Source organism: Haloarchaeobius litoreus (genome assembly GCF_024495425.1).
GTDB lineage: Archaea > Halobacteriota > Halobacteria > Halobacteriales > Natrialbaceae > Haloarchaeobius > Haloarchaeobius litoreus.
The window spans coordinates 495,799-551,125 of sequence record NZ_JANHJR010000002.1; the positions used below are offsets into that span (position 1 = coordinate 495,799).

Annotated in this window: 53 protein-coding genes; 25 read left to right on the forward strand and 28 right to left on the reverse strand. The window is 69.8% G+C overall.

The window, feature by feature from the left end; translation table 11 throughout:
* Window positions 1–57: 57 nt before the first annotated feature.
* Together NOW55_RS09280 and NOW55_RS09285 are read right to left on the reverse strand one after the other, a co-directional pair.
* Window positions 58–771 carry a TIGR00266 family protein gene (locus NOW55_RS09280; protein ID WP_256399817.1) on the reverse strand — a complete coding sequence of 238 codons (714 nt, stop codon included), beginning with the start codon at window positions 769–771 and terminating at the stop codon, window positions 58–60.
* A 105-nt stretch (window positions 772–876) separates the two neighbouring features.
* Complete coding sequence (locus NOW55_RS09285) at window positions 877–2,076, reverse strand: CaiB/BaiF CoA transferase family protein (protein ID WP_256399818.1); 1,200 nt, start codon at window positions 2,074–2,076, stop codon at window positions 877–879.
* 446 nt (window positions 2,077–2,522) lie between these two features.
* On the opposite strand from NOW55_RS09285, the gene NOW55_RS09290 reads away from it, so the two are divergent.
* Window positions 2,523–3,113: an NUDIX domain-containing protein gene (locus NOW55_RS09290; protein WP_256399819.1), complete on the forward strand. Its 591-nt coding sequence runs from the start codon at window positions 2,523–2,525 to the stop codon at window positions 3,111–3,113.
* An 11-nt stretch (window positions 3,114–3,124) separates the two neighbouring features.
* Here NOW55_RS09290 and NOW55_RS09295 read toward each other — a convergent pair whose 3' ends face one another.
* From NOW55_RS09295 to NOW55_RS09305, 3 genes are all read right to left on the reverse strand, one after another.
* Window positions 3,125–4,351 carry a molybdopterin molybdotransferase MoeA gene (locus tag NOW55_RS09295; protein WP_256399820.1) on the reverse strand — a complete coding sequence of 409 codons (1,227 nt, stop codon included), beginning with the start codon at window positions 4,349–4,351 and terminating at the stop codon, window positions 3,125–3,127.
* Window positions 4,352–4,409: 58 nt separating this feature from the next.
* Entirely contained in the window at window positions 4,410–4,829 is a 420-nt protein-coding gene (locus tag NOW55_RS09300; RefSeq protein ID WP_256399821.1) for a hypothetical protein, read from the reverse strand.
* Window positions 4,830–4,933: 104 nt separating this feature from the next.
* Complete coding sequence (locus NOW55_RS09305) at window positions 4,934–6,550, reverse strand: uracil-xanthine permease family protein (protein ID WP_256399822.1); 1,617 nt, start codon at window positions 6,548–6,550, stop codon at window positions 4,934–4,936.
* 282 nt (window positions 6,551–6,832) lie between these two features.
* On the opposite strand from NOW55_RS09305, the gene NOW55_RS09310 reads away from it, so the two are divergent.
* The 3 genes from NOW55_RS09310 (at window position 6,833) to NOW55_RS09320 (ending at window position 9,719) form a co-directional block, all read left to right on the forward strand.
* Window positions 6,833–8,755 carry a CocE/NonD family hydrolase gene (locus NOW55_RS09310; RefSeq protein ID WP_256399823.1) on the forward strand — a complete coding sequence of 641 codons (1,923 nt, stop codon included), beginning with the start codon at window positions 6,833–6,835 and terminating at the stop codon, window positions 8,753–8,755.
* Between the two features lie 92 nt (window positions 8,756–8,847).
* Window positions 8,848–9,135 carry a DUF211 domain-containing protein gene (locus NOW55_RS09315; RefSeq protein ID WP_256399824.1) on the forward strand — a complete coding sequence of 96 codons (288 nt, stop codon included), beginning with the start codon at window positions 8,848–8,850 and terminating at the stop codon, window positions 9,133–9,135.
* Window positions 9,136–9,137: 2 nt separating this feature from the next.
* Window positions 9,138–9,719, forward strand: coding sequence for a VIT1/CCC1 transporter family protein (locus NOW55_RS09320; protein ID WP_256399825.1), 582 nt, complete (start codon window positions 9,138–9,140; stop codon window positions 9,717–9,719).
* On the opposite strand, the gene NOW55_RS09325 is transcribed toward NOW55_RS09320, so the two are convergent.
* The 5 genes from NOW55_RS09325 to NOW55_RS09345 all read right to left on the reverse strand — a co-directional run bounded on the left by NOW55_RS09325 (window position 9,697) and on the right by NOW55_RS09345 (window position 16,104).
* Entirely contained in the window at window positions 9,697–12,393 is a 2,697-nt protein-coding gene (locus NOW55_RS09325) for a cation-translocating P-type ATPase (protein WP_256399826.1), read from the reverse strand. The two genes, NOW55_RS09320 and NOW55_RS09325, sit on opposite strands and share 23 nt — an antisense overlap.
* A 74-nt stretch (window positions 12,394–12,467) precedes the next feature.
* Window positions 12,468–13,670, reverse strand: coding sequence for an MFS transporter (locus tag NOW55_RS09330; RefSeq protein ID WP_256399827.1), 1,203 nt, complete (start codon window positions 13,668–13,670; stop codon window positions 12,468–12,470).
* 74 nt (window positions 13,671–13,744) lie between these two features.
* Window positions 13,745–14,239, reverse strand: coding sequence for a metallophosphoesterase family protein (locus NOW55_RS09335; protein ID WP_256399828.1), 495 nt, complete (start codon window positions 14,237–14,239; stop codon window positions 13,745–13,747).
* Between the two features lie 50 nt (window positions 14,240–14,289).
* A complete protein-coding gene (locus NOW55_RS09340) occupies window positions 14,290–15,333 on the reverse strand; it encodes an alcohol dehydrogenase catalytic domain-containing protein (protein WP_256399829.1) in 1,044 nt (347 codons plus the stop codon).
* 6 nt (window positions 15,334–15,339) lie between these two features.
* On the reverse strand, window positions 15,340–16,104 hold the full coding sequence (locus NOW55_RS09345; RefSeq protein WP_256399830.1) for a cyclase family protein: 765 nt from the start codon (window positions 16,102–16,104) through the stop codon (window positions 15,340–15,342).
* A 154-nt stretch (window positions 16,105–16,258) separates the two neighbouring features.
* Here NOW55_RS09345 and NOW55_RS09350 point away from each other — a divergent pair, with 154 nt between their 5' ends.
* The 4 genes from NOW55_RS09350 (at window position 16,259) to NOW55_RS09365 (ending at window position 19,184) form a co-directional block, all read left to right on the forward strand.
* Entirely contained in the window at window positions 16,259–17,164 is a 906-nt protein-coding gene (locus NOW55_RS09350; RefSeq protein ID WP_256399831.1) for an FAD binding domain-containing protein, read from the forward strand.
* Window positions 17,161–17,676 (forward strand): SRPBCC family protein, encoded by a 516-nt coding sequence (locus NOW55_RS09355; RefSeq protein WP_256399832.1) that lies wholly within the window; start codon window positions 17,161–17,163, stop codon window positions 17,674–17,676. Before NOW55_RS09350 ends, NOW55_RS09355 begins: the two co-directional genes overlap by 4 nt.
* 65 nt (window positions 17,677–17,741) lie before the next feature.
* The gene (locus NOW55_RS09360; protein ID WP_256399833.1) at window positions 17,742–18,389 is read left to right on the forward strand and encodes a helix-turn-helix domain-containing protein; all 648 of its coding nucleotides are present in this window, start codon (window positions 17,742–17,744) and stop codon (window positions 18,387–18,389) included.
* A gap of 54 nt (window positions 18,390–18,443) precedes the next feature.
* On the forward strand, window positions 18,444–19,184 hold the full coding sequence (locus NOW55_RS09365) for a class I SAM-dependent methyltransferase (RefSeq protein ID WP_256399834.1): 741 nt from the start codon (window positions 18,444–18,446) through the stop codon (window positions 19,182–19,184).
* A 1-nt stretch (window position 19,185) separates the two neighbouring features.
* Here NOW55_RS09365 and NOW55_RS09370 read toward each other — a convergent pair whose 3' ends face one another.
* Window positions 19,186–19,362, reverse strand: coding sequence for a hypothetical protein (locus NOW55_RS09370; protein ID WP_256399835.1), 177 nt, complete (start codon window positions 19,360–19,362; stop codon window positions 19,186–19,188).
* 138 nt (window positions 19,363–19,500) lie between these two features.
* On the reverse strand, window positions 19,501–19,869 hold the full coding sequence (locus tag NOW55_RS09375) for a hypothetical protein (protein WP_256399836.1): 369 nt from the start codon (window positions 19,867–19,869) through the stop codon (window positions 19,501–19,503).
* Window positions 19,870–20,004: 135 nt separating this feature from the next.
* Between NOW55_RS09375 and NOW55_RS09380 the strand changes: the two genes are divergently transcribed.
* Entirely contained in the window at window positions 20,005–21,357 is a 1,353-nt protein-coding gene (locus NOW55_RS09380; RefSeq protein WP_256399837.1) for an FAD-dependent oxidoreductase, read from the forward strand.
* A 26-nt stretch (window positions 21,358–21,383) separates the two neighbouring features.
* On the opposite strand, the gene NOW55_RS09385 is transcribed toward NOW55_RS09380, so the two are convergent.
* Complete coding sequence (locus NOW55_RS09385) at window positions 21,384–23,834, reverse strand: xanthine dehydrogenase family protein molybdopterin-binding subunit (protein ID WP_256399838.1); 2,451 nt, start codon at window positions 23,832–23,834, stop codon at window positions 21,384–21,386.
* Window positions 23,835–24,386, reverse strand: a complete 552-nt coding sequence (locus tag NOW55_RS09390) for a (2Fe-2S)-binding protein (RefSeq protein WP_256399839.1) — start codon at window positions 24,384–24,386, stop codon at window positions 23,835–23,837.
* Between the two features lie 277 nt (window positions 24,387–24,663).
* Here NOW55_RS09390 and NOW55_RS09395 point away from each other — a divergent pair, with 277 nt between their 5' ends.
* On the forward strand, window positions 24,664–26,088 hold the full coding sequence (locus tag NOW55_RS09395) for a dihydroorotase (RefSeq protein ID WP_256399840.1): 1,425 nt from the start codon (window positions 24,664–24,666) through the stop codon (window positions 26,086–26,088).
* 9 nt (window positions 26,089–26,097) lie between these two features.
* The gene (locus tag NOW55_RS09400) at window positions 26,098–26,712 is read left to right on the forward strand and encodes a nucleotidyltransferase family protein (RefSeq protein WP_256399841.1); all 615 of its coding nucleotides are present in this window, start codon (window positions 26,098–26,100) and stop codon (window positions 26,710–26,712) included.
* A gap of 9 nt (window positions 26,713–26,721) precedes the next feature.
* Here the strand turns inward: NOW55_RS09400 and NOW55_RS09405 are convergent, their stop codons facing one another.
* The gene (locus NOW55_RS09405) at window positions 26,722–27,723 is read right to left on the reverse strand and encodes an alcohol dehydrogenase catalytic domain-containing protein (RefSeq protein ID WP_256400402.1); all 1,002 of its coding nucleotides are present in this window, start codon (window positions 27,721–27,723) and stop codon (window positions 26,722–26,724) included.
* Window positions 27,724–27,831: 108 nt separating this feature from the next.
* A complete protein-coding gene (locus NOW55_RS09410) occupies window positions 27,832–28,977 on the reverse strand; it encodes an XdhC family protein (RefSeq protein WP_256399842.1) in 1,146 nt (381 codons plus the stop codon).
* A gap of 106 nt (window positions 28,978–29,083) precedes the next feature.
* Between NOW55_RS09410 and NOW55_RS09415 the strand changes: the two genes are divergently transcribed.
* Window positions 29,084–29,626 (forward strand): DUF7097 family protein, encoded by a 543-nt coding sequence (locus NOW55_RS09415; RefSeq protein WP_256399843.1) that lies wholly within the window; start codon window positions 29,084–29,086, stop codon window positions 29,624–29,626.
* Window position 29,627: 1 nt separating this feature from the next.
* Window positions 29,628–30,842, forward strand: coding sequence for a glycosyltransferase family 87 protein (locus NOW55_RS09420; RefSeq protein ID WP_256399844.1), 1,215 nt, complete (start codon window positions 29,628–29,630; stop codon window positions 30,840–30,842).
* A 49-nt stretch (window positions 30,843–30,891) separates the two neighbouring features.
* Here the strand turns inward: NOW55_RS09420 and NOW55_RS09425 are convergent, their stop codons facing one another.
* Both NOW55_RS09425 and NOW55_RS09430 read right to left on the reverse strand, forming a co-directional pair.
* Complete coding sequence (locus tag NOW55_RS09425; protein ID WP_256399845.1) at window positions 30,892–31,137, reverse strand: UPF0058 family protein; 246 nt, start codon at window positions 31,135–31,137, stop codon at window positions 30,892–30,894.
* 94 nt (window positions 31,138–31,231) lie between these two features.
* Window positions 31,232–31,426, reverse strand: a complete 195-nt coding sequence (locus NOW55_RS09430) for a DUF5800 family protein (RefSeq protein ID WP_256399846.1) — start codon at window positions 31,424–31,426, stop codon at window positions 31,232–31,234.
* A 103-nt stretch (window positions 31,427–31,529) separates the two neighbouring features.
* Here NOW55_RS09430 and NOW55_RS09435 point away from each other — a divergent pair, with 103 nt between their 5' ends.
* Window positions 31,530–32,384: a polymer-forming cytoskeletal protein gene (locus NOW55_RS09435; protein WP_368407747.1), complete on the forward strand. Its 855-nt coding sequence runs from the start codon at window positions 31,530–31,532 to the stop codon at window positions 32,382–32,384.
* 54 nt (window positions 32,385–32,438) lie between these two features.
* On the opposite strand, the gene NOW55_RS09440 is transcribed toward NOW55_RS09435, so the two are convergent.
* The gene (locus NOW55_RS09440) at window positions 32,439–32,969 is read right to left on the reverse strand and encodes a hypothetical protein (protein WP_256399848.1); all 531 of its coding nucleotides are present in this window, start codon (window positions 32,967–32,969) and stop codon (window positions 32,439–32,441) included.
* A 166-nt stretch (window positions 32,970–33,135) separates the two neighbouring features.
* Here NOW55_RS09440 and NOW55_RS09445 point away from each other — a divergent pair, with 166 nt between their 5' ends.
* The 3 genes from NOW55_RS09445 to NOW55_RS09455 all read left to right on the forward strand — a co-directional run bounded on the left by NOW55_RS09445 (window position 33,136) and on the right by NOW55_RS09455 (window position 35,830).
* Complete coding sequence (locus NOW55_RS09445; RefSeq protein WP_256399849.1) at window positions 33,136–34,317, forward strand: redox-regulated ATPase YchF; 1,182 nt, start codon at window positions 33,136–33,138, stop codon at window positions 34,315–34,317.
* A 426-nt stretch (window positions 34,318–34,743) separates the two neighbouring features.
* Window positions 34,744–35,127 carry a hypothetical protein gene (locus tag NOW55_RS09450; RefSeq protein ID WP_256399850.1) on the forward strand — a complete coding sequence of 128 codons (384 nt, stop codon included), beginning with the start codon at window positions 34,744–34,746 and terminating at the stop codon, window positions 35,125–35,127.
* Between the two features lie 40 nt (window positions 35,128–35,167).
* Window positions 35,168–35,830: a DUF7978 family protein gene (locus NOW55_RS09455; RefSeq protein WP_256399851.1), complete on the forward strand. Its 663-nt coding sequence runs from the start codon at window positions 35,168–35,170 to the stop codon at window positions 35,828–35,830.
* Window positions 35,831–35,876: 46 nt separating this feature from the next.
* Here NOW55_RS09455 and NOW55_RS09460 read toward each other — a convergent pair whose 3' ends face one another.
* The 5 genes from NOW55_RS09460 to NOW55_RS09480 all read right to left on the reverse strand — a co-directional run bounded on the left by NOW55_RS09460 (window position 35,877) and on the right by NOW55_RS09480 (window position 41,338).
* Entirely contained in the window at window positions 35,877–36,728 is an 852-nt protein-coding gene (locus tag NOW55_RS09460; protein WP_256399852.1) for a UbiA family prenyltransferase, read from the reverse strand.
* Between the two features lie 147 nt (window positions 36,729–36,875).
* Window positions 36,876–37,298, reverse strand: coding sequence for a hypothetical protein (locus NOW55_RS09465; RefSeq protein ID WP_256399853.1), 423 nt, complete (start codon window positions 37,296–37,298; stop codon window positions 36,876–36,878).
* Window positions 37,299–37,585: 287 nt separating this feature from the next.
* Window positions 37,586–39,286 carry a bacterio-opsin activator domain-containing protein gene (locus tag NOW55_RS09470; protein WP_256399854.1) on the reverse strand — a complete coding sequence of 567 codons (1,701 nt, stop codon included), beginning with the start codon at window positions 39,284–39,286 and terminating at the stop codon, window positions 37,586–37,588.
* A gap of 108 nt (window positions 39,287–39,394) precedes the next feature.
* On the reverse strand, window positions 39,395–40,516 hold the full coding sequence (locus tag NOW55_RS09475) for a pyridoxal phosphate-dependent aminotransferase (RefSeq protein WP_256399855.1): 1,122 nt from the start codon (window positions 40,514–40,516) through the stop codon (window positions 39,395–39,397).
* 84 nt (window positions 40,517–40,600) lie between these two features.
* Window positions 40,601–41,338, reverse strand: coding sequence for a proteasome assembly chaperone family protein (locus NOW55_RS09480; protein WP_256399856.1), 738 nt, complete (start codon window positions 41,336–41,338; stop codon window positions 40,601–40,603).
* Between the two features lie 94 nt (window positions 41,339–41,432).
* Here NOW55_RS09480 and NOW55_RS09485 point away from each other — a divergent pair, with 94 nt between their 5' ends.
* Window positions 41,433–42,359, forward strand: a complete 927-nt coding sequence (locus NOW55_RS09485) for an RsmB/NOP family class I SAM-dependent RNA methyltransferase (RefSeq protein ID WP_256399857.1) — start codon at window positions 41,433–41,435, stop codon at window positions 42,357–42,359.
* Entirely contained in the window at window positions 42,356–42,859 is a 504-nt protein-coding gene (locus NOW55_RS09490; protein WP_256399858.1) for a DUF7122 family protein, read from the forward strand. Before NOW55_RS09485 ends, NOW55_RS09490 begins: the two co-directional genes overlap by 4 nt.
* Window positions 42,860–43,035: 176 nt before the next feature.
* On the opposite strand, the gene NOW55_RS09495 is transcribed toward NOW55_RS09490, so the two are convergent.
* On the reverse strand, window positions 43,036–44,559 hold the full coding sequence (locus NOW55_RS09495) for a DUF790 family protein (RefSeq protein WP_256399859.1): 1,524 nt from the start codon (window positions 44,557–44,559) through the stop codon (window positions 43,036–43,038).
* A gap of 89 nt (window positions 44,560–44,648) precedes the next feature.
* Between NOW55_RS09495 and NOW55_RS09500 the strand changes: the two genes are divergently transcribed.
* Entirely contained in the window at window positions 44,649–45,119 is a 471-nt protein-coding gene (locus tag NOW55_RS09500; protein WP_256399860.1) for a hypothetical protein, read from the forward strand.
* Here NOW55_RS09500 and NOW55_RS09505 read toward each other — a convergent pair.
* Window positions 45,070–46,434: a DEAD/DEAH box helicase gene (locus NOW55_RS09505; protein ID WP_256399861.1), complete on the reverse strand. Its 1,365-nt coding sequence runs from the start codon at window positions 46,432–46,434 to the stop codon at window positions 45,070–45,072. The two genes, NOW55_RS09500 and NOW55_RS09505, sit on opposite strands and share 50 nt — an antisense overlap.
* A 123-nt stretch (window positions 46,435–46,557) precedes the next feature.
* On the opposite strand from NOW55_RS09505, the gene NOW55_RS20765 reads away from it, so the two are divergent.
* From NOW55_RS20765 to NOW55_RS09530, 5 genes are all read left to right on the forward strand, one after another.
* The gene (locus tag NOW55_RS20765; protein ID WP_368407748.1) at window positions 46,558–47,589 is read left to right on the forward strand and encodes a nucleotide exchange factor GrpE; all 1,032 of its coding nucleotides are present in this window, start codon (window positions 46,558–46,560) and stop codon (window positions 47,587–47,589) included.
* 149 nt (window positions 47,590–47,738) lie between these two features.
* The gene (gene dnaK, locus NOW55_RS09515; protein ID WP_256399862.1) at window positions 47,739–49,631 is read left to right on the forward strand and encodes a molecular chaperone DnaK; all 1,893 of its coding nucleotides are present in this window, start codon (window positions 47,739–47,741) and stop codon (window positions 49,629–49,631) included.
* Between the two features lie 102 nt (window positions 49,632–49,733).
* Window positions 49,734–50,909, forward strand: a complete 1,176-nt coding sequence (dnaJ, locus tag NOW55_RS09520; RefSeq protein ID WP_256399863.1) for a molecular chaperone DnaJ — start codon at window positions 49,734–49,736, stop codon at window positions 50,907–50,909.
* A 191-nt stretch (window positions 50,910–51,100) separates the two neighbouring features.
* Window positions 51,101–51,811 carry an acyl-CoA synthetase family protein gene (locus NOW55_RS09525; protein ID WP_256399864.1) on the forward strand — a complete coding sequence of 237 codons (711 nt, stop codon included), beginning with the start codon at window positions 51,101–51,103 and terminating at the stop codon, window positions 51,809–51,811.
* A 56-nt stretch (window positions 51,812–51,867) separates the two neighbouring features.
* A complete protein-coding gene (locus tag NOW55_RS09530; RefSeq protein WP_256399865.1) occupies window positions 51,868–52,308 on the forward strand; it encodes a GerW family sporulation protein in 441 nt (146 codons plus the stop codon).
* 3 nt (window positions 52,309–52,311) lie between these two features.
* Here NOW55_RS09530 and NOW55_RS09535 read toward each other — a convergent pair whose 3' ends face one another.
* Together NOW55_RS09535 and NOW55_RS09540 are read right to left on the reverse strand one after the other, a co-directional pair.
* A complete protein-coding gene (locus NOW55_RS09535) occupies window positions 52,312–53,025 on the reverse strand; it encodes a CPBP family intramembrane glutamic endopeptidase (protein WP_256399866.1) in 714 nt (237 codons plus the stop codon).
* 58 nt (window positions 53,026–53,083) lie between these two features.
* Window positions 53,084–55,087 (reverse strand): AMP-binding protein, encoded by a 2,004-nt coding sequence (locus tag NOW55_RS09540; RefSeq protein WP_256399867.1) that lies wholly within the window; start codon window positions 55,085–55,087, stop codon window positions 53,084–53,086.
* Between the last annotated feature and the right edge of the window lie 240 nt (window positions 55,088–55,327).

The following is a 55,327-nucleotide window of genomic DNA, read 5'->3' on the forward strand; positions in this document are numbered from 1 at the left end:
GTGGCGTGTGAAAGGACGCGGTCGGTCGTGGCTCGGTCGTCGGTGGCGGCGGTGACCTCAGATGAAGTCGGAGACGCTCGGGCCGCCGTCGTCGCCGCCCTCCTCGCCGCCGCCGCCCATGCTCTGGAAGACGATGGGGTCGCGCGTCTGGAGCCAGACGCGGCCGTCGCCGGAGAACTTCGATACGTAGCCCTCGCCGCCGAGCATCGTGGACTTGATGCCGCCGTCCTTCTGGCGGTCGAGGTTCAGGCCGTCGGTCCAGGCGACGAGGTGGTCCTCGTCGACGATGGCCGGGTCGCCCGGCGAGACGTCGACCTCGTACACCGAGCCGTACGCCGAGAGGAACGCCATGCCGGTGCCGTCGAGCGCGAGCACCTTCAGCTGGCCCGAGGAGAACAGGTTCCCCGCCTCGTTCATCGCCGAGGACTTGTTCACGTTCGGCCCCCAGGCGAGCGTGGAGCCGGACTGGGACTTGATACGCCCGGTCTCGCCGAGGTCGAACGCGACGATGTCCCCCGGGTGGTCGGGCGCGAGCACGACGTTCGCGCCGGACTCGCGGGCCGTGAACTCGTTCGTGACGAGGTCCTTGCTGCTGCTGACGGCGCTCTTGACCATGCCGCCGAGGCCGCCGTCGCCGCCGACGTTGGCCTCGGTGTCCATCGTGTCGCTCCGGCTGACCATCGCGCCGGTCTTCGCCCTGATCGACTCCCCCCGCTCCATCGTGACCTGCAGGATCGCGTTGCTGGGTCGCTTCCGGATGTCGAACTCCATACAACCGTCGTCTGGTTGCATCCGCCTAATATGTTTTCATACCAATCATAATGGCCGTTGTTTTTACTCTCTGGGACGGAACTGTGGCCGCGACGTGTCCTACTCTCAGTCGCCGAACGCGCCCGAAGCGGCGAGCTCGTCCAGTCGGTCGTCGTCGTAGCCGACCTCCCGGAGCACCTCGCGGGTGTGCTCGCCGAGTCTCGGCGGGAGGTGGTCGAAGCCGCTCTCCGCGTGGCCGTAGTTCAGGGGGTGTTCGATGACCGGCACGGTCCGCTCGCCGTCCGAGAGCTCGGTCATCACGCCCCGGGCTTCGGTCTGCTCGTTGTAGAGCGCGTCCTCCGGTTCGTTCACCGGCCCGGCGGGGATGCCGGCGTCCTCGACCAGCAGGTCCATCCACTCGTCGGTGGTCCGCTCGGCGAACGAGGGGGCGAGCTCGACCTCCAGCTCGTCCATGTGCTCGACGCGGTCGGCGTTCGTCTCGAACCGCTCGTCCTCGGCGAGTTCGGGTCGACCGATGGCGTCACAGAGCCCGCGCCAGAGCTTCTGGTTCAGGCAGGCGACGTTGAGGTGACCGTCGGCCGTCTCGAACGTCTGGTACGGCGCGAGCACCGGGTCCTTGGTGCCCATGCGCTTCGGCTGCTCGCCCGCGAACACCTTCCCCGCCTGCTTCGTCAGCCAGGGCAGCGTCGCGTCGAGCATCGCGAGGTCGATGTACTCCCCTTCACCGGTCACCTCGCGCCGGTACAGCGCGGTCACGATGCCGAACGCGGCCCACATCGCGGTGATGAGGTCGGTCTGTGGCAGCCCCACCTTCACGGGTCGGCCGTCGGCCTCGCCGGTGACGCTCATGATGCCGCTCATCCCCTGCACGAGCAGGTCGTAGCCCGGCCGCTGGCTCCACGGCCCGGTCTGGCCGAACGCCGAGATGGCGCAGTACACCACGTCGTCGTTCACCTCGCGGATGGACTCCTCGTCGACGTGCAGCTTCGCCGCCGTCCCAGGCCGGTAGTTCTGGACGAACACGTCCGCCTCGGCGACGATGTCGTACAGCGCGGCGAGCCCCTCCTCGCGCTTGAGGTTCAGTTCGACGCTGCGCTTGTCGTAGTTGATGGTCCAGAAGTACGGCGACTCGCCGTCGATGAACGGTGGCCCAGAGTGGCGGTTGTCGTCGCCGACGCCGGGCCGTTCGACCTTGATGACCTCCGCGCCCTGGTTGGCGAGCATCAGCGACGCGAACCCGCCCGTGACGAACGTCGTGAGGTCGACCACGGTGATGCCGTCGAGTATCTGACCGTCGGGATTCATGCTACCAATGCGCGAGGGGAACGCGCAAAAAGCTTCGTACACAGGAGGTCGGCATCGGGTGACGACCCCGCCCGACCAGCGAGGTGGCGCTACGACGGACATGGACCGGGCTGCGGGGTCGTCACCGCCGGAAGTTTACAGATATCGTAAACTCTCGGCCGGCGATGGCGTCCGACCAGCCGGCTGGCGCGCGGCTGGCGGGACGACGCAAGGACCGCAGGGACGAGGACCGCAGCGAGTTCTCTGCGAGCGTGCGAGCGGCGGGCAGCGAGACGACGAAGGCGTCTCGCCAGTCGCAGCCGACGAGCACGTCGGGGCTTTCTGGCTGTCGTCTGTCCCCGTGTTTCAGCCGAATTTCGACGCGCCACGACCCGATAACGGCCGAATCCCTCACGAACGATTCGACGGTGGAACTACATATCCGCCACGCCTGTCCCATGCTAGCGATGAACCAGCCACCCGAGCACTGTCCCTACTGCGGAGCCCCCGTCGACCCCGTCGACTCGCCGATGGTGAGCGACGCTGCGGACACACCGATGATCTACCGCTGCGAGTCGTGCGACGACTACGTGTTCTACAACCCGACGCCGGGTGGGAGCGTGGCGGTCATCGACGGCGACAGCGTCCTGCTGGTCGAGGACTTCCGGTCGCCCGGCGAGTGGAAGCTCCCCTCCGGCCGCATCGAGCTCGGGGAGACGCCGCGGGAGGGCGTCGCCCGGGAACTCGAAGAGGAGACGGGCCTCGCGGTCGACCCGGCGGAGCTCGTCTACTTCTTCGACGAGGCGGGCGAGCCCGCCGACGAGCAGTACATGGTCGGCATCGACTACGCCGTCCACCGGTCAGACACGACCGGCACCGTCCAGGCGGCCTCCGACGCGACCGATGCCCGTTTCTTCACGCCCGACGAGCTGGCGGCCTCGGCGCACGAGCTGAAGTTCACCCACGTCCAGCGCTTCGGCGAGAGTCTGGAGTGGCTGGTCGCGGAGGCGACGGACGCACTCGAAGCGTGTAGACCGCCGTCGTCGCCGCCGCGGTAGCACCGCTCGCGTCAGGCCTCCAGCGCCTCGTACGGCACCACGGCGACCGTCTCGTCCACCGCGAAGCCCTCCCGCGTGAGCACGAGCCCGTCGGCGCGGGTCGCCCGCGTGGACGACGCCAGCACGCTCGGGTCGAACGTCCGGTCGTAGATGGCGAGCCCGGAGTCCGGGTGCCCCAGCGGCGTCGCACGGCCGGCGTCGAGCCTGACCGGGACGGCGTACTCGACCCCCTCGCCGCCGATGGCGTCCGTCTCGGGCACGTCGAGGGCGACCGTCGCCGTCGCCGCGAGCGTTGGGAGCGACGCCGAGCCGGTGAACAGCGGCCGCGCGACGAGACAGGCGGTGGTGTGGGCGGCGACCGGCTTGCCGGGCAGTGCGACCGCGACGGCGTCCTGTTCGGGGAGGCGGGCGACGGTCACGGGCTTGCCGGGCCGCAGGGCGACGCCGTGGACGACGAGTTCGCCGAGGTCGGCGAGGGTCTCGACGACGTGGTCGCCGTGGCCGACGCTCGTCCCGCCCGTCGAGACGACGACGTCGTGGGTCTCGGCCGCGTCAGTCAGGAGCGTCCGCACCGCGTCGGGTTCGTCGGGGGCGGTTCCGGCGTGTGTCGCGTCATGGCCCCACGACCGGGCGAGGGCGAGGAGCATGTTCGAGTCGCGGTCGGGCTGGCTCCCCTCGTGGATCTCCGTGCCGGTCGCGACGACGCCGACGCTCGCGCGTTCCCGGACCACGACCGTCTCGACACCGAGGTCGTCCAGCAGCACGGCGTCCTTCGGCGAGAGGCGCTCGCCGGCGGCGAACACTTGCTCGCCGGCCCGGACGGTGCTCCCGCGCTCGTAGACGTGTGTGCCCGGCGGGAGGTCGGGACCGTGGAGTTCTCCATCGGTGTCGGTCGTGTCCTCGCGCTTGACGACGACGGTCGCACCCTCGGGCAGCGGCGCGCCCGTGGCGATTCGGACCGCTTCGCCCGACCCGAGTTCGGGCGGCTCGTCGTCCGGGGTCACCCGCTCCCCGACGACGGTGAGCGGGTAGTCGTCGGCCGCGTCGAAGGCGAAGCCGTCCATCGTCGCGTAGTCGTGTGGCGGCACGTCGGCGGGTGCGTCGACGGTCTCGGCGAGGGTCCTGCCGGCGACGGCGTCGGGCGTGACGGAGTCGGTCGCACGGTCTTGGAGGGAGTCGGCCCGCAGCGACAGCACGTGCTCCACGGCCCGGTCGCGCGAGAGGAGGTCGTCGGTCATGTCGGCGGGTTCGCCCCCGTTCGTGTTAACGGTTGGCACGACGGGCGCGACGGTCCGGTCAGGTGCGGTTCCAGCCCGCCGAGCCCTCGACGTAGGGATCGAGCGCATCCTTCAGCGCCTCCACGTCCTCGGGGTAGATGGTGAGGTCGTCCGCTTTCCCTTCGGCCGTGATGCGGACCCGGTCGCGACGGCCGTAGGTGAAGTAGAGGCTGATACCGCCGGCGACGCAGAAGCCGACCCCGGCGAGCAGGTTCCGCGGGATGGAGAAGAGGCCGAAGCCGACGAGCGCGAGGCTCATGATGACGAGGAACCAGTCGAGCGGCTCGACCCGGATGGTCGCAATCTGGTCGAACTCGACGTACACCGGGTCCTCGTTCCGGTGGACGACGGCGAGCCTGTCCGGCGTGACGCCGACCCAGCCGCCGTCGCGTAGCTGTCCCCTGTATTCGAGGTTCGCCTCTAACTCCGACGCTTGCACGTTCCCCTCTCGTGACCCCCAGCCCCCTGACTGTTGCGGTGGGGCGGGCTGTCGCTGGCGGGACGATGTCGAAAGAAGGGGTGTGGCTGTGCGAACGGTCGCGGTCAGTCGCCGCCGGGTGCGGGGCGCTCGTCGTCGCCGTCGCCCATGCGCTCCCAGAACGGTTTGAAGTCGTCCGCGTCTTCGGTGATGTCCTCCCAGGTCGTCAGCCCGCGCTCCTCGCGGGTGCCGGGGATGGTGTTGTCGAGGACGAACGCGACGATGCCCCCGACGGCCATGCCGGTGCTGCCGATGACGAACGTCGTCGTCGCGATGATGCCCAGCGGCGAGACGCCAGCCACCTCGACGCCTTCGAGCAGGGTGAACGGGAACTCGCCCGCCAGCCCGGTCTGGAACGCACTGGCACCACCGACGTTGCCCATGTACGCCGGGATGGCGAGCCCGGCGAACAGCGCGATGCCGATGATGAACACGTTCCGGTTCTTGTCGAGGTCGACGAACTTCAGCTGCGAGAGGCCGACCGCCGCGATCTGCCCGAACATCGCCAGGAACAGCCCCCCGACGATGGGGTTCGGGATGGTCGCGACCAGCTGGCCGAAGTAGCCGACGAAGCCGACGAAGAGCATCACGATGGCACCGATCTGGACGACGTACCGGGAGGCGACGCCGGTGATACCGATTGCACCGACGTTCTCCGTGTACGAGGTCGAGCCGTTGCCGGTCCCCATAAGGCCGGCGAACGTGTTGCCGATGCCCTCCATGCCGATGCCGTGGTTGACGCGCTGGGCGTTGGGTGCACCCTTGCCGGCCATGCGGGCGACGGAGTGGTAGTCACCGAAGCTCTCGATGACCGACGCGAGCATCCCGGCGAACATGCCGATGATGAACGAGCCGGTGAACTGCGGCATCCCCCACTGCAGCGGGTAGATGGCGAGGATGGGGTCGGCGTTAGCCACCGTGTCGAAGTTGATGTAGCCGGCCGTCCCGGCCGCGTAGATGCCGGTGAACGACAGCACGGCCGCGACGAGCCACGCCGCGACGAGTGCGAGCAGGACCGGGAACAGCCGGAATGCCCGGTTGTAGTTGTTGAGGTACTGCGAGAACAGGACGATCAGCAGCACCGTCAGGCCGAGCAGCCACCAGTTCTGCGTAGCCGAGGTGATCTGCGGGACGCTGAACAGCGCCAGCCCGATGAGGGCGATGACCGGAGCGATGACGATGGGGCCCATGTGCCGCTTGAGCCAGCCCATGATGCCGAGGTATCCGATGAATATCTCGGCGATACCGGCCACGATGACCGCCCCCTGTAGCTCCAGTATCATCGTCTCCCAGCCGCCGCCGCTGCTGGCGATGACGCCGATGATGGCGAGTGCGGGTGCGAGCATCGAGAACGTCCCGCCCTGTACGAGCGGGTAGCGGTTTCCGAGTGTGGTCTGTGCCAGGGTTGCGACGCCGGAGACCACGAAGAACGTCCCGATGAGTTTCGCGGTCACGTCGGCCGGCATTCCCATCGCGCCCGCGAGTACAAGCGGAATGGCGATGGTCGCGCCGACCATGGTCAGGTAGTGTTGGAACCCGAGGAAGATGGACTCCAACAAGGGTGGTTTGTCTTCGATTCCGTACTCGACGAAATCGGACTGTTCCGCCCCGCCCGCGGCGGCTCGCGCCTCCTCGGGAATCGGGGGTTCGTCCACGTCGTCCGTGTTATCTTCGTTACTCATGCGTGCCTCCGATAGTGTGTCACTTGTCCACCTGCCACACTATACCCCTTCAATCAAAAACATCATAATTAAAACTGTCGTCGCTTCGTCGGGGAAATTGGTCCTTCGACCGGGGTCAGAGGCGGTATCACGCGGTTAGTCCTCGTGCTCGACACGACGACACCCGAACCAGTTAGCCCCCGGGCGAGTGGGTGGCCGACGCGCCGGACGTGGCCGCGATTCTCGGCTCGCTGGAACGACGGCGGGGCAAGCTATTTGCGCTCCGTGGCGGTGTGTGGGTGTATGACAGACGAACCGCGCTACGCCGTCCACGCCGACCTGAACGTCATGATCGAGACGCGGGACGGCACCAGACTCGCCACGGACATCTACCGGCCCGCCGACCCCGACACCCACGAGCCAATCGACGACCCGCGGCCGGTCATCCTCGACCGGACGCCGTACGACAAGACCGGCGGACGCACCCGCCACGGCGAGTGGTACGCCTCCCGGGGCTACGTCATCGCCATCCAGGACGTGCGCGGCCGGTTCGACAGCGAGGGCGAGTTCTACATCCACGTCAACGAGGCCACGGACGGCGCTGACACCGTCGAGTGGCTCGCCGAGCGGGACTACTGCGACGGGCAGGTCGCCACGCTCGGCACCTCCTACGGCGCGTGGGTCCAGAGCGCGCTCGCCACGCAGGACCCCGACGGCCTCGCCGGGATGTTCGTCAACATGGGCGCTGCCAACGGCCGGGAGAAGACGTTCCGGCACAACGGCGCGTTCGAGCAGCGCTGGCTCTCCTGGGCGTTCACCCTCGGCGCGGGCTTCGCCCACGCATCCCTCGCCGACCCCGACGTGCAGCAGGTGTTCGCGGACGTGGACTTCCGCGAGGTGCTGAAGGACGGTCCCGTCGAGCGCGGCGAGACGGCCCTCGCCACCCTCCCCGGCTACGAGGAGTGGGCGTTCGACATCATGGAGACGGGCAGCGCGAGCGACGACCTCTGGCAGAACCCCGGCGTCGACTTCGAGCGCCACTACGACCGGAGCGCCGACGTGCCCACCGTCTACTCCGGCGGCTGGTACGACTCCTACACGGGCGCGACCTGCGACAACTTCGTCGGGCTCGCCGACCGGAAGGACGCGGACCACTACCTGCTGATGGGGCCGTGGACCCACCTCGCGCGCCTCCCCGGCGGTCACGACCACAGCGAGCAGCTGCTGTTCCCGCCGCTGACGTGGGAGCATCCGACCGCCGGCGACCTCGCGTTCGGCGAGAACGCGACCCGGAAGTACCGCGAGACGCGCAAGCGGTTCTTCGACCACTACCTCCGCGGCGAGGACTCCTGGGACCACCCGCGCGTCGAGTACTTCCTGATGGGCACCGGCGACGGGCACAGGACGGAGGCTGGCAACCTGTTCCACGGCGGCGAGTGGCGCAGCGCCGAGGAATGGCCGCCCGCGGGCACGGAGATGACGAGGTTCTACGCGCACGGCGACGGCAGCCTCTCGACCGAGGCCCCGACCGCCACCGACTCGGCGACGACCTACGAGTTCGACCCCGACGACCCGGTGCCGACCATCGGCGGCAACACCTCCTCGTACCTCACCTACGAGCCCCGCGACGAACCCGTCGGCGCGTACCCGCTCGGCGACCGGAACATCATCGACTTCGCGGGGCGGGGCGGCTACGACCAGCGGACCCACGAGGGGACCTTCGGCGCGAGCGAGCCATACGGCCCCCTCGCGGACCGCGACGACGTGCAGGTGTTCCGGACGCAGCCGCTGGAGGAACCCGTCGAGATAGCCGGCCCCATCCGGGTCCGCGTCTTCGGGGCGACCGACGGCCCCGACACGGACTTCACCGCGAAGCTCATCGACGAGTACCCGGCGAGCGATGACTATCCGGGCGGCTACGCGCTCAACCTCTCGGACTCCATCTGCCGCGGGCGCTACCGGGGCTACCGCGACGAGCCGGACCTGCTCGACGCCAGCGAGGTGTACGAGTTCTACATGGAGCCGTACGACACCGCGAACCGGTTCGAGGCGGGTCACCGCATCCGGCTCGACGTCTCCTCCTCGAACTGGCCGCGCTTCGACGTGAACCACAACACCGGCGGGCCGCTGTACGGCGGCGACGAGAGGCGTGTCGCCGAGAACACCGTCTTCCACGAGGTCGACAACCCGACGCACATCGAACTGCCGGTGCAGCCGACGGAGTGAGGCCGTCGGCGAGGAGACCGGCCGTCCTCGGCGACTCCCACACGGCCGGAATCGAGGCCACGCTTTTGCCCTCGGCCCCAGAACGTGCTCCTATGGCTCCCGTCCGTCGCCTCGTCATCGACGTCCTGAAACCGCACGAGCCACCGCTCGTCGAGTTCACGCAACAGCTCTCGGACCTGGACGACGTCGACGGCGTCACGTCGTCGCTCGTCGAGCTCGACAGGGAGGTCCAGAACGTCAAGCTCACGTTCGAGGGGGTCTCGGTCGACTTCGACGCGGTCCAGGCGACGGTCGAGAATCTCGGCGGGACGGTGCACTCGGTCGACGAGGTCGCCTGCGGGGAACGGGTCGTCGAGGACCGCAAGACGCCGCAGGACTGACCGTGCCCTCGATCTACCAGCGTCTCCTGCGCCTGCTCGGCAAGGAGGACGTCCGCTCTATCGCGCGCCGGTACTTCATCTCGAACGGCTTCGACGGGACGCTGACGAGCGTCGGCATCGTCGTCGGCGCGGTGCTGACCGGGGTCCCCGACGGCATCACGGTCGTGAAGATCGGGCTCGGCGCGGCCATCGGGCTCACCACGTCGGCCGTCTGGAGCGTCTGGGAGATCGAGCGCGCCGAGACGAGCGCCGAGATCAGGCGGCTGGAGCGGGCGATGCTCACCGACCTCGACGACACGCGCATCCAGCGCGAGCAGAGCGGCGCGCGACTGTTCCACGCCGTCGCGAGCGGGCTCGGCCCGCTGCTCGGCGTCCTCGTCCCGCTCTCGCCGTTCCTGTTCGAGGGGTCGCTGTTCAGCATGGTTGAGGCCGCCATCGTCGGCGTCGCCCTCGGCGTCGGCGTGCTCTCGACGTTCGGCGCGTACATGGGCTCCATCTCGGGGCACCCCTGGTACGTCTCGGCGGCCCGGATGGGGCTGGCGGGGCTCGTCGTCGCCGCCATCAACCTGCTGCTCCCGGGCTGAGCTCCGTCTCGTCGTCGCCACCGCCGTCCTCGTGGTGGCCGGTGTGGCGTTTCACGAACCAGCCGACGGCGAGCATCGGGCCGAGCCCGACCAGCAGCGCCGTGCCGAGGACTCCCCAGTCGCCCAGGGTGAGCGCGACGGTGCCGAAGTACGCGGAGAGGGGCGTGTACAGCACCGACAGGTGGAGTACGAGCGAGGCGCCGACGGCGAGCGCGAGCCACCGGTTCGAGACGAGCGGCGTGTCCCGCGACCAGCGGACGACGTACAGCTTCAGGAACTCGAAGACGACGAAGCCGGTGAACACCATCGTCATCGCGTACGGCGTCACGCTGGCCGCGCCGTCGAGCACGTAGACGAGCAGGCCGAGCATGACGACGGTGACGACGAGGCCCGCGCCGCCGATGAACGTGAGCATCTCGCGGTCGATGATGCCGGCGTCGCGGTTGCGCGGCTCGCGGTCCATCACGTCGCCGGCGGGGTCGGTCCCGAGTGCGAGCGCGGGCAGTCCGTCGGTGAGCAGGTTGATCCAGAGCAGCTGGACCGCCGGGAGCACGAGGTAGCCGAACAGCGAGGCGATGAACACGAGCGCGACCTCGGCGGCGTTCGCGCTCAGCAGGTACGCGACGAACTTCCAGACGTTGTCGAAGATCTTCCGCCCGCGCTCGATGGCGGTGCGGATGGTCGCGTAGTTGTCGTCGAGCAGGACGATGTCGCTGGCCTGCTTCGCCACGTCGGTGCCACGGATGCCCATCGCGATGCCCACGTCGGCGTTCTTCAGCGCCGGCGCGTCGTTGACGCCGTCGCCGGTCATCGCGACGGAGTAGCCCGACGCCTGCAGCGCCTTGAGGATGCGTACCTTGTGGACGGGCTCGGCGCGGGCGAACACGTGGGTTTTCTGGACCCGCTCCCGGAGCTCCTCGTCGGAGAGTGCCGCGACCTCGCTCCCGGTCATCACGTCGGACTCGATGCCGACCTCGCGGGCGACCGCGCCCGCCGTGACCGCGTTGTCGCCGGTTATCATCTTCACGCCGATGCCGGCACGGTGGGTGTCGGCGATGGCGTCGTGGACCTCCCTGCGTGGCGGGTCCATCAGCCCCTGGAGACCGACGAAGACGAGGTTCTCCTCGATGTCGCCGTCGTCGCCGTCGTCGCCCCGCTCCCTGTAGGCGAACGCGAGCACGCGGAGCGCGTCGTCTGCGAACGTCTCGACCTGCTCGCCGACGCGCTCCCTGGTCGCCTCGTCGAGCTCGACGGGGCCGTCGTCGGTGAGGATACGGGACGAGCGTTCGAGGACGACGCCGGGTGCACCCTTGACGTACACCACGTCGTCGTGGACGGTCGCCATGCGCTTGCGCTCGGACGAGAACGGGACCTCGTCGACGCGCTCGCGCTCGCCGCGGAGCGCCTCGACGTCGATGCCGTGGTCGGCGGCGGCGGCGACGAGCGCCCGCTCGGTCGGGTCGCCGTCCTCGGTCGTCGCGTCGTTGCAGAGCGCGCCGATCTCTAGCAGGAGGCCAACCCGGTCGCCCGTCTCGGCGGCGTCGACCGGTTCGGCGGTGTCGGGCACCTCGCCGCCGTCGCTCGCGGCCGGGTCGGCGGTTTCGTCCCCGCCACTGCCCGACCCCTCACCGAGGTCGACCGTCTCGTCGTACACCCAGCCGGTCTGGACGCGCATCTCGCCCTCGGTGAGCGTGCCGGTCTTGTCCGTGCAGACGACCTCGACCGCACCGAGCGCCTCGACCGCCGGCAGCGTGCGGACGAGCGCGTTCTCCTCGGCCATCTTGCGCACCCCGAGCGCGAGCGTCAGCGTGACGATGGCGGGCAGGCCCTCGGGGATGGCGGCGACGGCGAGCGAGACGCCGGTCAGCCCGGCCTGCACCCACGACGTGCCGCCGTAGACGAGCACGGGGATGACGATGGCCGCGAGCGCGATGACGCCGACGCCGAGCCGGCGGCCGAGCGCGTCGAGGCTGCGCTGGAGCGGCGTCTGGGTCTCCTCCGCGGTGAGCAGTTCGGTCGCGATAGCACCCATCTCGGTCTCCATCCCGGTCCCGACGACGACCACCTCGGCGCGCCCCCGGGTGACGCTCGTCCCCCGGTAGACGGTGTTCGTCCGCTCGGCGAGCGGCGTCTCCGCGGGGAGGGTCCCGGTCGACTTCGAGACGGGGACGCTCTCGCCGGTGAGTGCGGCCTCGTCGACCTCGATGGAGTGGGCCTCGACGACGCGCGCGTCGGCGGTCACCACGTCGCCCTCGCCGAGGACGACCACGTCGCCCGGCACGAGTTCGGTCGCCAGGACGGTCCGCTGTTCGCCCCCGCGCCTGACGGTGACCTCGGGCGCGGAGAGTTCCCGGAGCGCCTCGAGGCTCTGCTCCGCGCGGTACTCCTGGACGAAGCCGAAGATACCGTTCGCGAGCAGGATGATGGCGATGAGGATGGCGTCGACGGCGTGGCCGACGAGGAGCGAGAGTGCCGCGGCCGCGATCAGCACCCAGATGAGCGCGCTGGTGAACTGCGCGAGGAACACCCGCAGCGGCCCGCGGGCCGCCTCGGTCTGTATCTCGTTCGGCCCGTGCTCCTCGAGCCGCTGGGCCGCCTCGTCCGGGTCGAGCCCGTCGGGTGACGAGTCGAGCTCCTCGAACACCGCCTCGACGTCCTCGGTGTGCCACGCCATCGGTGTCGGGTCGAGGTGACGTGGGCCGGGAAGTTAGCGTTAGTGTCGCCGGTACCGCCGGCTCGAATAACGCGTCAGCTCCGCGACAGCCCGACCGTGCGCGTCCACACGAGCGCGACGCCCCCGACCGTGGCCGCCATCGCGCCGAGCCCGACCGCGAACGTCCCCGTGGCGACCAGCGTGCGACCGACGAGCCACGGGTAGCCGAGCGCGGCGAGGTTGCCGACGACGAGCATCCCGACGAGCGTGACGCCCGGGTCGGGCGCGATCTCGGTGAACGCGAGCGCGAAGAGCGGGCCGAACGGGACGCCGAAGCCGAGTCCGGTGAGCACGACGCCGGCGGCGACGAGGACGGGTCGGTCCGCCGCGACGGCCGCCGCGGTCCCGCCGAGGACGGCGGTCTGTCCGACGAGCGACCAGCCGACCGTGGCGGCGTCGCCCACCCGGGCGGCGAGCACGCCGCCGAGTGCGCGCCCGGCGACGGTCGCGAGCGCGAAGCCGACGAGGACGGCGGTCGCCGGGACGGCGGCGTCGGCCAGCAGGTCGGCGTACCACGTGCCGGCGACGACGAGGAAGCCGAACGTGGCGGCGTTGCCGAGCGCGAGCGTCGCCGCCACGGGTGCTCGGAGCGCCCGGAGGTACGACCCGACCGACGGCACGCCCCACGATGAGGTGGCCCGGCCGAGGGCGAGCGCGCCGGCCCCGCCGACCGCGACGACGACGGCCGACGCGACCGCCGGTTCGAGGGTCCCGAACCGGGCGATTGCGTCCGGGCCTGCCGCGAGTCCGACCGCGAACCCCAGCGTGAAGCCCGCGCCGAGCAGCCCCTGTGCGGTCGCGGTGTCGTCGCCGGTGGTCAGGCGGCCGACGTGGGTCATCGCCGCGACGAACGCCACGCCCTGGCCGAGGCCGACGAGGGCACGGGAGGCCAGCACGGCAGCGACGGTCGTGCTCGCGAGCAGCGCCGCGCCGACGGCCGCGAGAAGGAGTCCAAGAGCGGCGACGCTCCGGGGCGCGTACCGCCGGGTCAGCCGGTCCGCCGGGAGCACGGCGACCGCCTGTCCGAGCAGGAACGCGCTGGTGCCGGCCCCCGCCACGTCGGCCGGGACGCCGCCCGCGACCAGCACCGGGACGACCGCGCCGTAGCCCCCGACGGTCAGCCCGAGGCCGAACAGGCCCGTTCCGAGGACGAGGATGGCACGACGAGGGAGACCGCCGTGGAGGGTGGCTGGGGCTGTCGCGTCGGCGGCCGTCTCGCCGGTCGATGCGTCGCTCACGGACGCCGATGCTCGGTGGAGGGACAAGGACGTTCCGGCGGAGCGGGGGGACGGAGCCACCCACTCGCGGCCCCTCAGCGCTCGTGGACGGTCACGTCGACCTCCCCGTCGTCGACCGCGGCGGTGAGCATCGTCGCCGCGGTCGCGGGGTCCGCGCCGGTCACCGAGCCCGGGTTGAGGACGCGCACGCCGTCGTGGACCTCGTCGTCCAGCCGGTGGGTGTGGCCGCCGATACCGACGCGTGGCTCCTCGGCGTGCTCCTGTGTGGCCTCGGCGATGGTTTCGTACCACGCCTCCAGCGACCGGACGGTACCGTGTGTCACGACGAACGTCACGCCGCCGAGTTCGACCGATGCGACGGAGGGAAGGTCGATGTCCGGCGCGGCCATGTTCCCGTGGACGGCGGTCAGCTCGGTCGCGAGCTCGCGGACGTGGGCGAGGGTCCCGGTGCTCGTGAAGTCTCCGGCGTGGACGACGTGGTCGGCGGCGGCGATTCGGTCCTCGAACTCGTCGGGGATCTCCGCCTCGCGGTCCGGGATGTGGGAATCCGAGATGATGGCGACCTGCATGTCACTCACGGCGACGGTGAGCGTGAAAAGCGTTCGGCAGGCGGTGGGGGCTACGGCACCAGCACGCCGGTCCCGCTCGTCTCGCCGGCCCGGAGCCGCCGGTGGTAGTCGGGAACCTCGTCGAGCGAGAGCGACTCGCCGGCGTCGGCGTCGACGCGGCCGTCGGCGACGAGCCGCGCGGCGCGGACGACCTCGTCGCGGGTCGCGTACCGGGAGCCGATGAAGGCGGCTTCCTTCACGACGTACGCCTTCATCGGCGCGTCGAAGGCGCGGTCGTGGTGGGTGGTCAGCGAGACGACGCGGCCGCCCATCGCGAGTGCGTCCCAGGCGTCGTACAGGGTGTCGAGGTCGCCGACCGTGTCGACGACGACCGTCGGGCCGTCGCCGTGGGGCGTCGCCGCAACGAGTGCCTCGGCGAAGTTGTCCCCCCGGGCGTCGACCGCGGTGACGTGCTCGCCCGCCGTCTCGGCGTGGGCGAGCCGGTCGTCGGTCACGTCGGCCGCGAGGACGTGTGCGCCCCGGAGCCCGGCGACCTGCGCGAGGTGGTAGCCGATGCGTCCCGCCCCGCCGATGACGAGGACAGTGTCGTCGTCGCGCACGTCGGCGCGGTCGCAGACGTGGATTGGCGTGGCGACGCCGTCGGCCGCGACCGCGCCCGCGGCGAAGCTCGCGCCGTCGGGGAGCGGGAGCGCGTTCTCGGCCGGGAGGACGGCGGTCTCTGCGTACGCACCGTCGCGGTTCACGCCGAACCAGCCGCCGAAGTCGGTGCACTGGTTGGTGTCGCCGCGACGGCAGGCGTCGCACTCGTTGCAGGTCAGGTAGAAGTACGCCAGCACGTGTTCGCCGACCCGGTCGGGGTCGACGCCGTCGCCGACAGCGTCGACGACGCCCGCGAACTCGTGGCCGGGGATTCGCGGCGTGAGCCCGGGGTCGTCCGAGAGGCCGCCCTGGACGGCGTTCTCGATGGTCCGGTTGACGCCGCAGGCGCGCACGTCGACCCTTACCTCGCCGGGGGCCGGCTCGGGTCGGTCGACCGTCTCGACCGCGAGCTCGCCACCCCACTCGTCGAGGACGACCGCGCGCTGGCTCGGCATGGCCGTTCAGGCCTCGGTGAAGGCGACGACGCGGGACACCGAGGACTCGCCCCCGCGGAACCGCCACGGGAACGTCCCGATCTGGCAGCGCTCGTTCAGCAGCTCCGCGGGCACCTGCGCGTTCTCGACGTGGACGATGCCCTCCGGGAACAGCTCGGTGTGCATGAGCTGGTAGCCCTCGGGCGGGAATATCTCGTCGAGGTCGTCGACGCCGTGCTTCCTGCGGGCCTCGCGGGCGAGCTCGGGGCGCACGTCGCGGATGACCGTGTTCATCGGGTGGTCCGCGCTCCCGCAGTCGAGGATGAGGTAGTTCAGGTCCATGTCGCGGCACCACTCCGCGAACTCCATGTTCGGGCCGGGGTGCTTGCAGAAGAACGCGTGCGGGTCGGCCTCCTCGCGGTGCCAGGCGTACTTCTGGTAGCCGGTGTGGATGAACAGGATGTCGCCCTCGCGCACGTCGCACACGTCCTCTATCATCTCGCTGGTGTAGACGTCGTAGTCGCCGACCTTGTCGGAGATGTCGGCGACGACGGCGTCACCCACCAGCTCATCCAGGGGCATCGACTCGATGTCCCGGCCGTGGGCGATGAAGTGCTTCTCGCCGTCGAGGTGGGTCCCCGTGTGGTTCATGAACTCGATCTTCTGGCCGTTGACCTTCTCGGTGTCCAGGCTCTTCTCGTACCAGATCTTCGGGTTGTCGTACGTGGGCCAGGCCGGTGTGTCCTGCGACCATGGCTGCGTCAGGTCGTGCATCTCGTAGCCGTCGAGCATGGCATTGAACCACACGGCGGGGGGTAATGAAGGTTCGCCGCGAATCGCGGCAAGGGACGTGCTCACACACGCCAAGATTTAATAGGCCGTCTTCCCGTGTTACTGGGTATCGTTCGTCGAACACCGGCCGCGTCGGTCAGTCACAACAGCCACAATGAAGCCAGCTCAGTTCCAGTACCATCGTCCCACCTCGGCCGCGGAGGCAGTCGAACTCGCGACCGAGCTGGAGGAGGCAGAGTTCATGGCAGGTAACCAGTCGCTCGGCATCGTGATGTCGAACCGGCTGGCGACGCCCGCGAACATCGTCGATCTGAGCCGCGTCGACGAGCTCGACTTCGTCGAGGTCGAGGACGACGCGGTCCGCGTCGGCGCGCTCACGACACACCGTACGATCTCACAGTCGACACAGCTCGCCGAGCACGTCCCGATGCTGCCCCATGCCGCCGAGCAGATCGCGGGCCCGAGCGTCCGCAACCGCGGCACCCTCGGCGGGAGCATCGGCGAGGCCGACCCGGCGGGCAACTACCCGGCCGTGCTGGTCGCCCTCGACGGGGACATCACGCTCCGGGGGCCGGACGGCACCCGGACCGTCGCCGCCCGCGACTTCTTCATCGCGTACATGTTCACCGACATGGCCGAGGAGGAGCTCATCGAGTCGGTGTCGGTGCCACGGGAGCCGTTCCCGCCCGAACGCACCGGGATGGCCTTCGACGAGCTGAAGCGCGCCGCCCAGACGTGGCCGACCATCTCGGCCGGGGCGTCGGTCCGCGTCGACGACCCCGACGCCGACGACCCCACAGTCGAGGACGCCAGGCTCGCACTCGCGAACGCGGCGGACGTTCCGCTGCACGTGCCCGACGCCGAGGCCGCCGTCGAGGGCGAACCGCTCTCGGAGGCGACGCTCGACGAGGCGGGCGAAGCGGCCCGCGAGGCCGCCGACCCGTCCGAGGAGATGCACGCCGACCGCGAGTTCAAGCTCGACGTGGCGGCGGAGTACAGCCGGCGGGCGCTCGAGACAGCATACGACGGGGCCCGCGGCGCGGGAGGTGAGGCCGCATGATCGAGTTCGAGGGCGAGTTCGAGCTCGACATGCCGCCCGAGGAGCTGTGGCCGTACTTCACCGACCCCGACGTCATCGCGGACTGCGCACCGGGGATGAAGGAGCTGAAGCTGAACTCGCCGTCTGACCTCGAGGCCGTGATGTCCGTGAAGGTCGGCAGCGTCAGCCCAACGTTCGACGTGGACGTGACCGTCGTCGAGGCGACGAAACCGTCGACCCTGCGGATGAGCGCCGTGGGGAACTCCAGCCGGAACGCGTTCGAGACGGCCGCGCACATGGACCTCCAGCCCACCGACGAAGGTGGGACGCTCGCGACGTGGAACGCGAGCGCGGAGGTCTCCGGGCTCATCGCCAGCCTCGGCCAGCGCGCGCTCGGGGGCGTCACGACCCGCCTCGTCAACAACTTCTTCGACGACCTCCAGGCGGCCGCCGAGTCCGGCGAGCCCGCCGAGTCGAAGCTGGAGGGGGCCGAGGACGCCGAGCCGGTGGTCGAGGTCGACGCCGACGAGTGAGTTCGCGCCGGGACGACGAACCGCGGCCGGTGTCTTTTCGACCCTCGGGCTCCGTCTCTCGGTCGATGAAGTCGATGTCCGTCGTGCTCCAGTACGCCGAGCCGGCGCTCACGCCGATGCACCGCGGGCTCTGTGAGTCACCCGCCCTCGACCGGGAGGTCGTCCTCGGCGGCCAGTCCGTCGACGGCGTCGAGACGGTCAGCTCGTTCGTCTACGGCGAGCCCGACGCGTACGAGGCGCTGCTGGCCGACCGCGAGGCCGTCCAGGAGTACGACATCACGCCCACCGAGGACGGCTGCTTCGTCTACGTCCGCCAGGCGCTCGGCCCGGAGGGGCAGTCGCTGCTCGACGCCATCGCACAGGACACCGTCGTCGTGGTGCCGCCCATCGAGTTCCGGTCCGACCGGACGATGACCCTGACGCTCGTCGGTCACGGCGAGGACCTCCGGGCCGTCCTCGACTCGTTCCCCGACGCGGTCACCGTCGACGTCCGTCGGGTGAGCGATGGCGTGACCGCCCACGACACGGCCGTCTCGTCGCGCCAGCAGGACGCGCTCCGGGCGGCCTGGGAGCTGGGCTACTACGAGGTGCCGCGGCGCAACGGCATGGAGGCCGTCGCCGACGAACTCGACTGCGCTGTCTCGACCGCGTCGGAGCTCCTCCGGCGGGCCGAGGCCCACGCCGTCGGCGAGGTGCTCGGCGGCGACGTATAAAGACACGATAGCTATCGGGGGAAGGCCGGTCCTCCCGGCGCACCGAGCTAGCGTATGGCCGAACCCACGACGCCGTCGGGCGAGCACCGGAGCAGCGTGGAGCGCAGCCGTCGCAAGTGGGACTTCTGGAGCTCGCGCGAGCGGCTGTGGTCGTTCTACGAGCAGGACACCGTCGAGGTGCGACGCGACGCCGTCGCACAGCTCGACCTGGAGCGGGGCGACGCCGTCATCGACATCGGCTGCGGCCGGGGGGCGAACTTCGAGCTGCTCCGCGAGGCGGTCGGTCCGGACGGCTCCGTCCTCGGCGTCGACTACAGCCCGGGGATGCTGGCCGGCGCGGCCGAGCGCATCGAGGAGCACGGCTGGGAGAACGTCGAGACGCTTCGCGCCGACGCGACGGCGCTCCCGGTCGCCGCCGAGCGGTTCGACGGCGCGCTGGCGACGACCGCCGTGAGCGCGATGCCCGACGTGCGGGCCGTCGTCGAGAACGTCCACGACGCCCTCGCGCCGGGTGCGAGCTTCGCGGTGTACGACATCCGGCTGGCACCGTCGGGAGTCGCCAGACTCCTGAACCCGCTGGTGTACGGCTGCTACCGCGTCATCGGGAACTGGAACCGGGAGGAGAGCGTCCTCGACGAGCTGGAGCGGGCGTTCGCGGACGTAGAGCTGGTCGAGACGTTCGCGCTCGGGACGAACTACGTCGCCGTGGCGAGGAAGGCGAGCGAGCCCGCCGGGTCGAGGCTGGCGGGTGCCGAGGACGCCGAGCCGGCCATCGACCCCGACGCTCGCGAGTGAGTCAGGACAGCGAGAGCGAGAGTTCGCCGTCCTGACCGACCCGGAGGACACACGTCAGTTCCCGGTGCGTGGGCGAGCCCACGTAGCCGTCACCGTCGTCGCGACCGTACTCGACCGAGACGTCGGTCCGGTACTCGCCGGCCGTGGGACAGCCGGCGGTCGGGCCGTGGTAGTACACCCCGTGTCGAACCGTGCGCGATGCGCCGGCGGGGACCTCGACCGGGACCGAGGTCGAGATCCGGCTCTGGTAGGCCGTGCCGTCGGCGTCGACTATCCGCCAGCAGCCGTCCCGTCTCGTCGGTTCGCCACGGTGGAGCTAGACGCCTCTCGACGAGGTCGGGAGCAGCAGGAACTCGCCGGGGTCGCCGGCGAGCGGTTCGAGGTACTCGAACGGGGCGGCACCGTGGCCGCCGGGTCGGGTGACGACGTCCGTGGACCCGGCGTTCTCGACGCGGAACGCGGCACGGGCCGGTACGTCGGGCGACGCCTGCTCGACGATGTCGGCGCGGAACCTGAGCGGGCCGTAGTCGGGGGCACCGGTCGTCCCGGTGGAGCCGGGTTCGCTGGTCGTGTCGACGGGGCCGGCGGTGTCGGGTGAGCCGTTCGACGTGACGGTACAGCCCGCGATGGTCCCGACCAGCCCGACGGACGCCGACTGGAGGAACCGTCGTCTGTGGAGGGACATGTGCCGTGTTGCGGCAGGTCGCGGCAAGTGCTTTGTCCCGGGTCGATACCTGTTTCACCTCGCAGCAGGGCGGTCGGGGCCGGCGCTGCGCCGTTCCGTAACACTATACCCGGAGCCAGCCGTCGCCCCGAGCAGATGACGCTGGCGAACGTGCCGCGCTACGGCGAGTCGGCGGTGTCCCGACAGGGCGACCACGCCGTCGTCGTGGGCGCGAGCATGGCCGGACTGGTCGCCGCGCGGACCCTCGCGGACGCGTTCGACCGCGTGACCGTCCTCGACCGCGACCCGCTCGCGGACGACCCGGTCACCCGCCGGGGCGTGCCGCAGGGCCACCAGCCGCACGTGCTGCTGGAAGCCGGGCGGGCGACGCTGGCCGACCTGTTCCCGGGATTCGCGGAGGAACTGCTGGCGGGCGGCGGGCTGGTCATCGACTGGACGCACGACCTCGTCCACTACGAGGCGGGCGACTATCTCGAGCCCGGACCGACACGACGGCCGATGTACGCGGCGAGCCGGCCGCTGTTCGAGGCCGTCACCCGTCGATGCCTCGCCGCGGTCGAGGGCGTCCGGCTCCGCCCCGAGTCCCGGTTCGTCGACTACCACCTCGCCGACGACGGGAGACGGGTCGACGGTGTGGTCGTCGAGTCCGGTGGCTCGGACGCGACCAGCACGCTCCCGGCCGACCTCGTGGTCGACGCGACGGGCCGCACGTCCCGGACACCGGCGTGGCTCACCGAGCACGGCTACGAACGCCCGCCCGAGGAGGAGGTGACGGTGGACGTCCGCTACGCCACGGCGGTCGTCGACCGGCCGGCCGGGGACCGGCGCGCGTTCTTCGTGCCGCCGACGCCGCCCCGGACCCGGGGTGGCGGCGCGTTCCCCGTCGAGGGCGACCGCTGGCTCGTCACGCTGCAGGGCGTCCACGGCGACGACCCGCCGACGGACCCGGCGGGCCTGCGCGAGTTCGCCGCGAGCTTGCCGGTCGACCACCTCGCGCGGCTGCTCGACGAGCGCGACTGGGTGAGCGACGGCGTCGAGCGCTACCCGTTCCCGTCGAACCGGCGGCGCTACTACGAGGAGTTAGACCGGTTCCCCGAGGGCCTGGTCGTCGTCGGCGACGCGGTGGCGAGCTTCAACCCGGTCTACGGACAGGGGATGTCGGTCGCGTCGCTCGAAGCACTCGTCCTCCACCACGCGCTCGCCGACGGCGGGCTCGACGGGCTCGGGCCGCGCTTCTTTGGCCGTGCGAGCGAGGTGGTCGACGTGGCGTGGACGATGGCCGTCGGCTCGGACCTCGCCTACGACGCGACGGAGGGCTCGCAGTCGGTGGTCGAATCGCTGTTCGCGCGCTACCTCGCACGACTGGTCCGGACCGCGCAGGACGACGGCATCGTCGCCGACGCCTACGGCCGGGTCGTGACGATGGAGGAGCCGCCGACCTCGCTGCTCAGGCCGGGCGTCGTCGCGCGCGTGCTGTCGCCGCAATAACGAGAAAGTCGACCGCGCGTCGCCCCCTACTCCTCGGCCTCTCGCAGCCGCTTCCGCGCCCGGTGGGCCGTGAACGGCAGTTTGTCGGCGGTCACGCCCAGGGGCTCCAGCGCGTCGTTGATGGAGCAGGCGATGGCCGCGGGAGCGTCTATCATCCCGCCCTCGCCGACGCCCTTCGCGCCGGTCTCGGTGAACGGCGACGGGTGGCTGGTGTGCTCCATCTCGATGTCGGGCATGTTCTTCGTCGACGGGAGCAGGTAGTCGAACATCGTGATCGCCTGCGGCTGGCCGGAGCCCTGGTCGTAGCCGAACTCCTCCATGAGCGCCGCGCCGAGGCCCTGCGCGATGCCGCCGTGGGCCTGCCCCTCGACGATCATCGGGTTCAGCATCGTCCCGCAGTCCCGGAGCGTGTAGAACTTCAGCACCTCCACCTCGCCCGTCTCCACGTCCACCTCGACGATGGGCGCGTTGACGGCGTAGGCGGCGGTCGGGTACACCGGGTACTTGTGGGTCAGCGCGTCGTCGAACTCCGGGAAGCCGGTCGCGGGGTGCTCGTAGTCGTAGCTGACGTGGGTCCGGGCCTCGTCGTCCAGCTCGGCGAGTTCGGCCAGCGAGAGCGAGTCGTCGGTGCCGCTCCGTTCGACCCGACCGTCGCGGTAGGAGACGGCCTCGCGGTCGACGCCCCAGTGGTCGGCAGCGAGTTCCGCGAGCGCGTCGCGCAGCTGCCGGCCGACGCCGACGCTCGCGCCCGAGAGCATCACGGCCATCCGGGAGGCGGCGCTGCCGTACTCGGTCGGGGCCTCGACGCTGTCGAGGTAGTCCACCTCGATGTCGCTCGGCAGGAGTCCGAGCTCGTCGGCGAGCAGCTGGGCGACGAGCGTCTGGTGGCCCTGCCCGGAGCTGTCGGTGGCGAGCCACGCGAGCACCGTGCCGTCGGGTTTCACCTCGGCGCGGAGGTGTTCCGGAAGCTCGGCGACGTCCTCCCGGCTCCGGTTCTGGATGGTCTCGTCGTCGGTGCGCTGGCGGTCGGTCCAGTCCGAGCCGGAGACGCCGGGCTCGATGAGGACCGCTGTCTGGGTGCCCCGGTAGAACCCCTCCTCGCGGCGCTGCTCGACGGTCTCGGGGTCGAGCAGGCCGCCCTCGCAGCGCTCGTTCTCGTCCAGTATCTCGTCCATCCGGTCCATCGCGCCGGGGTAGTCGCCGGAGTCGTAGATGTTCCCCGAGGGGATGCGGTACGGCAGCTGGTCGGGCGTGACGAGGTTGCGGCGGCGGAACTCGGTCGGGTCGATGTCGAGTTCGCGCGCGGCGTCGTCGACCAGCATCTCCAGGGCGTACTGGTGCGGGTCGACGCCGAAGCCGCGGTAGGCGGTCTGTGCGGTCTTGTTCGTCAGCACGAGGTCGTACTCGTAGACGACGTCGTCGATGGCGTAGGAGTTCGTCAGCACCGACAGCGGCTTGAGCACCTGGTTGACCGGGTAGTGCGGCCACGCGCCGAAGTCGTCGACGAACCAGACGTCCAGCCCGCGCATGGTGCCGTCGTCGTCGCAGGCGAGGCGCATCTCGTAGGTGCGCTCGGAGCAGTGCATGTCCCCGCCCTGCAGGTTCTCGATGCGGTCCTCGACGAACTTGACGGGCCGGCCGAGCTGCTCGGCCGCCATCGCGGCGAGGTTGCAGTAGCGGTGGATGGCGATCTTCGTCCCGAAGCTCCCGCCCACGTCGGCGGGGACGTTCAGCTCGACGCGGTCGGCGGGCCGTCCGAGCGTCTCGTAGACGGTGTCGTCGACGAGCGTGTGCAGCTGGATGTTGCAGTCGATGTGGAAGCTGTCGCCGTCCTCGTCGTACTGGGCGACGACGCCCGCCGTCTCCAGGGGGACGCCGGAGACGCGCCCCCACTCGTAGGTCCCCTCGACGACGTGGTCGGCGTCCGCGAACGCACCGTCGGGGTCGCCGAACGCGATACGCTCGTTGTCGGCGACGTTCGTCCCCGCGTCCTCGTGGACGAGGGTGTCGGACTCCCGTGCGTCCATCCCGTCGACGACCGGGTCGAGCGTCTCGTACTCCACGTTCACGAGGTCGGCCATGTCCTCGGCGAGGTAGCGGTCCGCGGCGACGACGACGGCGATGGGCTCGCCGACGAAGCGGGCCTTCCCGTCCGCCAGGGACCACTCCTCGTACCCCTCCAGTCCGCAGGGCTGTGGGTTGTACGACTCCTGCAGGTCCTCGATGGTGAGCACGAGCTCGCAGTCGGGGTGGTCCTCGGCGGCACTCGTGTCCACGTCGACGATGTTCGCGTGGGCGTGGACGCTCCGGACGATGGCCATCTCCAGGCAGCCCGGCGGCGTCACGTCGTGGATGTACTCGGCCTCGCCGGTGAGGATGCGGCGGTCCTCGAACCGGCGGACGCTCTGCCCGGTGAAGGACCTCCCCTCCAGTTCGTCCCCGGCCTCGTGGCCTGTCTGCGGTTCTGACTCGGACATCTACGCCCCCTCCTCGCCGTCAGCGCCGGTCCGGACGGCCTCGATGTCGTCGGAGAGCTTGTCGGCGGCGCGGTCGACCGCGCGGTAGATGTTCTGGTAACCGGTGCAGCGACAGATGTTGTCCGCGAGGCCCTCCTTTATCTCGTCGCGCTCGGGGTCGGGATTCTCCTCGAGCAGGGACTTCGTCGCCATGACGAAGCCGCTGGTACAGAAGCCACACTGGAGCGCGTGCTCCTCGTGGAACGCCTCCTGGATGGGGTGGAGCTGCCCGTCCTCGGCGAGCCCCTCGACCGTCTCGACCGCGAGGTCCTCGGCCTGCACCGCGTACAGCAGACAGCTCTTGACCGTGTCGCCGTCGAGCGAGACGGTGCAGGCACCGCAGACACCGTGCTCGCAGCCGACGCGGACGCCGCGCAGGTCGCACTCGTTGCGAAGGAAGTCGGAGAGCTTCAGTCGTGGCTCGACCTCCCGGGTCACCTCCTCGCCGTTGACGGTCACGGAGATCTCGCGCGTCGGGCGCCCCTCAGCGTGAGGCGTGTCCTCGATACTCATGGTAGATACCACCGTACTTTCGGCGATTCGACCTTAAGCCTTGCCGTGGTTCGGGGTGAAAGCATCTCGTGACGCGGTGAGGGGCCACTCAGGACGTGTCGCCGCGCCTGGACGACGCGGGGGACGCGTCTGCGGGAGCCGGTGAACGGAGGGCTGAGACCGCCGCGGCGTCGCCTATCGCAGTTCAGTGCGTCGGTTGTCGTCGTCACGTCGTCGGCCACGCGACGGCCCGGGCGCTGGGATAGCTCTAAGTCCCCCGGTTTTGTCTTTTGGTACCATGGCACGAGCAGATCTCTGCATCCACAACGCCCGCGTCGTGACGCCCTCGGGGACCATCCACGGCGGCGTCGCCGCGACGGACGGCACGATAACGGCGGTCGGCGGCGACGCCTCGCTGCCCGACGCGGACAGGACCATCGACGCCGAGGGGAACTACCTCATCCCCGGCTTCATCGACCCGCACGTCCACTGGGGACTGTCGCGCTACGAGTTCGAGTACCACGAGGGGCTCGAACACGACTTCGAGACGGAGACACGGGGCGCGGTCCACGGCGGCGTCACGACCGTCGTGAACTTCCTGCTCCAGCCCGAGCGCTACCTGCCCGACATGGAGTTCTTCCGGCAGGCGGGCGCGGAGAACTCCTACATCGACTTCGCGTACCACGCCATCATCCACAAGGACCACCACTTCGAGGAGATAGAGGGCCTCGCCGAGGAGGGCATCCGCTCTTTCAAGATATTCTTCAACTGGTACAAGCACGCATCGCCCGAGCTGGGCATCGAACACTCCGACGCGGGCCGGGTGTACAACCTGCTGTCGCAGGTGGCCGACATCCCGGGGGGCGTCGTGATGTTCCACGCCGAGAACGAGGACATCGCCTACGAGCGCCGTCAGGAGTTGCAGGAGGAGGGGTACAACGACCTCCCCTCGTGGTCGGAGTCGGCGCCGAACGTCTGCGAGTTCATGCAGATCGAGCAGATCGGACACATGACCGAGCTGACCGACTCCCGGGCGTACATCGTCCACATGTCCACGGGTGAGGGTGTCGACATCTGCAAGCGCTTCCAGGAGCGGGGTGTGAACCTCCACGCGGAGACGCTGCCGGCGTTCCTCACCCACACGAAAGACGAGGAGGAGCTGGGTGTGTGGGGCAAGATCTCGCCCCCGCTCCGGGGCGAGTGGAGCAAGAAACGTCTCTGGGAGGGGCTCCGGGAGGGCACCGTCGAGTACCTCGGGACCGACCACTGCCCGCACAAGATCGAGTTCAAGGAGAAGGACACCGGCAAGCACGGCGACATCTGGGACGCCATCCCCGGCGACAACAACGGCATCGAGTACTTCCTGCCGGTGATGATGAGCGAGGGCGTGAACCGGAACCGCATCAGCATGGAGCGCCTCGTCGAGATCTGCGCCGAGAACAACGCGAAGCGGTGGGGCCTCTACCCCCGGAAGGGCGCGCTCGTCGAGGGGAGCGACGCCGACATGGTCGTCGTCGACATGGAGAAGTCGAAGGTCGTCGACGACGACTTCTACCACACGATGGAGCCGCGCTACTCCACGATGCACGGGATGGAGCTGACCGGGCTGCCGACCCACACCGTCGTCGGCGGCGAGGTCGTCGTGGAGGACGACGAGCTGCAGGTCGAACCGGGCGGCCGGAACTACCTCCACCGCGGCGACAGCGGCGTCGAACTGGAGTGAGCCGGTAGCGTGCCCACCGACCGGCCCGTCGTCGGCATCCTCCTCGCGGCGGGCACGGGCTCGCGCTTCGACGACGAGCAGAAGCTGCTGGCCGACCTCGACGGCGAGCCACTGGTCCGCCACGCAGCCCGGACGCTCCTCGACGCGGATCTCGACGGCGTCGTCGCGGTGCTCGGGCACGAACGCGAGCGCGTCGCGGCGGCGTTGCCACCCGAAGTCGACACCGTCCACAACCCGGACTACGTCGAGGGACAGGCGACGACGGTCAGCCGGGGCGCACGGGCGGCGGCCGAACGTGGCGCTACTGCGGCCGTCTTCGCGCTCGGCGACATGCCCTGTGTCGCCCCCGGAACCGTGGACGCGCTGGTCGCAGCGTACCGCAGCCGCGACCCCGGGACGGACGCCGACATCGTCGTCCCGACGTACGACGGCCGACGCGGTAATCCGGTGCTGTTCGGGGCGGCACACTTCGCCGCCTTGCAGGACGTGTCGGGCGACACCGGGGGCCGGGCGCTGTTCGACGTGCATCCGGTCGAGCGCGTGGCGGTCGACGACCCCGGTATCCACCGCGACGTCGACACCGAGGCGGACCTGCGCGAACTGGCCGAGCGCTGCGAGGACTGACGTGCCACCCTACGGCAGGACGACGGCCCGATACCGAACCTCGCCGGAGTCCATCGCCCGGTAGGCTGCCTCCGCGTCGGCGAGGTCGAACGTCTCGACGGTGGTCTCGATACCGCGACGCGCGCCGAAGGCGACGGTGTCCTCGGCGTCGCTCGGGGTGCCCGACGCCCAGCCCGAGAAGCTGCCCCGCGTGGACGTGAGGCTCCCGACCTCGACGGGGACTGGTTCGTCGGGGATACCGACGGTGAGGACCTCGCCGTTCGGACCGAGGCCGTCGATGGCGGCGGCGATGGCGTCGCTCGCGGGGGCGGTGGCGAACACGAGGTCCGCGCCGCCGAGTTCGGTGAGGGCCTCGGCCGGGTCCTGCGCTTCGCTGTCGACGAAGTGCGCCGCGCCGAGTTCCAGGGCCGTCTCGCGCTTCTCGCTTCCCCGGGAGACCGCGACCGTCTCGAAGCCGGCCTCGTGGGCGTACTGGAGCGCGAGGTGGCCGAGCCCGCCGATACCGACGACGGCGACGAGGTCGCCCGGGCGCACGTCGGCGTTCCGGAGCGCGTTGAACGATGTCAACCCGGCACAGAGCAGCGGCGCGGTCGTCGCGGCGTCGGGCCCCTCGGGGATGGTGGCCAGCGCCGAGGCGCTGGCGGTTGCGTACTCGGCGTAGCCGCCGTCGCGGTGCATCCCTGTGACGGGCTTGTTCTCGCAGAGGACGAACTCGCCGTCGCGGCAGGGCCCGCAGGTGAAGCAGTGGCCGCCGTGCCAGCCGACGCCGACGCGGTCGCGCTCGTCCCAGTCGGTGACGCGCTCACCGACGGCGTCGATGTAGCCGACGAACTCGTGACCCGGGACCCGCGGATAGTCGACGTGGGCTGTCCCGCCCTCGCAGACGTGGCCGTCGCCGCGACAGACGCCGCAGGCCGCGACCGCGATGCGGACCTCGTCCGCGTCGGGCGCTGGAACTGGGCGCTCGACGAGTTCGAACTCGCCGGCCTCGGTCACCTGCATCGCGCGCATCGTCTCGTCGCCGTCGGCAGTCGACGTGTCACTGGTCATCGACGACACGTTACGGTCGCAGCTACGTCAGTGATTCCGGACACGAACTTACGTAACGAAACCGATAGCTCAGTCGTCGACGATGATCTCCCGTTCCCCGTGGATGGCACCCTCCCGGTCGCGGAGCCGGCCGCCGCCGCGCCCGTTCAGCACGGCGAGCGCCTCGCTGACGATGCTGAGGGCGATCTGGACCGGCTCGCCGCCGCCGACGTCGAGGCCGACCGGGGTGGCGACCCGGGCGAGCTGTTCGTCGGTGAACTCGACGCCGTCGGCGGCGAGCTCCTCGCGGATCTGTTCGAAGCGCTCTCTGGGGCCCATCAGGCCGACGTAGGGCGCGTCGGTCTCCAGCACCGAGGCGAGCGCGAGCTCGTCGTCGAGCTTGTTGTGGCTCATCAGCACCACCGCCGTCCGCTCGTCGACGTGCTCGTCGAGGTCCGCAGGCCGCAGCGACACCACCTCGTCTGCGGCGGGGAACCGCTCCGGGTCGGCGTGGCCGCCGCGGGCGGTCGCCACGGTCACCGCGAAGCCGACGTGTCGGGCGAGGGACGAGACCGGCCCGGTGTCGGGCTGGCCGCCGAAGACGAGCATCTCCGGTGCCGGCTCGACGCCGTCGACGAACACCGTCACGTCGCCCTCGTCGGTCGTGACGGTGCGGGCGATCCAGGTGCCCGTCTCGGCGCAGTCGACCGCCTCGTCGCGGATCGCCTCGACGACCGCGTCGGGCAGGCCCGTCCGGTCCGACGGCGCGGTGACCGAGCCGTCGGTGCGGACGACGGCGCGCGCGCCGAGCGGTGCGTCGCCGTCCACGGCGGTGACCGTCGCGACGCTCTCGCCCGCGTCGAGCGCGGCGAGTACCGGGTCCCACGAGTCGTCGACCGGTTCGACGAGCACGTCGATGACGCCGTTGCAGCCCAGCCCCAGCCCCCATTCGTCGTCGTCCATCAGGTCGAACGTCTCGATGACCGGTTCGCCGGACTCGAACACGCGGCCCGCGAGGTCGACGACCGGCCCCTCCAGACAGCCGGCGGTGATGCCGCCGAGGTGGTCGCCCTCGGGTGTCAGTACCATCTTCGCCCCCGGCCGGCGGTACGCCGAGCCCTCGACGCCGACCACCGTCGCCACCGCGCCCGGCTCGCCCGATTCGCGGAGCGACGACAGCCGCCGCTGGACGTCGAGTGCCGTCGCACTCCAGGGGTCCGCCGTGGTGTCGTGCATGGTATCGACTAGCAGTCGAGGCGGTTTAGCCGTTTTCCCACGGAACCGCTGTCACACGGCAGGACAACCCGACGTTTCAAATCCCACACCGCCCAACCCTCTCCTGATGGAGAAGACGCCGACGGGGACCTCCGTGGGGGTGGACGACCCGTACGAGCACGCCACCCTCTGTGACCACCTCACGGGCGAGGGCACCTGCCGGTACGCCTTCGAGCACCCGCAGCACGACCCGGAGTTCGCCCGGGAGCGTCGCGCGGACGAGTTCGCGTGTCCGGTCGTGAACGACGACGCGGGGCCGGACTGGGACTGGGGCGACTGTCCGCACTTCCGGGCCACGGCGACGAACCGGGAGTGCGCGCGCTGCGGACTGGAGGCCAAACCGATGCAGTTGGACCCGGACGAGCGGCCGCTCCTGGAGGAGCACCACCTCTCGTACGCCGACGTGGGCCGGGAGGTGAGCCACGAGATCACGGTGTACCTCTGCCGGTGGTGTCACGCGAAGGTGCACAACTCGTGGGCGCGGGTGACCGACGACGTGAACCCGGACCCGGAGGCAATCGCCGCACGGGAGGAGCGCCGGAGCAGAGAGCAGCGCGAGCTGTCGTTCGACACGGCGCGGGAGCGGCGGTCGGGGGACGACGAGCACTGAGATGGACCGGCGCACGACCCCGCGGCTGGTGCTGCTGGCGGCGGTCGTCGTCGGCTGCATCATGCTCGGGTCGCTCGCGCTGAAGCGCCCCGGCGACCTCGGCCTCGACCTCGCGGTGTACCGGTCCGCCGCCGACGCGTGGCTCTCCGGCGGGGCGCTCTACGAGGTCTCGCCGGCCCGCGCACCCGAGTTCACGTTCCTCTACCCGCCGGTGGCAGTCCTGCTCTTCGTCCCGTTCGCGGTCGTGCCCGGGTCGATCGCGCTCGTGGCCTTCTCGGCGCTGAACGTCGCTGCAGGGCTCACGCTGGCGTGGATAATCGTCCGTTATCTGCGCGAGTCTGGCGTCGGCCTCTCCCGCGTCGACGTGGCGCTGCTGGGGGCGGCCTGCACGGTGTCGGGCTACCGGAGCGCGTCGATCTACTTCTCACAGGTGAACGTGTTCCTCGCGCTGGCGCTGGCGGTCGGGTTCGTCGCGCTGGAGCGCGAGCGGGTGGCGCTGGCGGGCACCGCGCTGGCGCTTCCGGCGTTCCTGAAGCTGTTCCCGGTGGTCGTCGGCGCGTGGCTGCTCCGGCGGCGGGCGTGGCGGGCTGTCGGTGCGGCGGTCGCCGTCGGGCTCGGCCTGCACCTGCTCGGGGCGGTGCTGTTCGGGCCGGAGCTCGTGACGACCTACGTCGAGGTCGCCGTGACCGAGCGGACGGGCGTCGATGCGTTCGCGGGCGGGCTCGCAGCGACGGAGACGTACCTCACGCTCCACCGGGCGGGTTCGCACCTCGTCGGCGGGGGGAGCGTGGCGCGATACGGGTTCGCCGCCGCGGTGCTGCTCCCGGCGCTCGCGGTCTGCTACCGGGACGTTTCGACGCCGGACCGGCGGCTCACGGCGTGGTTCGCGACGCTCGTCGCGATGCTGCTCGGCTTCCCGTCGTATCAGGTGTACATCGGGCTCCTCCTGTTCCCGCTGTTGGCGCTGCTGTACCTGTTCCCGGCGGGCCGTGCCCGGCAGGTGTTCCTCGTCGGCGCGGCGCTGTCGACGACGGTGTACGCCGGTGGGGAGTTCGTCGCGGCGGCGGCGGCCGTGCCGGCCGTCGGGGGACTGCTCGCCGGGGTGCTCCGACCGGTGCTGACGCTCGCTGCGCCGGCGACGTACGGGCTGCTCTGCTGTCACGCGGCCTGCGTGACGTTCCACCTGCCGGCTGTCGACGACGGGCTAGCTGGGTGAGGACAGCAAACGCTCGTTGGGACGGGATCGACGAACGGAGGAGACCAGTTTAGTGGACCAGCGGCGGGTCCGCGGTGTCGTCTCCGGTGCGCGCCTCGATGACGGTCTCGATGCCGGCGAGCAGGCGGTGGATGGCGACTTCGTGATCTCGTTTGTTCCGGTTGCACGCGTTCGGGCCGACGCCGAGGGCGTCGTAGGCGGCGAACGCGTCGGGTGGAACCGACTCCCCCGTCTCTAGATTCCGCCGCACCAGGCTCAACAGCTGGTGTACGTGGAGGAGCTCTTGTTTACGCATCGCGACACGTTGTAGCCCTCCGGTCCGTGTAAAAGTGTGGCATTGTTCGATGTCGGTATCCCTGGATTGTAAGGGGCATGCTGTTCGTGAAGGGTCAGATGATGTCGCCGATGCGTCGCGGCTCGCCCTGCAGGTCGGGGCTCTCCTCGACCATCTGGAGCACCTCGTGGTCCGTCACGTCGCGGTAGTCCTTCTCTATGGCCTCCTCGATGAGCGCGCGCTCGAGTCGGAACTCGGTGCCTTCGTACACCACGTCGCAGCCGTCGTCGTCGAACGAGAGGGTTGTCATGTTCGGACGGTGGTGACGCGCAGTTAAAAACCCACAGAAGCGCGTCTGACGGGCGTCAGACGCGGACACGGGGTTTAAGATGACGTAGAGCCGATAGCGCTGTGTGTCGCTGAGTACGGACCCACTCGACGAACTCTCCATTCCCGACGGGACGACGGTGGAAGAGCACGACCTCGTGACCGACGGTGACGTGCTCATGGGCGGTCGCTCGACCGTCGAGTTCGGCATCCGGGGACGGAACGTCCTCGCGGGCGAGGGGGTCCGCATCGGCGGTGGCGTCGAAGCAGAGGCGGACTGCCGCCTCGACATGTGGTCCGACGTGGCCGGGAACGTCCTCGTCGGCCGCGACGCGTTCATCGGCGAGCGGACCCACATCGGCGGCCAGCTCATGGTCTCGGGCGACCTCGACGTCGGCGACGACGTGGACATCGAGGACGGCTTCGAGGCCAACGGCTGGATCGTCATCCGGAACCCGATGCCGACCATCGTCTTCCTGTTCGTCTACCTCAAGCAGCTGATGCTGCTCGGGGAGGAGGAGGCCGCACAGAATCTCGTGAACGAACTGTCCGACGAGGAGGACCCCGACGAGCCGCCGCTCATCGTCCCGCGCGGCGCGACGGTGAGCGACGACGCCTGGCGCGTCTCCACGCCGGCGTCCATCGGCGACGAGTGCCGGCTCCACGGCAACATCCGCGCCGAGTCCATCGCGGTCGGCGAGGACTGCAACATCTTCGGCAGTCTGCGCGCGAAGCACGACATCTACATCGGCGAGGGCACCCGCGTCCACGGCGACGTGACCACCCGCAAGGGCGAGGTCCGCATCGCCCCCGGCGCGCTCGTCCTCGGCGACGTCTCCTGCTCGGACCTGGAGCTCTCGAAGGGCGCGGAGGTCGACGGGACGATGCGCGCCCGCGGCAACATCACGATGCAGGGCATCGCGCGGCGCGACGTGGAGTAGCGCGGTCGCTGTTCTTCCGGAACTACTGCGGGCTGGGGACCCAGAAAGCGCGGCTTACCCGTCGATGGTCGTCTCCAGCAGCACCTCGGGCTCGACGAACTCGCCGTTCCAGAAGACGGTGACGGTCTGGCCGGCTTCCGCCTCGAAGTAAACCTTGTTCCCGATGGAGATGGGGTAGTCGACGGCGGCGGCCTGATCCTCGTCCAGCTGGTCCTCGTCGGCGGCCCAGTAGGCGAAGGTGTCGCGCTCGTCGAGGGTGCTCGTGCCGGCGAAGTTGCTGGTCGACGTCGCGTCGGGGACGACGGGGACGCGCTCGCCGTCGACGCGGACCTCGACGGACGCGGTCGCGCCGGAGGTGATCTCGTCGCCGTCCATGTGGACGACCTTCCGCCAGGTCTCCTCGACGGTCTCGATGGCCATGCTCAGTTCGGGGGCGGCGCGCGGGTCCGTGCGTGTCGTCGCGGTCTCGGTCGGGTCGGTCGGCTGGCTGCCGGGTCCACCCGTGCCCAGCGTGGAGACACAGCCGGCGAGGCCGAGCGTCGACAGCGTCGCCGTGGTCGCGGCGAGGAGGTCGCGTCGTTTCATACGTGTAACTATTCATCGGAAGGGGGTTTAGGACGTTTCGGCTCGTCGGCGCTTCGTGTGGCGGTCTCTCGGTCCATGGCAACCTGTCCCGTACTATCATGGGGCTGATGTGAGTCCGTATCACCGACCGAAAGGCAGTTTCCCACGGCGCGAGTAGCCGACCGGTATGCTCTCTATCGCGCTGGCGGGCAAGCCCAACGCGGGCAAGTCCACGTTCTACTCGGCGGCGACCCGGGCGGAGGTCGACGTGGCGAACTACCCCTTCACGACCATCGACGCCAACCGGGGCGTCACCCACGTCCGAACCGACTGTCCCTGTCTCGACCGCGAGGAGCGCTGCGGCAACGACAACTGCCACGACGGCAAGCGCTACGTCCCCGTCGAACTCCTCGACGTGGCCGGCCTCGTCCCCGGCGCACACGAGGGGAAGGGCCTCGGCAACCAGTTCCTCGACGAGCTGACGAACGCGGACGTCATCATCAACGTCGTCGACGCCTCCGGCGCGACCGACGAGAAGGGCGAACCCGTCGAGCCCGGCAGCCACGACCCGCTGGACGACGTGGACTTCATCGAGGAGGAGATGGACCTCTGGCTGGCGGGCATCGTCGACCGCAACTGGGAATCGGTCGAGCGCAAGTCCCGCTCGCCCGACTTCGACCTCGACGAGGCGCTCGCGGACATGCTCACCGGGTTCGGCGCGAGCATGGCCGACGTGCAGACCGTCCTCCGCGGGCTGGACTACCCCGCCGACCCGATGGCCTGGACCGACGAGGACCGCGAGGCCCTCGCCCGCGACGTGCGCCGGCGCACGAAGCCCATCGTCGTCGTCGCCAACAAGGCCGACGTGGCGTCCCAGGAGAACGTCGAACGCCTGCTCGAACTCGACAAGCCCGTCATCCCCGCAACCGCACAGGGCGAACTCGCGCTCCGCAAGGGCGCGGAGGCCGGCGCGGTCGACTACGACCCCGGCGACGACTCCTTCGACATCGTCGGCGAGGTGTCCGACGCCCAGCGCGACCTGCTCGACGGGCTGCGCGACACCATGGCCGAGTACGGCGGCACCGGCGTGCAGGCCGCGCTGGACTACGCCGTCTACGACCTGCTCGACCACCTGACGGCGTACCCCGTGCAGGACGCCTCGAAGTGGACCGACGCGAAGGGGAACGTGCTGCCCGACGCCTTCCTGCTGCCTCGCGGGTCCACTCCCGTGGACCTCGCGTACGCGGTTCACTCGGACATCGGGGACGGGTACCTGCACGCCGTCGATGCGCGGAGCTCGCGCGAGATCTCGGATTCGTACGAACTGGAGGAGGGCGACGTGGTGAAGATCGTCTCGACCGCGAAGTAGAATCGGTTATCCGTTGCTTCTTTCGTGGGAACCGCTGGTATCGATAGCAGCCAGAAAGCCCCGAGGCGCTCGACTTCCGGGACCACAACTGCGCTCCTCGTGCCTGCGGTGCTTGTTGGGTCCGGGTTCGGCGAGCGCCACGCCCCTTTCAGTCCCACCCAACAGCACAGCACCGCGACCGCACCTCAGGCCTCCCCAGCCGACTGCATCTCCGGAAATCAGAGATTTCCGGCGGGCTCACGAAACGCACGCGTTTCGTGACCGATGCTCGCTTCGCTGCGCTTCTCGTCCCTCGCGCGGATGGCTCGACGTGCTCCCTGCGGTCGCACAGTCTTGCCAGCCGCGCGCCACCCGGCTGTGTCCTCGCACGTGACCGGTTCTCAGACCATCCAATCGTTTTTCTCACTCTCCCGTGACGCACTCCACATGGTCGACTGGCTCCCCATCGACGAGCCCCAGCCGAGCCAGCTCTATCTCAGCCGGGGGAAGCTCGACGGCGTGCTCTCGTGGTTCGACCCGGACGAGCCCGACTACGACCCGCTGTCGGTCATCGAACTGGACGGCGAGTGGGTGCTCATCGACGGCCACACCCGGGCGTTCGTCGCGAGCCTCGCCGGGGTCGACGAGCTGCGGGTCGTCCACGACACCGACGACCACCCGCGGGAGCTGTACGGGCGATGCGTGGAGTGGTGCCGTGAGGCGGACATCAGGACGGTCGCGGACCTCCACGGGCGGCTCGTGAGCGAGGGAGCCTACGAGCGGCTGTGGCTCGACCGCTGTCATCGCGCCGCAGCCGAAGGCGGCGGGTGACCCAGTACACTCATGCGCTGTCGCGGGCTACTGACGGTGAATGTCCCGCCGAGACGAACGACTCACCCGCGACACCGAGGTCGATTCGGTCGCCACGCTGTTCCTCTGGCTCAGAGGCGGGGCCGTCGGCGGGCTCGCCTTCCTCGTCGGCGTGGGGCTGGTCTACTTCCTCCTCCGGGGCCGGTTCGCGGGCGAGGCAGGGCTCGCCGTCTCGGCGCTCGGTCGCTGGCGCGTCTCGGCGTGGGTGTACTACAACGCCCACCTGGTTCCGACCGACGGCGTCGCACTCGACGCGCTCTCGGTCGTCGCCGGCGGGGGGAACACGCTCTTCTGGCTCGCGGCCGAGGAGCCGCTGTTCTACGGGCTGTTCCTCCTGCCACCGGCGCTGCTCGTGGTCGCGGGCTACCGGACGGCCAAGCGTCGCCCGAAGAACACCCGGTGGCCCCGGGCGGGGGTCGCCGTCGCGGTCGGCTACTGTTTCGTCGCGGCGGTGTTCCTCATCGTCGCGTCCATCCAGCCCGCACCACCTGCGGTCGGCGTACCGGCGGGGACCGAGGTCGGCCCGAACCCGTGGCTGACCGTCGGACTCGCCGCGCTCGCGTACCCGGCCGTGTTCGGGCTGCTGGGAGCGTTGCTGGGGCGACGTGCGCCGTGGACCAGGCCGAGCCAGCAGCGTCGCGACCGACAGCGCAGACGGCCGTGAGCCCGCACCGCACGGCGGACCGGCGTGACGGCGCGGCCGCCCCGGGTCACGACAACGGCTGGTAGTACACCGCGACGAGCAGCACCGCGAGGAAGAGGTAGCAGCCGCGCACGAGCAGCATCGTCGCCAGCTCGTCGGTGCCGCGGCGGGCGAACGCGGCGACCGGGACGAACACGAGGACGGCGGCGGCCGCGGAGGGCGGGAACACGCTGACGGCGGCGAACGCGAGCACGGCGACCAGCCCGACCGCCATCAGCCCGAAGGCGACCGTGCGGGCGCGCTCGCGACCGACGACCACAGCGACGGTGCGCTTCCTGATGGAGCGGTCGTATTCGTAGTCCTTCGCGTCGTCGATGACCTTCACGCCCGAGAGCAGGACGAGGAACACGACGGCGAAGGCGAGCGGGACGGCCGCGAAGCCGGCGGTCTGGACGTAGTAGCCGCCGACGATGGCGACCGCGATGCCGAGCGGGTAGCCCGTCGTCGCGGTGACCGGGTTCGTGTCGAGCTGGGGGGCGTGGTGGTAGGCGATGAGCCAGCACGGCAGCGTGACGAGCGCGGCGACGGGGTCGACGAGCAGCCACAGCGCGCCGAGGCAGAGGAAGAACCCGGTCGTGGCGAGCGCGAGGGCGAGGCGACAGCCGCGCTCGGTCAGCGGGTGGTCGTCGTCCTCGTCGCGCACGTAGAAGTCCACGTAGCCGTCCTTCACGTGGGCGGTGTAGACCGCGAGGAAGACGGCGACCATGTGGACCGCGCCGAGGGCCACGTCGAACTCCCCTGCGAGGACGCTCCCGAACCACGAGGCGGCGAGCGGCGGGAGCATGAACACGGGGTGGACCTGCGAGGAGAGCGCGCGGGCGTCGGCGACGACTCCGGAGTCGTGCCGGGAGAACGTCATGTGCTACCATTCGGCACCGACGCCAATAACTCCGCGGGTGGGCGACGGGACTGCCGGAGCGCCCGTGCGCGTAGCCCCGGTGACGGACGACTGGGAGACGGTGCCCCGTGGCACCGTCCAGTCCGTCACTGGCGGCTCGGCGGTGGCTCAGTCGATGGTCGGGTTCGTCGGGTGGAACACGCCTTCGGGGTTCCCCCGGTGGACCCACGCGTGGAGGCCGGTGAAGTCCCTCTCACTCTCGAAGTGCCAGCCCTCCGCCTCCGTCGTCCGCAGGTGTCGCGAGCTGTCCTCGTCGGCGAAGATGTTCGGTGGGTTCGCAGCCTGGTCGCCGGGGACCAGCCACTCGACCCCGCCGAGGACGAGGTCGTCATCGTGTGACTGGTCGTGGGGCTCTCCCGGTTCTGGGTCGTAGTTCCCCGTCGTGAAGTAGACGAGCACGCCCGGGTCTTCGAGGTCGGTCCCGAACGGTGACCCGTCGGCGAAGTGGAACCCCATCCCGGGGACGTACGGCGAGATGGCGCTGTAGTGGTCTTCGCGGGCGGTGTCGAAATCCCTGTACGGACGGCTCACGGCTCGAACGCCATTGAGCTGCTGTGAGAGCTCGTCCGGTTGCGCGGTCGCGGCTGTGGCACCCGCGGCTCCCAGCACGAGACCGCCACCGATCGTCTGTAGCACGGTTCGTCTGGTAGGCTGGATTGGTGGCATTGATTTCCTCCGCGACGTCCCCCACAACCCTCCCTCGTCGGTCCGCGATCTGGCACGGGGAACGTCCCTTACTACTCTACTCTGTGGGATGTTAACATTTGCCAAACATTCCTGCGGATACACATGGGGCCGCCCGGAGACGGACCGACGCTTCAGACCGTCTCGTCGACGAAGGACTCCAGCAGCTTGCGCTCGGCGGCGCGGAGGTGCTCGTGCAGCGTCGGGGCGGCGATGTCCATCGCGTCGGCGACCTCCTCTGCGGTGCTGTCGCGGGGCCACTCGTAGTAGCCCGCCGAGTACGCCGTCTCGAGGGCGGCCCGCTGGCGGTCGGTCAGGCGGTCGCTGAGGTCCTGCCGGAAGGATTCGGTCGACTGGACCGAGCGCTCGACCTCGCGCTTGGAGACGAGGTCGATGTCGTCGTACGTCGACTGGACCGCGCTGGCGATGGCCTTCAGGTCGGCGTCCGGTGCGGCCTCGACGACGACGCTCCCCTCCCCGTCGGTCACGTCGAACGACCGGACGGTCGCGCCGACGGCCGAGAGCGTCTCGATGGCGGCCTCGGTGACGGAGAGCTCGAGCAGGGATTCCCCCCCGTCGGCGACGAGCCGCGCGCTCCCGATGGCGTCGAGTTCGGCCGCGAGTTCGAGCGCCGCCTCGCCGTCGCCGCCAACGAGGTCGACGAAGCAGGTCAGCCCGGACTCGTCGTTCGAGGCGATGCCGCGCAGCGAGAGGTCACCGCCCGTCTCCGCCGCGATGCGGACGAGCGGGTCGTCGCGGTCGCCGTGGCGGAACTCCAGCTCGGCGACGGTGTCCGCGAGCAGGAGGCGGTGCTGCTCGACGGCCGTGATGCCGTTGCCGATGCGCGCGCCGAGCTGGGCGAACACGTCGAGCTCGTGGTCGCTGACGGTGTGTTCGGCCGTGGTCCCGACGACGAGCGCCCCGTAGGACTTCTCGCGGTAGGACAGCGGCGTGACGAGTGCGACGCCGTCCTCGAACCCGGCCACGTCGACGTCGGTCAGCAGCTGTATCTCGCCGTCGTCGACCGCCGACTCGACGCCCTCGACGAGCTGGCTGCCGGCGATGTCGAGGGTCTCGTCCACCGCGCCCGCACCCTCACGCGGCCGGACGCCTCGGCTGTGGTCGGTGTACTCAGCGACCAGCGCCGCGCGGTACGGCTCGGTCCCGACGACGGCCCCGCAGACCGCGGCGTCGATGGCCTCCCGGGTCTCCGAATCGACGAGCGCGCGGTCGACGCGCCGGATGACCCGGTTGACGTTCGTGAGGCGTTCGAGCTGCTGTTCGCGCTGTGCGATCGCCTCCTCGTTGGCCTCGTACGTCTCGTCGAGCTCGCTCTCGAGTTCGACGAGCTGGTCCTCGTCGCGCAGGGCCTCGCGCTCGCGCGTCGAGAGCGCGGCCTCGGTCGCCTCCAGCGCGAAGTACTCCCGGACCGCCTCGGAGAAGTCCGAGCGCGCGAGCAGTTCGTCCGCGGTGTCGACGACGTCGTCGCGGTCGACGGGCTTCACGAGGTACTCGTCGAACGGCATGTCGACGATGTCGGTGTCGGGCGCGACGGCGGTCATCATCGCGACCGGGAACTCGTAGCCCTCCGCGCGGAGGACGTCGAGCGTCTCGTCGCCCGACTTGCGGGGCATCCGACGGTCGAGCAGGACGAGGTCGATCTGGTCGTCGACCGCGTCCAGCGCGTCCTCCCCGCTGTAGGCGGTCACGACGCGGTAGTCGTCGTCCTCCAGCCAGTATCGACAGGTGTCCGCGAGGTCCTCGTCGTCGTCCACGACGAGGACTGTGGGACGGGAAGCCCCCACCTCTGCATCCCGCGACAGATTCGTTGCCATTGGCGATGCGTACGGGGCCGACGAGCAAATGGAGTCGGACCTAAACAGTTTGGCTTCACGGTGTACCGCCGCCGTCGTCACCCGAACTGTGGTGGCCGTCGGGACGTCTCAGCGGACCGCCTTCGTCGCCTCGCGCATCACGTCCAGCGCCTCCTCCAGCTCCTCGGTGCTGGTGGCGTAGGAGATGCGGGCGTAGCCCTCGCCGTGGTCGCCGAACGCCTCGCCGGGGACGACGACGACGCCGCGGTCGAGCACCTCGTCGACCCAGCCGTCGGGCACCTTCGGCATGACGTAGAACGCGCCCTTCGGCTCCGGCACGTCCAGTCCCATGTCGGTCAGGCCGTCGACGACGAGGTCCCGGCGCTCCTCGAACGTGGCGACCATCTCGTCGACGACGTCCTGCGGGCCGTCGATGGCTCCCTCGGCGGCGTACTGCGCCGGGGCCGACGCGCAGGCCTGCACGTACTGGTGGACCCGGAGCATGCGCTCGATGCGCTCGTTCGAGCCGACCACCCAGCCGAGCCGCCAGCCGGTCATCGAGTACGTCTTGGAGCAGGCGGAGACGACGACCACGTTGCCGGAGTCGGTGAACTCCATCGGAGAGTGGTGCTCGCCGTCGAAGACGATGTGCTCGTACACCTCGTCGGAGACACAGAGCACGTCGTGCTCCTCGGCGATGCGGGCGAACTCCCGCATGTCCTCCTCGGACTGGACCGCACCGGTCGGGTTGCCGGGGCTGTTCACGATGAACGCCGCGGTGTCTTCGGTGATGTTCTCTTCGACCGTCGCGGGGTCGAGCGTGAGGTCCTCGCGGAGCGGGACGGGGTTCGGCTCGCCGCCCGCGACGTGCGTGAGCGCCTCGTACGCGACGAAGCCGGGGTCGGGGTAGATGACCTCGTCGCCCTGGTCGACGTGGGCCTCCATGACGAGGTGCAGTGCCTCGGAGCCGCCGGCGGTCGCGATGATGTCCTCGGTGTCGACCGCGAGGCCGCGGTCACGCTCGAACTTCGCCGAGATGGCCTCGCGCAGCGACTCGGTGCCCTTGTTCGAGGTGTAGGCGTCGGTCTTGCCCGCCTGGATGGCCTCGACGGCGGCCGAGCGCGCGTGCTCGGGCGTCGGGAAGTCGGGCTGTCCGAGGCCGAGGTTGATGGCGTCCTCGCCGGCCGCCTCGAAGACCTCGCGGATGCCACTGATACTGACCCGTTCGACCCGGTTCGAGAACTCGGTCATACACCAACCAGCGTCGCGATTGCGGATAACTCTTGATGTGGTTCGTGGTATCGAATCACACCGATTCCGGACGACGCGGCCGGGCTACTGGTACATCCGGAGCGGCTGGGCCTGCGAGCTCTCCTCGTCTTTCGCCTCGCGCATCTTCTCGGCGAACTGCTCTTTCTGGTCTCTGATCTCCTCGGCGTGGTCGACCAGCTCGGAGATGTCGACCTCGATGTCGGTCAGCGGGCCGATGCCGTGCTCGATGAGGACCCGCGCCGCCTCCGGGTCGGGGAACCGCTCGTTCGACTGGACGACGAGTCCGACGCCGTCGAGGCCGACCTCACCTGCCTCGTTGAGGAACGCGCCGGTCGGACCGCTGACGACGCCATTCTCGGGCGGCAGGTCGATGTCGAGCTCGTCGAGCAGCCCCCCCGCCTCGCCCGTCGCGATGCCGAACAGCTCCGGGACGCCCGACTTCTCGGCCGGGAGACCGCTGAGGAAGATGGGCGTGACGTTCTCGTCCTCGAGCCAGCCGACGAGGCAGTCCGCGAACTCGGCGACCGCAGCAGATTTCACCGGCACGTCGCTCTGGAGCGCGACCAGGTCCTCCTCGGGTGCCGCGTAGAGGCGGACCGGCGGCAGGATCTCGCGCTCGCCCTCGTGGTAGACGCCGATCGGTGCGAGGCTGTCGCAGTGGACCGTCCCGTACAGCTCCATGTCGAACTCCTCGACGAGGTGGTCAGTGGCGATCTTCCCGACGAGGCCGACACCGGGCATCCCCTCGACGAGCATCGCGCCGTCGACGTCCATCTCCGCGTGCTGCTGGATGTGTCCCATGTTCGAACTGATACGCGCACGTGAGGTAAAAGCTCCCCACGAGTGCGTCGCCCGTTCGAAACCGACTAACCGTTCCCCCGCGAAACCGCGCTCGATGGAGCCATTCGAGCGGTACCGGGACGTTGTCGACGACTTCGAGGCGTTCATCGACGCCTGCCGTCGCTCGCTCCCGATGGCGGTCCGCGTGAACACGCTGAAGGCGACGACAGAGCAGGTCGAACGCGCGTTCGACGAAGCCGGAGTCGGCTTCGAGCGTGCCGGCTGGCACCCCCACGTGATGCGCGTCGAGACGGACACCCCCGGGGCCACGTGGCCGAGCTTCCACGGCTGGGTCCACGGGCAGGAGGAGGTGTCGGCCATCCCCGCCACCGTGCTCGCACCGGAGCCGGGCGAGCGCGTCCTCGACGCCTGCGCCGCGCCGGGGAGCAAGGCGACGCAACTCGCCGCCGAGATGGACGACGAGGGAACGCTCGTCGCCAACGACAACAACCTCGGGCGGCTCTCCGCGCTGCGGTTCAACTGCGAGCGCCTCGGCGTCACCAACGTCGCGGTCACGAACCGGGACGCCAGGAACTTCTCGCTGAAGCCCTTCGCCGCCGAGGGCGAGCACGAGGGCCCACAGTTCGACCGCGTGCTCGTCGACGCCCCCTGCTCGTGCGAGGGGACCATCCGGAAAAACCCGGACGCACTCGACGGCTGGAGCGAGGACCACGTCGCCGGCATCGCGGGCGTCCAGAAGGGCATCCTCCGGCGAGCCATCCAGGTCACTCGCGACGGCGGCCACGTCGTCTACTCCACCTGCACGTTCGCCCCGGAGGAGAACGAGGCCGTACTGGACCACGTCCTCCAGCAGGAGGACTGCCACCTCGTCGACTACGACCTCGCGCTCGAACACGACGACGGTCTCACCGGGTGGCAGGACCAGGAGTTCGACCCGCAGATGACCAAAGCGAAGCGTGTCTACCCCCACCAGAACGACACTGGCGGGTTCTTCACCGCGAAACTGGAGGTGGGCGCATGAGCGAGAACGACGGGCAGCGCTTCGACCGCATTCCCGCCACCGAGGACGAACGCGAGGTCGAGGGCCGGGCCACCCGCGAGGAGGTCGTCGACTGGTGGGAGAACCGCTTCGGCATCCCCGCCGAGACGTTCGCCGACCACACGTTCTGGGAGAAGGGCGCGGGCAAGATCTGGATCTTCGCGGGCGACGCGCCGAGCCCCATCTCGATCGAGGGCCTCGGGATGACGTTCCTCCGGACCCGACAGGAGCACTGGAAGCCGACGACCGACGCCGTCCAGCGCTTCGGCCGGCTCGCCACGACGAACGTGTTCGAGCTGACCGAGGAACAGGCCGGGCGCTTCGTCGCCGGCGAGGACCAGGAGATCCCGTACGACGGCGACTGGGGCTACGTCATCGCCGCCCACGAGATCGCGGGCGAGCGCGAGCCCATCGGCGTCGGTCTCTACGTCTACGGCGAGCTCAAGTCGACGGTGCCGAAGGGCCGTCAGCGGTCGGTCTGAGGCACCCCCTCGTCCGACCCTTTTTATCGGAAACCGCGCCCAGACGCGGCGTGCCCTGACCACGCGACGCGTGACGGCCGAGGCGGGTGCGTGACGCACCGTCGCGCGAGAATCTGCGTCGCCTGTTCGCCATCTACCGACCCACCAGCGACGGCTCGCTCCGGATCGTCGTCCGCTCACTCCTCGCCAGCGTCGGCCTCCCGCACCGTCCCCCCGCCCAGTCCAGCCCACTCGACCCGGTAGCCGAGCCGCGAGAGCGTCGCGCTCGCGTCGTCCAGCCCGAACTCGTCGAGGACCGCCTCCGCCTCGTCGAGGTCCATCCCGGCTTCGACGCGTTCGCCCACCGCGTCGAGCACCGATGGACGCACGAGCGTCCGTCCGACGCGCTCGTGCTCGGGGAACGACTTCCCTTCGACGGCGCTCTCGCTGACGCCGTGGCGGTTCGCCAGTGCCGACAGCGTCACCACGTCGTCGTCCGGCACCAGTTCGTCCGGCAGGCCCGAGGCGGCCGCCGCCACCAGCTCGTCCTCGTAGCGCCGGAGCGCGTCACGGACGGCCTTCACCCGTACCCGCTCCGAGTACGTGACGACGCGGTGGTCCATCGCCGCGATGTCCTCGCCGACGCCGAGCGATTCGTCGACCGCGACGAGCATCTCCACGTCCTCCAGGTCGTCGAGCTGTGCGAGCTTCTTCGCGACGTACTCCGGCGTCCAGAAGCCCATCACCTCGAAGTAGACGCGGAACTCGTCATCGCCCGGGAGCCAGTCGAACGCGAAGTCGGGGATCATCACCCGCGAGCCGGTCGCGAGCGGCTCGGGCTCCCGGACGATGTCCCAGTCCAGCCCGAGCGATTCGAAGCGCGTCGCCACGTCGCGCTCGACCTGACTGTCGAACTCGACCTCGGCGACGGGCTCCGTGCCGGGCACTCGAACGGGGTCCTCGTCGGTGAGCACCAGTTCGCGCTCGGTGCCGCGATCGTCGATGGTCGCCGACAGCCGCCAGTCGTCGGTCTTCGCGACGGTGCGGAGCAGCCGGGCGAACCGGGTGCCGTAGCGGCGCGACCGTCGGAAGAGCGCATCGGGACCGGTGACGACGACCTCGCGACCGTCGTCCGTCCGCCGGATCTCGTACATCAGCCGGAGGCGCTTGACCGCCGAGACGAGCGCCTTCGGGTCCGACGAGCGTGCGCGGACCTCCGTCGCGTCGAACAGCGCCGTCTGCGCCAGCGAAAGGTTGTACTGCGCGACGAGTTCGGCGGGGGACCACGGCGCGTCGACGCTCGCGAGCACCTGCCGGTCCTCGAGGTCGGCGTACAGCGACCTGGCGAGTGCCTCGGGGGCGACGCCGCGGTCGGCGGCCGCCCGTGCGAGTGCCTCGTCCCGCTCCGCGGTGGTGACGACGCCCACTCGCTCGGCGGCCGCGAACGCGGCGCGGCGCGCCCGTTCCGGTTCGACGGGCGCACGAGTCTCCAGCGTCGTCTCCCGTTCGAGGAGCTTCGCGAACCCGCGGACGAGCTTGAAGTCGGGTGCGTCGGCCTCCAGCTCGGCGAGCGCGTCCTGCAGGTCGCCCCACTGCTCGCCGACGTGGCCCTGATACACGCCGAGGACGCGTGCTGCGAGCGCTTCGTGCTCCGGGTCGGCGAACTGCGGGTGGTAGCCCCCACCGGCACGGGACACCCGGAGCAGGTCCTTCGTTAGCATCGTCTGCCCATGGGGGGTGGGCAGTGAAAAACGCCACTCCCCGACGTGAGTCACAAAGGTTTCGTACCGACCGACCGAAGCCGCGGTCGATGCGACGCCGCGCCCTCTGTCGGAGCCTCGTCACCGGGGCCGTGCTGCTTGCCGGCTGTAGCCGCCGGCCCGGCGACCAGCCCGGTGCCGACCAGCAGCCGCCGCAGACAGAGCCGCCGGTGCCGACGACGGACGGCTCCGGCGACCCGACTACCGAGGCCACCCGACGGGCGGGTGAGGGGCTCTCGGTCGGGCTGGAGACCGACGAGACCGACGACGAGTTCCTCGTGACGGCGGTCGTCGCGAACAACCGGGAGTCGATGGTCGATCTGACCCTCGTTGCCGTCTGGACACGGGACGGAGAGCGGCTGGAACGGGCGCGCCGGGTGCGGCTCGCCGCTGGGGCGACGGGCCGGTACGAGTTCACGTTCGAGCGTGTCGGTTCGATCTCCTTCGAGTGGCGCGACCCGGGCGCGTCGACTAGCCTCGGCGGCGGCTCGCGACGCGCTCCTCGGCCGTCTCGGCGCTGACGAGCTCGTACAGCAGCGCGCGACCGCCATCGGTCTTCGGTCGCAGGATGCGCCCGAGCCGCTGGGTGAACTCGCGCTCGCTCCCGCTGCCCGAGAGGATGACGGCGACGTTCGCGTCCGGCACGTCGACACCCTCGTCGAGGACGTTCGAGGTAACGACACGCGAGTAGGTGCCGTCGCGGAACTTCTCGAGTACCTCGCGGCGCTCGCTCGTCCCGGTCTCATGCGTGATGGTCGGTATCAGGAACCGTTCTGAGATGTCGTACGCCAGTGCGTTGTGTGCGGTGAAGACGATGACGCGGTCGCCGCGGTGGTCGTCGAGGATGTCGGCGAGCGCGTCGACCTTCGCCTGGCTGCCCATCATGATGCGCCGGGCACGCTGTTTCGCCAGTAGCGCCTCGCGGGCTTCGGGGTCCGTGCCGGACCGCTTGATGAGCTCCTGGTAGTCGCTCCCGCTGGTGAACCGGATGTTGCTGCGGGCGAGGTAGTCGGTGAAGGTGGACTGGTGTTCCTCGTAGCGCTCGCGTTCGTCCGGGGTGAGCTCGACGGTGAGCTGCTTCACGTCGTAGCGGGCGAGGTGGTCGCCGGCGAGGTCGTCGACGGAGAGCCGGTAGACGAGCGGGCCGACGAGTTCCTCGATGATCTCGTGGGCGTCGTCGGGGCGCTCGAAGGTCGCGGTGAGGCCCATCCGGGCGGGCGCGGCGAGGAGCCGGCCGATGTCGCGGAAGCCCTCGCCGCCGAGGTGGTGGACCTCGTCGAAGACGACGAGTCCGAAGCGATCGCCGATGTCCTCGGCCTTGAGGTACGCCGAGTCGTAGGTCGAGACGGTCAGCACCTCCGCGCGCTGTTCGCCACCGCCGAACTGGCCGACCGGGGCGTCGAACTCGCGTTCGAGTTCGGTGCGCCACTGGTGGACGAGGTCGAGCGTCGGCACGACGACGAGCGTCGGGGTCTGGAGGCGCTCGATGGCACCGATTGCGACGACGGTCTTCCCGCTGCCCGTCGGGAGCTCGATGCAGCCGCGGTTCGGGAGTGGCTCGTCGCCGCCACCCCCTGCTGCCCACGCGTCGAGCGCGTCCTGCTGGTAGCTGCGCAGCTCGTAGTCGGAGTGGAGGTCGGGGACCGTGTCGAGGGCGAGCACGTCGTCGTCGACCGCGCGGTCGTTGCGGTCGAGCCAGTCGCGGATCGCGGCGTAGCGGTGCGCTGGCGCACGTCCGGTGTGGCTCCGGGCGTCGTACTCGACGCCGGGGAGCTCGTCGAGGGCGTCGCCCTCGGCGCGGAGCGTGCCGTCGTCGTAGCGGAGCGAGACCGTCACGGGCCGGTGATTGCCACCCGGGCGGGTTACGTGTTCCGGGTGTGTGGGTGGACGGTGGCCTCGGCTGTTCTCCCTCGCCGCGTACCTGAACCCTTTTGTTCACCCACGGGTTTTGTTTCGCACATGGACGAAGACGAGGATACGGAGCAGCCGACCCCGGAGCAGGGGTCGGCAGCCGCAGACGAGCCACCGGAGTCGCCCCCGGAGGAGGCCGAGGAATCCACCGACGACGCGGTGGTCGACGAGGAGCAGACCGCCGAGGCGTCGGCTGAGTCCGACGCGCCAGCGTCCGACGCGTCCGAGGCCTCGCAGGCGGCGGCCACCGAGGAAGACTCGGCGACGGACGAGGACGCGGCCACCGCAGCGGCGGACGTGGACGCCGAGCCCGCCGGCTCCCCCGTCGGCGAGGACCTCGTCGGGCGCGCGAGCCAGTACGATGAGGAGCTCGGTGCCGAGGTCGCCGCACTCGTCGAGCGCGCGTTCGAACTGAAGGACGACGCGGACGACCTCCGGCGCCGAGTCGACGAGCTGGAGGACGAGCGCGCGGAGCTCGAGGAGGAGCGCGAGGACCTGAAACAGCGCCTCGTGCGGAAGCAGGCGGACTTCAAGAACTACAAGGAGCGGGCGAAGAAGAAGCAGGACCAGATCCGCGACCGTGCGACGGAGGACCTCGTCGAGCGACTCCTGCCGGTCCGGGACAACCTCACCCGTGCGCTCGAACAGGAGGGCGAGGACGCGGACATCCGCGAGGGTGTCGAGGCGACGCTGCGCGACTTCGACCGCGTGCTGGAGGAGGAGAACGTCGAGGAGATCGTCCCGGCGGAGGGCGACGACGTCGACCCGCAGCGCCACGAGGTGATGGTACGGGTCGACAGCGAGCTTCCGGAGGGCGACATCGTCGATGTCTACCGACCGGGTTACGAGATGGCCGACAAGGTCATCCAGACGGCGCAGGTGACGGTGAGCAACGGGGCCGACCACGAGCCCGAGGAGGCCGTCGCCCTCGGCGGCGAGGTCGAGACCGACGACGACGGCGATGACGATGGGACGGGGGCGTCGGAGACGGCCGCTGCGGACGACGAGGTGCCGTCGGGCGAGGGCGATGGCGAGGCACCGGAGGGTGAGGAAGCAACCGCCGGTGACAACCGACACTGACGGCGGTCAGCGGCCGCAAGCGTAAAGCCAATCTCGACGAACGCGAAAATTAGCTCTGCGGGCGGCATGTCGGCGAGTAACGGCTTTAATTCGTTGGATAGTCGAGTAAAGCAAGTTTTAAAACCTCAAGCGAGTTAGTAGACTGTAACATGGCGAGCAACAAGATAATCGGAATCGACCTTGGGACGACCAACTCCGCGTTCGCGGTGATGGAAGGTGGCGACCCCGAGATCATCGTCAACAGCGAGGGGAACCGGACGACGCCCTCCGTCGTCGCGTTCACGGACGACGGCGAGCGACTCGTCGGCAAACCGGCGAAGAACCAGGCCATCCAGAACCCCGAGCGCACCATCGCGTCCATCAAGCGCCACATGGGCGAGGACGACTACACCGTCGAGATCGACGGCGAGGACTACACGCCGGAGGAGATCTCGGCGATGATCCTCCAGAAGATCAAGCGCGACGCCGAGGAGTACCTCGGCGAGGACGTCGAGAAGGCAGTCATCACGGTGCCGGCGTACTTCAGCGACCGCCAGCGCCAGGCGACGAAGGACGCCGGCGAGATCGCCGGCTTCGAGGTCGAGCGCATCATCAACGAGCCGACCGCCGCCGCGATGGCGTACGGGCTCGACGACGACTCCGACCAGACCGTCCTCGTCTACGACCTCGGGGGCGGCACGTTCGACGTCTCCATCCTCGACCTCGGTGGCGGCGTCTACGAGGTCGTCGCCACGAACGGCGACAACGACCTCGGTGGCGACGACTGGGACGAGGCCATCATCGACTGGCTCGCCGACGAGTTCGAGAACGACCACGGCATCGACCTGCGCGAGGACCGGCAGGCGCTCCAGCGCCTGAAGGACGCCGCCGAGGAGGCGAAGATCGAGCTCAGTAGTCGAAAGGAGACGGAGATCAACCTCCCGTTCATCACGGCGACCGACGACGGTCCCATCCACCTGGAGAAGTCGGTGACGCGGGCGAAGTTCGAGAACCTCACGAGCGACCTCATCGACCGCACGGTCGAGCCGACCGAGCAGGCACTGGCGGACGCGAGCTACGACAAGGACGACATCGACGAGGTGCTGCTCGTCGGGGGCTCCACCCGGATGCCCCAGGTCAAGGAGAAGGTCTCCGAGCTCATCGGCCAGGAGCCCAAGAAGAACGTCAACCCGGACGAGGCCGTCGCGCTGGGCGCTGCCATCCAGGGCGGCGTGCTCGGCGGCGAGGTCGACGACATCGTCCTGCTCGACGTGACGCCGCTGTCGCTCGGTATCGAGGTCAAGGGTGGCCTGTTCGAGCGTCTCATCGAGAAGAACACCACCATCCCGACCGAGGAGTCGAAGATCTTCACCACGGCCGCGGACAGCCAGACGTCCGTGCAGGTCCGCGTGTTCCAGGGTGAACGCGAGATGGCCGAGGACAACGAGCTGCTCGGCGAGTTCCACCTGACCGGTATCCCGCCGGCACCGGCCGGAACGCCGCAGATCGAGGTCACGTTCAGCATCGACGAGAACGGCATCGTGAACGTCTCCGCCGAGGACAAGGGGTCGGGCAACCGCGAGGACATCACCATCGAGGGTGGTGCCGGTCTCTCGGACGCCGAGATCGACCAGATGCAGGCCGAGGCCGAGGAGCACGCCGAGGAGGACCGCCAGCGCCGCGAGCGCATCGAGGCGAAGAACAACGCCGAGGCGACGCTCCAGCGCGCCGAGACGCTGCTCGAGGAGAACGAGGAGGCCGTCGACGACGACCTGCGCGAGACCATCGAGGCCGAGATGGACGAGGTCGAGGCGGTCATCTCGGACGACGATGCGAGCAAGGACGAGATCGAGGCCGCCGCGGAGTCGCTCTCGAAGGAGCTGCAGGAGATCGGCAAGCAGATGTACGAGGGTGCGGCGGCCCCGAACGGTGGCATGGGTGGCGGCGCGGCCGGCGGCGCAGCCCCCGGCGGCGACGCGGCCGAGGACGACGAGGAGTTCGTCGACGCCGACTTCGAGGACGTCGAGGACGACGCCGATGCGGCCGAGGACGACGAGGAGTAAGTAGTCGAATCCGGCGACGGCAGCCCCGTCGTCGAGCGGGATACGCTCGCCAGCCGAACCCGTTCTTTTCAAGTGTTCCAATCCGCTACAGTGTGATAACCAATGAGTGAGGACTTCTACGACGTTCTCGGTGTCGGCAGGGACGCGTCCGAGGACGAGATCAAGCAGGCCTACCGGAAGAAGGCCGCCGAGTACCATCCGGACGTGTCCGACGCGGAGGACGCCGAGGAGAAGTTCAAGCAGGTGAAGAAGGCGAAGGAGGTCCTCACCGACGACCAGAAGCGCCAGGCGTACGACCGCCTCGGCCACGAGCGCTTCGAGCAGGCCGAGAAGCGCGGCGGCTTCGACCAGGGCGCGGGCGGCGGCGCTGGCGGCTTCGGCGGCGGTCGCGGTGGGGACCCATTCGGCGGCCAGGGTGGCATGGGTGGCATCAACGACATCTTCGAGCAGTTCTTCGGCGGCGGCCAGGGCGGCCAGCGCTCACGCGACCGTGGCCCACAGCCCGGCCGCGACCTCCGCACGCAGATCACACTCGACCTCGAGGAGGTGTACGAGGGCGTCGAGAAGCAGGTGACCATCTCCCGACCCGCACACTGTGACACGTGCGAGGGGGAGGGCCACCCGCCCGACGCCGACGTCGAGACCTGCCCCGACTGCAACGGCCAGGGTCGGGTGACACGCGTCCAGCAGACCCCGCTGGGGCGCGTCCAGCAGACCCAGACCTGCCCCCGCTGCGAGGGCGACGGCGAGCTGTACGACGAGCAGTGCGCGGACTGCGGCGGCGACGGCGTCGTCGCCGAGGAGGCCTCCCTGAGCGTCGAGATCCCCCCCGGCGTGCAGAACGGCCAGACCATCCGCATGGGCGGTGAGGGTGCGGTCGGCGACCCCGGCGCACCCCGTGGCGACCTCATCATCGAGGTCAGCGTCGCCGACCACGACTCCTTCGAGCGCGAGGGCGACGACCTCTACCACCGGCTGCCCATCTCCTTCCCGCAGGCCGTCTTCGGCGACACCGTCGAGATCGAGACGCTGGGGGGCCGCGTCGAACTCGAGATCCCCGAGGGCACCCAGAGCGGCGAGACCTTCCGCCTGCGCGGCAAGGGGATGCCCCACCTCCGTCGGCGCGGCAACGGTGACCTGTTCGTCCAGGCTCACGTGGTGACGCCGTCGGACCTGAACGAGGAGCAGCGCGAGGCGCTGGAGGCGTTCGCCGAGGCGGGCGGCGAGGACATCGAGGTCAAGAAGGGGTTCTTCGAGAAGATCGAGAGCTTCTTCTGAACGACTGTTCGTGATCTGGTTCCGCTGGTGAGCGAGTTCGTGACCGACGAGTCTCGGCCTTCGCAGGAACGTCCGGTGACTCGAACAGCCAGAGATCGCCGAGACCTTCGCCCATTTCAGTCACCCGAGAGCAACGTCTCCGGCACCGGAGACTCCACGCACTTTTCCCGGCCTGCGCCCAACGTCGGGGTATGCAGACGCTCGCCGACGTGCTGGCACGGGAGCGACGGGGCGACGCGCCCGCGCTCTACGCGGAGGGGCCGACGACGCAGCGCTACGACTACCGGCGCTTCCTGACGACGGCGTGGAAGACGGGCAACCTCCTGCACAAGCGCGGCGTGCGGACGGGAGCGACCGTCGCGATCGTCCCGTCGGCGCGCGCCCAGCCGGTGCTCACCTTCCTCGGGGCGTCGCTGCTGGGAGCGGTGACGCGATTCTCCCCGCCCAGAGCGGTCGAGGCGCGGGCGTTCGTCGCGCCGACCGACCGGCTCGCGGAGTACGACATCGCGCCGGGAACCGCGACGGTCGGCTACGGCGCGGACCCGGAGAGCCCGGCGCACGACTACTGGGAGGGTGGGGTCTGGAGCGAGAACCCGACGATGCCGCCCGAGCCCGCCGCGCCGTCGGACCCGATTCTCGACGACGGCGACCGGCAGTACACACACGCGGACCTGCTCGCCGGGGCGACGTGGGCCGTCGAGGAGCTGGGGCTGGCTGCCGACGACACGGTGGCGGTCGGTGGGACGGTCTCCTCGCCGCCGGTCATCGCGGCGGGCATCCTCGCGCCGCTGGTCGCGGGAGCGTCCATCCGACTCGACGGTGGCGACGAGGAGCACGTCGCGGTCGAGGGCGGCGGGAGCGTCGACGTGTCGGCGGGGTTCTTCGATCGGGAGTCGGGGTGACGGACGCCCGACAGCTTGGACGTGAGCTTATCCGCGAGAGTGACGTCTCTTCTGGTATGAGCGAACGCGCCATCGAGCACGAGGCATCGACCGAGGATCACCCGGACGCGACGTTGGCGTCGGCGGGCGACATCATCACGGGGTTGCTCGACCGCGTGACCGAGTCGGCCGCCGTGCGCGCGGTGTACGGCGAGCCCGTCGAGGCGCACGGCCGGACTGTCATCCCGGTCGCGAAGGTCGCCTACGGCCTCGGCGCGGGGAGTGGCACCGACGCCGGCGAAGCCGAGGAGGACGACGGTGAGGGAGCGCACGAGAGCGGCGGCAGCGGTGGCGGCGCTGGCGTCGCGGCCCGACCGGTCGGCGTGGTCGAGGTGACCGACGACGGCACGCGGTTCGTCCGGTTCGACGACCGCCGCAAGCTCGCGCTCGGGCTCGGCCTCGGCCTCGGCGTCGTCCTCGGCTACCTGCTCGGGCGTCGCCGACGCGGTGGCGACTGAGGGCTACACGGCAGTCACGTAGGCCGTCCCGGCGAGGACGACGTTGTAGAGCGCGTGGGTGACGATGGGGACGGTGAGGTTGTCGGTCCACTCGTACAGCGCGCCGAGGATGGCCCCGGTGCCGGCGATGAGCAGTACGCCGGCGACGACCTGCTCGACGGAGCCGGTGTAGTTCGAGAGGTGGACCGAGCCGAACAGCAGGCTGGAGCCAAGCACCGAGCCGACGGGCCCGAACGTCTCGCGGAGCCGACCCTGCACGACGCCGCGGAACAGGTACTCCTCGGCGGGCGCGACGATGAGGACCGAGAGGATCGCGACACCGAGGAAGAAGTCCGGGTCGATGGTCCCGCTCTCCTCGATGACCGAGCCCGGCACGAGGTCGAAGGCGGCGAGCAGCACGGACAGCCCGACCGCGACGACGAGGGCGACGAGGGTGCCAGCCAGCGCGTAGCCGACCTGACGGCCGGTCGGGGCGCGGACCGGAATCGAGAGTCCGCGTCGTCGTGCGTACGCGAGTCCGAACAGGAGGAAACCGACCTGCCCGGCGGCCGTCAGCAGGAGCAGTCCGAGCGTGGTCTCGATGTCGAGCCCGAGCGCGAGCGACGGGACGAGGAAGACGACGCCGACGAGCGTCGAGACGACGATGGCGAGCACGGTGAGGCCGGCCGCCGCGATGGCGGTCCGGACCGGGCCGGTTCTGGCGTGTGTGTCGGTCACGGCTCGTGATACGGGACGGCGTGTCAAAACGACTGCGTCGGCAAGCGGGGAGCCGGCGTTACCGCGCGTCCGCCAGCCGCTCCAGCGCCTCGGGGTTCTCGATGCTGCTCATGTCGCCGAGCTCCTCGCCCTGGTAGGTCGCCTCGATGGCGCGGCGGATGATCTTCCCGGACTGGGTCTTCGGGAACTCGTCGACGAACAGGATCTCGCGCGGGCGGAACGGCTTGCCGAGCTCCTCGCCGACCTGTGCGCGGAGTTCGTCGCGGAGTTCGTCGGTCTCCTCGTAGCCGTCCTCGAGGATGACGTAGGTGACGACGGCGGTACCGGTGGTGTCGTCGGGGGCACCGACGGCGGCGGCCTGGTTCACCGCGTCGTGGTCCATCAGCGCGCCCTCGACCTCGGCGGGGCCGACCTTCCGGCCGGCCACGTTGAGCGCGTCGTCCGCGCGGCCGTGGAGGAACCAGAAGCCGTCCTCGTCCATCTGGGCCCAGTCGCCGTGGTCCCAGAGGTCGTCCCAGGAGGACCAGTACTCGTCGAGGTAGCGCTCGTCGCCCGACCAGAGGCTCTTCGTCATCGAGGGACAGGAGTCGCGCGCGACGAGGAAGCCGCGCTCGTGGGTGTCCCTGATGGACTCGCCGGTGGAGTCGACGATGTCGATGTCCATCCCGAGGCCGGGGCCGCCGAGCGTGCAGGGCTTGAGCGAGTTGATGGGCATCGGCATGAGGAAGCAGCCACAGATCTCCGTGCCGCCGGAGATGTTGATGATGGGTGCCTCGCCGCCGCCGACCGTCTCCAGGAACCACTGCCAGGACTCGGGGTCCCACGGCTCGCCGGTGGAGCCGAGGATGCGCAGGCTGGAGAGGTCGTGCTTCTCCACCCACTCGTCGCCGTGCTTGCGCAGCGCGCGGATGGCCGTCGGCGAGATGCCGAACTGGGTGAGTCCGTGGCGGTCGATCATCTCCCAGAAGCGGTCGGGCTCGGGGTGGTCCGGCGCGCCCTCGTACATGAAGATGGTGTTGCCGAACGTGTGGTTGCCGATGAGCGTCCACGGCCCCATCATCCAGCCGATGTCGCTCACCCAGAAGAAGCGGTCCGAGGGCTTGAGGTCGAAGCCGAAGTAGAGCTCCTTCGCGCACTGGAGCTGGACGCCGGCGTGGGTGTGGACGATGCCCTTCGGCTTCCCCGTCGTCCCCGAGGAGTACAGCAGCATCGACTCCTGGCTGGAGTCGAGGGACTTCGAGTCGTAGTCGTCGGACTGGCTCTCGATGGCTTCCTCCCAGGTGTCGTCGCGGCGCTTCCACTCGATGGACTCCTCCTCGCTGCTGACGAGGCCGAGGCGCTCGTAGACGACGGTGTGCTCGACGTGGCCCGCCTCGTCGATGGCGTCGTCGGCCGCGCCCTTCAGCCGGACCTCGCCGCCGCGGCGGTAGAAGCCGTCGCCGGTGAACAGGACCGAGCACTCCGAGTCCGAGATGCGCGTCGCCGTCGCGTCGACGCCGAAGCCCGAGAAGATGGGCACCGCGATCGCGCCCACCTTGAAGCAGCCGTAGAGGATGGAGACGACCTCGGGCACCATCGGCATGTACAGCCCCACGGTGTCGCCCGTCTCGATGCCGACCGACTCCAGGTAGTTCGCCACCTGGTTGGACTGGCGGTGCAGCTCGTGGTAGGTGACCTCCCGCACCTCGCCGTCCTCGCCCTCCCAGATGGTCGCGACCTTGTTGCGTGTCTCGCTGTCGGCAGCGGCGTGGCGGTCCACCACGTTGTGCGCGAGGTTGAGTTCCCCGCCGGGGTACCAGTCGGTGAACTGCGGCCCGTCGCTGTCGTCCCGGACCGTGTCGTACTCCTCGTAGAACTCGATGCCGAGGTAGTCGACGAGTTCGTCCCAGAACCAGTCGACGCCCGACTGGTCGAAGCCGTCGTCCTCGGTAGTCGTCCGCTCGATGAGCTCGTCGTAGTCCGCGATGTCGTACTCCTGCATGAACTCCCAGACGTTCGTCGACTCGACGAACTCCTGGGACGGTTCGAACGCCACCTCGGATACGTCTTCCAGGGATTCCATGTCGTCCTGTGTGTTTCCGTGGGTGGGTCATAGAAATTGCCCTCAACGTTCGTGCGGTTTCTGCGTCCGCGTGCGTCCGGTGTTCGCCCCGGATTCGGGTTTGAGAGCTCCTCAGTCGTGGGACGCTCTGGAACCGCGAACAGCCAGAGAGGCCCGCGGTTCTGGGCCCCTCTCTGCCTGGAATCGACTCAACGCTCCTGGTCACAGAATCCTCATACCAGACACACTCACCCATCGCGC

What these genes read in the sequence shown, in the direction of transcription:
- NOW55_RS09345 (WP_256399830.1), bottom strand. Translation starts at nt 16,104, where the DNA reads ATGCTCGACGGCTACGAGATGCACGACCTGACGCAGCCATGGTCGCAG.
- NOW55_RS09310 (WP_256399823.1), top strand. Translation starts at nt 6,833, where the DNA reads ATGACAGACGAACCGCGCTACGCCGTCCACGCCGACCTGAACGTCATG.
- NOW55_RS09460 (WP_256399852.1), bottom strand. Translation starts at nt 36,728, where the DNA reads ATGACGTTCTCCCGGCACGACTCCGGAGTCGTCGCCGACGCCCGCGCG.
- NOW55_RS09450 (WP_256399850.1), top strand. Translation starts at nt 34,744, where the DNA reads ATGGTCGACTGGCTCCCCATCGACGAGCCCCAGCCGAGCCAGCTCTAT.
- NOW55_RS09340 (WP_256399829.1), bottom strand. Translation starts at nt 15,333, where the DNA reads ATGCCGAGCCAGCGCGCGGTCGTCCTCGACGAGTGGGGTGGCGAGCTC.
- NOW55_RS09295 (WP_256399820.1), bottom strand. Translation starts at nt 4,351, where the DNA reads ATGACCGACGACCTCCTCTCGCGCGACCGGGCCGTGGAGCACGTGCTG.
- NOW55_RS09525 (WP_256399864.1), top strand. Translation starts at nt 51,101, where the DNA reads ATGCAGACGCTCGCCGACGTGCTGGCACGGGAGCGACGGGGCGACGCG.
- NOW55_RS09455 (WP_256399851.1), top strand. Translation starts at nt 35,168, where the DNA reads ATGTCCCGCCGAGACGAACGACTCACCCGCGACACCGAGGTCGATTCG.
- NOW55_RS09490 (WP_256399858.1), top strand. Translation starts at nt 42,356, where the DNA reads ATGAGCGAGAACGACGGGCAGCGCTTCGACCGCATTCCCGCCACCGAG.
- NOW55_RS09280 (WP_256399817.1), bottom strand. Translation starts at nt 771, where the DNA reads ATGGAGTTCGACATCCGGAAGCGACCCAGCAACGCGATCCTGCAGGTC.
- NOW55_RS09385 (WP_256399838.1), bottom strand. Translation starts at nt 23,834, where the DNA reads ATGTCCGAGTCAGAACCGCAGACAGGCCACGAGGCCGGGGACGAACTG.
- NOW55_RS09500 (WP_256399860.1), top strand. Translation starts at nt 44,649, where the DNA reads ATGCGACGCCGCGCCCTCTGTCGGAGCCTCGTCACCGGGGCCGTGCTG.
- NOW55_RS09430 (WP_256399846.1), bottom strand. Translation starts at nt 31,426, where the DNA reads ATGACAACCCTCTCGTTCGACGACGACGGCTGCGACGTGGTGTACGAA.
- NOW55_RS09480 (WP_256399856.1), bottom strand. Translation starts at nt 41,338, where the DNA reads ATGGGACACATCCAGCAGCACGCGGAGATGGACGTCGACGGCGCGATG.
- NOW55_RS09530 (WP_256399865.1), top strand. Translation starts at nt 51,868, where the DNA reads ATGAGCGAACGCGCCATCGAGCACGAGGCATCGACCGAGGATCACCCG.
- dnaJ (WP_256399863.1), top strand. Translation starts at nt 49,734, where the DNA reads ATGAGTGAGGACTTCTACGACGTTCTCGGTGTCGGCAGGGACGCGTCC.
- NOW55_RS09540 (WP_256399867.1), bottom strand. Translation starts at nt 55,087, where the DNA reads ATGGAATCCCTGGAAGACGTATCCGAGGTGGCGTTCGAACCGTCCCAG.
- NOW55_RS09285 (WP_256399818.1), bottom strand. Translation starts at nt 2,076, where the DNA reads ATGAATCCCGACGGTCAGATACTCGACGGCATCACCGTGGTCGACCTC.
- NOW55_RS09470 (WP_256399854.1), bottom strand. Translation starts at nt 39,286, where the DNA reads ATGGCAACGAATCTGTCGCGGGATGCAGAGGTGGGGGCTTCCCGTCCC.
- dnaK (WP_256399862.1), top strand. Translation starts at nt 47,739, where the DNA reads ATGGCGAGCAACAAGATAATCGGAATCGACCTTGGGACGACCAACTCC.
- NOW55_RS09365 (WP_256399834.1), top strand. Translation starts at nt 18,444, where the DNA reads ATGGCCGAACCCACGACGCCGTCGGGCGAGCACCGGAGCAGCGTGGAG.
- NOW55_RS09410 (WP_256399842.1), bottom strand. Translation starts at nt 28,977, where the DNA reads ATGCACGACACCACGGCGGACCCCTGGAGTGCGACGGCACTCGACGTC.
- NOW55_RS09375 (WP_256399836.1), bottom strand. Translation starts at nt 19,869, where the DNA reads ATGTCCCTCCACAGACGACGGTTCCTCCAGTCGGCGTCCGTCGGGCTG.
- NOW55_RS09360 (WP_256399833.1), top strand. Translation starts at nt 17,742, where the DNA reads ATGAAGTCGATGTCCGTCGTGCTCCAGTACGCCGAGCCGGCGCTCACG.
- NOW55_RS09290 (WP_256399819.1), top strand. Translation starts at nt 2,523, where the DNA reads ATGAACCAGCCACCCGAGCACTGTCCCTACTGCGGAGCCCCCGTCGAC.
- NOW55_RS20765 (WP_368407748.1), top strand. Translation starts at nt 46,558, where the DNA reads ATGGACGAAGACGAGGATACGGAGCAGCCGACCCCGGAGCAGGGGTCG.
- NOW55_RS09335 (WP_256399828.1), bottom strand. Translation starts at nt 14,239, where the DNA reads ATGCAGGTCGCCATCATCTCGGATTCCCACATCCCGGACCGCGAGGCG.
- NOW55_RS09315 (WP_256399824.1), top strand. Translation starts at nt 8,848, where the DNA reads ATGGCTCCCGTCCGTCGCCTCGTCATCGACGTCCTGAAACCGCACGAG.
- NOW55_RS09305 (WP_256399822.1), bottom strand. Translation starts at nt 6,550, where the DNA reads ATGAGTAACGAAGATAACACGGACGACGTGGACGAACCCCCGATTCCC.
- NOW55_RS09325 (WP_256399826.1), bottom strand. Translation starts at nt 12,393, where the DNA reads ATGGCGTGGCACACCGAGGACGTCGAGGCGGTGTTCGAGGAGCTCGAC.
- NOW55_RS09420 (WP_256399844.1), top strand. Translation starts at nt 29,628, where the DNA reads ATGGACCGGCGCACGACCCCGCGGCTGGTGCTGCTGGCGGCGGTCGTC.
- NOW55_RS09495 (WP_256399859.1), bottom strand. Translation starts at nt 44,559, where the DNA reads ATGCTAACGAAGGACCTGCTCCGGGTGTCCCGTGCCGGTGGGGGCTAC.
- NOW55_RS09380 (WP_256399837.1), top strand. Translation starts at nt 20,005, where the DNA reads ATGACGCTGGCGAACGTGCCGCGCTACGGCGAGTCGGCGGTGTCCCGA.
- NOW55_RS09440 (WP_256399848.1), bottom strand. Translation starts at nt 32,969, where the DNA reads ATGAAACGACGCGACCTCCTCGCCGCGACCACGGCGACGCTGTCGACG.
- NOW55_RS09415 (WP_256399843.1), top strand. Translation starts at nt 29,084, where the DNA reads ATGGAGAAGACGCCGACGGGGACCTCCGTGGGGGTGGACGACCCGTAC.
- NOW55_RS09425 (WP_256399845.1), bottom strand. Translation starts at nt 31,137, where the DNA reads ATGCGTAAACAAGAGCTCCTCCACGTACACCAGCTGTTGAGCCTGGTG.
- NOW55_RS09350 (WP_256399831.1), top strand. Translation starts at nt 16,259, where the DNA reads ATGAAGCCAGCTCAGTTCCAGTACCATCGTCCCACCTCGGCCGCGGAG.
- NOW55_RS09390 (WP_256399839.1), bottom strand. Translation starts at nt 24,386, where the DNA reads ATGAGTATCGAGGACACGCCTCACGCTGAGGGGCGCCCGACGCGCGAG.
- NOW55_RS09405 (WP_256400402.1), bottom strand. Translation starts at nt 27,723, where the DNA reads ATGCGCGCGATGCAGGTGACCGAGGCCGGCGAGTTCGAACTCGTCGAG.
- NOW55_RS09395 (WP_256399840.1), top strand. Translation starts at nt 24,664, where the DNA reads ATGGCACGAGCAGATCTCTGCATCCACAACGCCCGCGTCGTGACGCCC.
- NOW55_RS09445 (WP_256399849.1), top strand. Translation starts at nt 33,136, where the DNA reads ATGCTCTCTATCGCGCTGGCGGGCAAGCCCAACGCGGGCAAGTCCACG.
- NOW55_RS09475 (WP_256399855.1), bottom strand. Translation starts at nt 40,516, where the DNA reads ATGACCGAGTTCTCGAACCGGGTCGAACGGGTCAGTATCAGTGGCATC.
- NOW55_RS09485 (WP_256399857.1), top strand. Translation starts at nt 41,433, where the DNA reads ATGGAGCCATTCGAGCGGTACCGGGACGTTGTCGACGACTTCGAGGCG.
- NOW55_RS09355 (WP_256399832.1), top strand. Translation starts at nt 17,161, where the DNA reads ATGATCGAGTTCGAGGGCGAGTTCGAGCTCGACATGCCGCCCGAGGAG.